This is a genomic window from Pseudomonas sp. NPDC099000, assembly GCF_044759925.1.
Classification (GTDB): Bacteria; Pseudomonadota; Gammaproteobacteria; order Pseudomonadales; family Pseudomonadaceae; genus Aquipseudomonas.
In genome coordinates, this window is record NZ_JBIWAF010000006.1 from 115489 (window position 1) to 173159 (window position 57671).

Annotated in this window: 52 protein-coding genes, 1 tRNA gene and 1 pseudogene (1 of these 54 running past the window's edge); 16 read left to right on the top strand and 38 right to left on the bottom strand. The window is 58.9% G+C overall.

Annotation, left to right across the window (positions count from 1 at the left end):
- Positions 1–19 precede the first annotated feature (19 nt).
- The 7 genes from sigX to ppsA form a co-directional block, all read right to left on the bottom strand.
- Positions 20–604 (bottom strand): RNA polymerase sigma factor SigX, encoded by a 585-nt coding sequence (gene sigX, locus ACIQV9_RS10195; protein ID WP_403100721.1) that lies wholly within the window; start codon positions 602–604, stop codon positions 20–22.
- 87 nt (positions 605–691) lie between these two features.
- Complete coding sequence (locus ACIQV9_RS10200; RefSeq protein ID WP_008027407.1) at positions 692–1516, bottom strand: mechanosensitive ion channel family protein; 825 nt, start codon at positions 1514–1516, stop codon at positions 692–694.
- A 2-nt stretch (positions 1517–1518) separates the two neighbouring features.
- Positions 1519–1767 (bottom strand): hypothetical protein, encoded by a 249-nt coding sequence (locus ACIQV9_RS10205; protein ID WP_007944521.1) that lies wholly within the window; start codon positions 1765–1767, stop codon positions 1519–1521.
- 63 nt (positions 1768–1830) lie between these two features.
- Positions 1831–2826 carry a zinc transporter ZntB gene (locus ACIQV9_RS10210; protein WP_403100725.1) on the bottom strand — a complete coding sequence of 332 codons (996 nt, stop codon included), beginning with the start codon at positions 2824–2826 and terminating at the stop codon, positions 1831–1833.
- A 26-nt stretch (positions 2827–2852) separates the two neighbouring features.
- Positions 2853–3344: a ribonuclease E activity regulator RraA gene (gene rraA, locus ACIQV9_RS10215; RefSeq protein WP_403100728.1), complete on the bottom strand. Its 492-nt coding sequence runs from the start codon at positions 3342–3344 to the stop codon at positions 2853–2855.
- 121 nt (positions 3345–3465) lie between these two features.
- Complete coding sequence (locus ACIQV9_RS10220) at positions 3466–4455, bottom strand: alpha/beta fold hydrolase (RefSeq protein ID WP_403100731.1); 990 nt, start codon at positions 4453–4455, stop codon at positions 3466–3468.
- Positions 4456–4553: 98 nt separating this feature from the next.
- Positions 4554–6929, bottom strand: coding sequence for a phosphoenolpyruvate synthase (gene ppsA, locus ACIQV9_RS10225; protein ID WP_403100734.1), 2376 nt, complete (start codon positions 6927–6929; stop codon positions 4554–4556).
- 174 nt (positions 6930–7103) lie between these two features.
- Here ppsA and ACIQV9_RS10230 point away from each other — a divergent pair, with 174 nt between their 5' ends.
- Positions 7104–7922: a pyruvate, water dikinase regulatory protein gene (locus ACIQV9_RS10230; RefSeq protein WP_403100737.1), complete on the top strand. Its 819-nt coding sequence runs from the start codon at positions 7104–7106 to the stop codon at positions 7920–7922.
- A 137-nt stretch (positions 7923–8059) separates the two neighbouring features.
- Here ACIQV9_RS10230 and ACIQV9_RS10235 read toward each other — a convergent pair whose 3' ends face one another.
- A complete protein-coding gene (locus ACIQV9_RS10235; RefSeq protein WP_403100740.1) occupies positions 8060–9469 on the bottom strand; it encodes a PLP-dependent aminotransferase family protein in 1410 nt (469 codons plus the stop codon).
- A gap of 136 nt (positions 9470–9605) precedes the next feature.
- Between ACIQV9_RS10235 and ACIQV9_RS10240 the strand changes: the two genes are divergently transcribed.
- Entirely contained in the window at positions 9606–10490 is an 885-nt protein-coding gene (locus tag ACIQV9_RS10240; RefSeq protein WP_403101031.1) for a DMT family transporter, read from the top strand.
- On the opposite strand, the gene prpD is transcribed toward ACIQV9_RS10240, so the two are convergent.
- From prpD to ACIQV9_RS10270, 6 genes are all read right to left on the bottom strand, one after another.
- Positions 10483–11967 carry a 2-methylcitrate dehydratase gene (gene prpD / locus ACIQV9_RS10245; protein WP_403100743.1) on the bottom strand — a complete coding sequence of 495 codons (1485 nt, stop codon included), beginning with the start codon at positions 11965–11967 and terminating at the stop codon, positions 10483–10485. The two genes, ACIQV9_RS10240 and prpD, sit on opposite strands and share 8 nt — an antisense overlap.
- Before the next feature lie 173 nt (positions 11968–12140).
- On the bottom strand, positions 12141–13343 hold the full coding sequence (prpF, locus tag ACIQV9_RS10250; RefSeq protein WP_403100746.1) for a 2-methylaconitate cis-trans isomerase PrpF: 1203 nt from the start codon (positions 13341–13343) through the stop codon (positions 12141–12143).
- 55 nt (positions 13344–13398) lie between these two features.
- The gene (gene acnD, locus ACIQV9_RS10255; protein ID WP_403100748.1) at positions 13399–15990 is read right to left on the bottom strand and encodes a Fe/S-dependent 2-methylisocitrate dehydratase AcnD; all 2592 of its coding nucleotides are present in this window, start codon (positions 15988–15990) and stop codon (positions 13399–13401) included.
- A 203-nt stretch (positions 15991–16193) separates the two neighbouring features.
- A complete protein-coding gene (gene prpC, locus ACIQV9_RS10260) occupies positions 16194–17321 on the bottom strand; it encodes a 2-methylcitrate synthase (protein ID WP_403100752.1) in 1128 nt (375 codons plus the stop codon).
- Between the two features lie 139 nt (positions 17322–17460).
- Positions 17461–18351, bottom strand: a complete 891-nt coding sequence (gene prpB, locus ACIQV9_RS10265; protein ID WP_403100757.1) for a methylisocitrate lyase — start codon at positions 18349–18351, stop codon at positions 17461–17463.
- The gene (locus ACIQV9_RS10270; RefSeq protein ID WP_403100760.1) at positions 18348–19070 is read right to left on the bottom strand and encodes a GntR family transcriptional regulator; all 723 of its coding nucleotides are present in this window, start codon (positions 19068–19070) and stop codon (positions 18348–18350) included. The genes prpB and ACIQV9_RS10270 overlap by 4 nt, the downstream gene beginning before the upstream one ends.
- Before the next feature lie 299 nt (positions 19071–19369).
- On the opposite strand from ACIQV9_RS10270, the gene ACIQV9_RS10275 reads away from it, so the two are divergent.
- The 4 genes from ACIQV9_RS10275 (at position 19370) to pabB (ending at position 23988) form a co-directional block, all read left to right on the top strand.
- On the top strand, positions 19370–19906 hold the full coding sequence (locus tag ACIQV9_RS10275) for an ATP-dependent zinc protease (RefSeq protein WP_403100762.1): 537 nt from the start codon (positions 19370–19372) through the stop codon (positions 19904–19906).
- A 5-nt stretch (positions 19907–19911) separates the two neighbouring features.
- On the top strand, positions 19912–21447 hold the full coding sequence (locus tag ACIQV9_RS10280) for an inactive transglutaminase family protein (RefSeq protein ID WP_403100765.1): 1536 nt from the start codon (positions 19912–19914) through the stop codon (positions 21445–21447).
- Positions 21447–22433 carry an alpha-L-glutamate ligase-like protein gene (locus ACIQV9_RS10285; protein WP_403100768.1) on the top strand — a complete coding sequence of 329 codons (987 nt, stop codon included), beginning with the start codon at positions 21447–21449 and terminating at the stop codon, positions 22431–22433. The genes ACIQV9_RS10280 and ACIQV9_RS10285 overlap by 1 nt, the downstream gene beginning before the upstream one ends.
- A 217-nt stretch (positions 22434–22650) precedes the next feature.
- A complete protein-coding gene (gene pabB, locus ACIQV9_RS10290) occupies positions 22651–23988 on the top strand; it encodes an aminodeoxychorismate synthase component I (RefSeq protein WP_403100770.1) in 1338 nt (445 codons plus the stop codon).
- Positions 23989–24101: 113 nt separating this feature from the next.
- On the opposite strand, the gene thrH is transcribed toward pabB, so the two are convergent.
- Positions 24102–24719 carry a bifunctional phosphoserine phosphatase/homoserine phosphotransferase ThrH gene (thrH, locus tag ACIQV9_RS10295; protein WP_403100773.1) on the bottom strand — a complete coding sequence of 206 codons (618 nt, stop codon included), beginning with the start codon at positions 24717–24719 and terminating at the stop codon, positions 24102–24104.
- A gap of 173 nt (positions 24720–24892) precedes the next feature.
- On the opposite strand from thrH, the gene ACIQV9_RS10300 reads away from it, so the two are divergent.
- Positions 24893–25627, top strand: coding sequence for a phosphoadenylyl-sulfate reductase (locus ACIQV9_RS10300; RefSeq protein ID WP_403100776.1), 735 nt, complete (start codon positions 24893–24895; stop codon positions 25625–25627).
- 145 nt (positions 25628–25772) lie between these two features.
- Here the strand turns inward: ACIQV9_RS10300 and ACIQV9_RS10305 are convergent, their stop codons facing one another.
- Complete coding sequence (locus ACIQV9_RS10305; protein WP_403100779.1) at positions 25773–26696, bottom strand: LysR family transcriptional regulator; 924 nt, start codon at positions 26694–26696, stop codon at positions 25773–25775.
- Positions 26697–26821: 125 nt separating this feature from the next.
- Between ACIQV9_RS10305 and ACIQV9_RS10310 the strand changes: the two genes are divergently transcribed.
- On the top strand, positions 26822–27568 hold the full coding sequence (locus tag ACIQV9_RS10310; RefSeq protein ID WP_403100781.1) for a 3-oxoacyl-ACP reductase family protein: 747 nt from the start codon (positions 26822–26824) through the stop codon (positions 27566–27568).
- Positions 27569–27637: 69 nt separating this feature from the next.
- Here the strand turns inward: ACIQV9_RS10310 and ACIQV9_RS10315 are convergent, their stop codons facing one another.
- Positions 27638–28333 (bottom strand): HAD-IA family hydrolase, encoded by a 696-nt coding sequence (locus ACIQV9_RS10315; RefSeq protein WP_403100784.1) that lies wholly within the window; start codon positions 28331–28333, stop codon positions 27638–27640.
- Positions 28334–28584: 251 nt separating this feature from the next.
- Between ACIQV9_RS10315 and ACIQV9_RS10320 the strand changes: the two genes are divergently transcribed.
- Positions 28585–33438 (top strand): RHS repeat-associated core domain-containing protein, encoded by a 4854-nt coding sequence (locus ACIQV9_RS10320; protein ID WP_403100786.1) that lies wholly within the window; start codon positions 28585–28587, stop codon positions 33436–33438.
- 954 nt (positions 33439–34392) lie between these two features.
- Here the strand turns inward: ACIQV9_RS10320 and ACIQV9_RS10325 are convergent.
- From ACIQV9_RS10325 to ACIQV9_RS10350, 6 genes and pseudogenes are all read right to left on the bottom strand, one after another.
- Positions 34393–34611: pseudogene (locus ACIQV9_RS10325) on the bottom strand (hypothetical protein); the annotation flags it as partial.
- 106 nt (positions 34612–34717) lie between these two features.
- On the bottom strand, positions 34718–34900 hold the full coding sequence (locus tag ACIQV9_RS10330) for a hypothetical protein (protein ID WP_403100789.1): 183 nt from the start codon (positions 34898–34900) through the stop codon (positions 34718–34720).
- Between the two features lie 123 nt (positions 34901–35023).
- A complete protein-coding gene (locus ACIQV9_RS10335) occupies positions 35024–35452 on the bottom strand; it encodes a glycine zipper domain-containing protein (protein WP_403100792.1) in 429 nt (142 codons plus the stop codon).
- A 192-nt stretch (positions 35453–35644) separates the two neighbouring features.
- On the bottom strand, positions 35645–36016 hold the full coding sequence (locus ACIQV9_RS10340) for a hypothetical protein (RefSeq protein ID WP_010456583.1): 372 nt from the start codon (positions 36014–36016) through the stop codon (positions 35645–35647).
- Between the two features lie 335 nt (positions 36017–36351).
- Positions 36352–36537 (bottom strand): hypothetical protein, encoded by a 186-nt coding sequence (locus ACIQV9_RS10345; protein WP_131062468.1) that lies wholly within the window; start codon positions 36535–36537, stop codon positions 36352–36354.
- A gap of 187 nt (positions 36538–36724) precedes the next feature.
- Entirely contained in the window at positions 36725–37045 is a 321-nt protein-coding gene (locus ACIQV9_RS10350; RefSeq protein ID WP_094471420.1) for a YbjQ family protein, read from the bottom strand.
- 317 nt (positions 37046–37362) lie between these two features.
- Here ACIQV9_RS10350 and ACIQV9_RS10355 point away from each other — a divergent pair, with 317 nt between their 5' ends.
- The gene (locus ACIQV9_RS10355) at positions 37363–37704 is read left to right on the top strand and encodes a type II toxin-antitoxin system RelE/ParE family toxin (RefSeq protein WP_403100796.1); all 342 of its coding nucleotides are present in this window, start codon (positions 37363–37365) and stop codon (positions 37702–37704) included.
- A gap of 9 nt (positions 37705–37713) precedes the next feature.
- Positions 37714–38016: a Fis family transcriptional regulator gene (locus ACIQV9_RS10360; RefSeq protein WP_403100799.1), complete on the top strand. Its 303-nt coding sequence runs from the start codon at positions 37714–37716 to the stop codon at positions 38014–38016.
- 156 nt (positions 38017–38172) lie between these two features.
- Here the strand turns inward: ACIQV9_RS10360 and ACIQV9_RS10365 are convergent.
- Positions 38173–38262 (bottom strand) — tRNA-Ser (locus ACIQV9_RS10365).
- 307 nt (positions 38263–38569) lie between these two features.
- Here ACIQV9_RS10365 and ACIQV9_RS10370 point away from each other — a divergent pair.
- The 3 genes from ACIQV9_RS10370 (at position 38570) to ACIQV9_RS10380 (ending at position 41301) form a co-directional block, all read left to right on the top strand.
- Positions 38570–39259: a crotonase/enoyl-CoA hydratase family protein gene (locus ACIQV9_RS10370; RefSeq protein ID WP_403100802.1), complete on the top strand. Its 690-nt coding sequence runs from the start codon at positions 38570–38572 to the stop codon at positions 39257–39259.
- Positions 39260–39473: 214 nt separating this feature from the next.
- A complete protein-coding gene (locus tag ACIQV9_RS10375) occupies positions 39474–40196 on the top strand; it encodes a 1-acylglycerol-3-phosphate O-acyltransferase (RefSeq protein WP_403100805.1) in 723 nt (240 codons plus the stop codon).
- Positions 40197–40329: 133 nt separating this feature from the next.
- Positions 40330–41301, top strand: a complete 972-nt coding sequence (locus ACIQV9_RS10380) for a magnesium and cobalt transport protein CorA (RefSeq protein WP_403100807.1) — start codon at positions 40330–40332, stop codon at positions 41299–41301.
- A gap of 101 nt (positions 41302–41402) precedes the next feature.
- Here ACIQV9_RS10380 and ACIQV9_RS10385 read toward each other — a convergent pair whose 3' ends face one another.
- From ACIQV9_RS10385 to ACIQV9_RS10395, 3 genes are all read right to left on the bottom strand, one after another.
- The gene (locus ACIQV9_RS10385) at positions 41403–42125 is read right to left on the bottom strand and encodes an amidotransferase (protein ID WP_403100810.1); all 723 of its coding nucleotides are present in this window, start codon (positions 42123–42125) and stop codon (positions 41403–41405) included.
- Positions 42126–42220: 95 nt separating this feature from the next.
- Positions 42221–44365, bottom strand: a complete 2145-nt coding sequence (locus tag ACIQV9_RS10390; RefSeq protein WP_403100813.1) for a 3-hydroxyacyl-CoA dehydrogenase NAD-binding domain-containing protein — start codon at positions 44363–44365, stop codon at positions 42221–42223.
- A 25-nt stretch (positions 44366–44390) separates the two neighbouring features.
- Complete coding sequence (locus tag ACIQV9_RS10395) at positions 44391–45596, bottom strand: acetyl-CoA C-acetyltransferase (RefSeq protein WP_403100815.1); 1206 nt, start codon at positions 45594–45596, stop codon at positions 44391–44393.
- Between the two features lie 598 nt (positions 45597–46194).
- Between ACIQV9_RS10395 and ACIQV9_RS10400 the strand changes: the two genes are divergently transcribed.
- On the top strand, positions 46195–47016 hold the full coding sequence (locus tag ACIQV9_RS10400; protein ID WP_403101033.1) for a c-type cytochrome: 822 nt from the start codon (positions 46195–46197) through the stop codon (positions 47014–47016).
- A gap of 120 nt (positions 47017–47136) precedes the next feature.
- Here ACIQV9_RS10400 and ACIQV9_RS10405 read toward each other — a convergent pair whose 3' ends face one another.
- From ACIQV9_RS10405 to ACIQV9_RS10450, 10 genes are all read right to left on the bottom strand, one after another.
- On the bottom strand, positions 47137–47952 hold the full coding sequence (locus ACIQV9_RS10405) for a transglutaminase domain-containing protein (RefSeq protein ID WP_403100817.1): 816 nt from the start codon (positions 47950–47952) through the stop codon (positions 47137–47139).
- Complete coding sequence (locus ACIQV9_RS10410; RefSeq protein WP_131062458.1) at positions 47949–48899, bottom strand: alpha-E domain-containing protein; 951 nt, start codon at positions 48897–48899, stop codon at positions 47949–47951. The genes ACIQV9_RS10405 and ACIQV9_RS10410 overlap by 4 nt, the downstream gene beginning before the upstream one ends.
- 12 nt (positions 48900–48911) lie before the next feature.
- On the bottom strand, positions 48912–50321 hold the full coding sequence (locus tag ACIQV9_RS10415; RefSeq protein ID WP_150711767.1) for a circularly permuted type 2 ATP-grasp protein: 1410 nt from the start codon (positions 50319–50321) through the stop codon (positions 48912–48914).
- A gap of 399 nt (positions 50322–50720) precedes the next feature.
- A complete protein-coding gene (locus ACIQV9_RS10420) occupies positions 50721–51062 on the bottom strand; it encodes a ribonuclease E inhibitor RraB (protein ID WP_219095560.1) in 342 nt (113 codons plus the stop codon).
- A gap of 213 nt (positions 51063–51275) precedes the next feature.
- Positions 51276–51509 (bottom strand): hypothetical protein, encoded by a 234-nt coding sequence (locus ACIQV9_RS10425; protein ID WP_403100826.1) that lies wholly within the window; start codon positions 51507–51509, stop codon positions 51276–51278.
- A gap of 210 nt (positions 51510–51719) precedes the next feature.
- Positions 51720–52595, bottom strand: a complete 876-nt coding sequence (speE, locus tag ACIQV9_RS10430) for a polyamine aminopropyltransferase (protein ID WP_403100828.1) — start codon at positions 52593–52595, stop codon at positions 51720–51722.
- Positions 52596–52850: 255 nt separating this feature from the next.
- Entirely contained in the window at positions 52851–53042 is a 192-nt protein-coding gene (locus ACIQV9_RS10435; protein ID WP_010456621.1) for a PLDc N-terminal domain-containing protein, read from the bottom strand.
- A gap of 64 nt (positions 53043–53106) precedes the next feature.
- The gene (locus ACIQV9_RS10440; RefSeq protein WP_403100831.1) at positions 53107–53637 is read right to left on the bottom strand and encodes a hypothetical protein; all 531 of its coding nucleotides are present in this window, start codon (positions 53635–53637) and stop codon (positions 53107–53109) included.
- A 167-nt stretch (positions 53638–53804) separates the two neighbouring features.
- Positions 53805–54323, bottom strand: a complete 519-nt coding sequence (locus tag ACIQV9_RS10445; RefSeq protein WP_403100834.1) for an ankyrin repeat domain-containing protein — start codon at positions 54321–54323, stop codon at positions 53805–53807.
- Positions 54324–54434: 111 nt separating this feature from the next.
- Positions 54435–56261 (bottom strand): long-chain-acyl-CoA synthetase, encoded by a 1827-nt coding sequence (locus ACIQV9_RS10450; protein ID WP_403100837.1) that lies wholly within the window; start codon positions 56259–56261, stop codon positions 54435–54437.
- Positions 56262–56605: 344 nt separating this feature from the next.
- Here ACIQV9_RS10450 and ACIQV9_RS10455 point away from each other — a divergent pair, with 344 nt between their 5' ends.
- Positions 56606–56884 carry a DUF3509 domain-containing protein gene (locus tag ACIQV9_RS10455; protein WP_403100840.1) on the top strand — a complete coding sequence of 93 codons (279 nt, stop codon included), beginning with the start codon at positions 56606–56608 and terminating at the stop codon, positions 56882–56884.
- 203 nt (positions 56885–57087) lie between these two features.
- Here the strand turns inward: ACIQV9_RS10455 and mtnC are convergent, their stop codons facing one another.
- On the bottom strand, positions 57088–57671 hold the 3' portion of the coding sequence (mtnC, locus tag ACIQV9_RS10460; RefSeq protein WP_403100843.1) for an acireductone synthase. 100 nt of this gene lie beyond the right edge of the window; the window shows 584 of its 684 coding nt (coding positions 101–684); the start codon falls outside the window, past its right edge; it ends in the stop codon at positions 57088–57090.

The following is a 57671-nucleotide window of genomic DNA, read 5'->3' on the forward strand; positions in this document are numbered from 1 at the left end:
AATTATACCCCAAAAAAGATTAAGAAATGACACAAAATTTCACACGAAATTTATAAAGAGCAATTTTGTAACGCATTTTTGTCGCACTCAAACCCATGTGCATTATGTCTGCGATCTCCTGAAATTCCAGCTCTGCGACAAATCGTAGCACCAGAATTTCACGGTCAATCGGGTTCACATACACCAGCCAGCGATCGAGTCCGCCCTTGTCCTCGGGCTTCGGCATCTTCTCTTCAGACGCTTCCTCGAGGGGGTCCAGACTCAAAGCATCCATCAAGCGACGCTTTCGCCGTTCCTTCCGATACTGTGTGATGCATTCGTTGTACGTGATGCTGTATAGCCACGTCTTGAACTTCGATTTCCCCTCGAAGTTCTTCAGGCCATACAGCACCTTTAACATCACTTCCTGACAGACATCGTCTGCGTCGCGATCGTTCCCCAGATATCGTGCACAGACGTTAAATAATGTTCGTTGGTAACGCCGCATCAGTTCTTCATAGGCGCGTGTTACGTGAAACAGCTCGGTATGCGAGCGCGCGACCAACTCCTCATCAGAGAGCTCGCGGGGGTCGTAGCGCGTGGAGAGCGATTGAGCTTTATTCAAAACAAGTCGGGCCGACAGTCAGGTCAATGTCCGCCGCGACCCTTACAGGGCCATTTGCGGCGGCATACATTAGCAGGGTTTGCCGGGTTAGCGGCTACTCACATGCTGCTCCAGGAGGATCCGATTGGAGAGAGAGACTAGCTCACCCTCATCGGTCAGCAATGTGGTTTTAACCGTGCCGATCTCTTCGATCTGACCTTCGACCTCGCCAACACGCACTTGTTGCCCAACCTGATACAACTCACGCACATAGATTCCCGCAAGAATCTGACCGGCAATTTCCCGGCTTCCCAACCCCATGGCCAGCGCAACCGCCAGACCAACGGTAATCAATACGATCACAATCACGTGGTTGAGCAGGTCAGTCTTGACCTCCAACTGGCTGATCGCGACCGAAATACTGATGATGATCACCAGCCCCTGAGCAATTCGCCCCAGGCCCGCAGCGTAATCCAGCCCTACGCCCTCTGCGGCACCGCGCACCAGCCCATTGGCCAGTTGCGCCAGCAAAACACCCACCAGCAGTACCAGCGCGGCGCCAAATACTTTCGGCAAATACAGCGCAAGCATGTCAAGCGTAGCCGAAACTCGCTCAAGTCCAAGGGATTCTGCGGCAGAAACCAGAAAAATCAGCAGAACGAACCAATAGACAATCTTGCCAATCAGGGTCGAGATCGGCACTTGCAGGCCGGCCCGGGACAGTAATTTGGTCAGACCGGTGCCGCCCATCAGGCGATCAAGGCCCAGCTTGGCGAGCAACTTGGACAGCAAAGTATCCAAAAGTTTCGCAACGACGAAACCCAACAGCAAAACGACCAGTGCACCGAACAGGTTCGGGATGAAATTTGCCACCTTGGTCCATAACGCAGTCATTGCAGTGACGAGGCTCTGTGTCCAGAGATCAAGTTCCATATTCAATCAGCCTTATCAGCGGTGCGAACGGTAGGTTTACGGTGACGGGATACCGGCGAGACGTGGGCCGAGCCGTTATTGAGGGCGATCATCAGCGCGGGCAACCAGCGGCCCAGCAGGCTGAACAGATCGCCGGCGCCGACCTGGCGGTTGGCGGTTTTCAGGACACGCCCAAGACACGCATCGTCGTCACGGGTGGACGGCGAAGCGTTCAGCATGTCGCGCAAAGACTGTTCAAACGGATCGTGCATACGCACCTCTCGTGATGTCTGTGAAAGACGCGGTCAAATTTGCCCGGGTCACATGGCTCATCGTCAGACCCAGCGCAAACGTCGAAATAACCACCACTGCCCGAGCGCTACTGAAACCATCATCAGGCACGCGATCAGGAAACCATAAGGGCTGGCGGAGAACGGAATCCCGCCGACGTTGATGCCCAGAAGACCCGCCAGAAAACTCATCGGCAAAAAGATCCCGGTGATGATCCCGAAGCGGTACATCGTGCGGTTCATGCGCACGCTCAAACGTCGATCTTCGGCCTCGAGGACCAGCCCCACCCGCTCCCGGGTCAATTCCAGCTCTTCGAGATAACGGGTCAGGCTGTTGTTCAATTCGTTCCAGTAATCGCCATCGTCTTCGACGAACCAGGGCAGTTTTATCCGCGTCAGCTGTCCGAAAATTTCCCGCTGCGGAGCAAGGAAACGTTTCAGTGCAGCAGCCCGACGACGGATCTGCAAAATGGCGCCATGCTCGGGTGTATACCGTTCGTCGGCATCCAGCTTTTCTTCTTCCTCATCGACCACTTCCGAGAGGCAACTGACCAGATCCTGCACCTTATGAGTGAGGTACTGAGCCATATAAAGGATGAGTTCGGAGGCGGTTTTCGGCCCTTTGCCTTCGGCCAGCGTCACCAGTAACTCATCGGTGGCGCGCAATGGACGCAAACGCAGGGAAATGATGCGCTGGGCGGAGGCGAAGATCCGCACCGAGACCATGTCTTCCGGCTCGGCGCCCGGGTTCAGGTTGACCCCACGCAGAAACAACAGCAGTTCGGAGTCCGGTAGCGGCAGAAGGCGCGGCCGGGTGTTTTCTTCGAGCAGGAGGTCACAGCTGAACTCACTCAAACCGCTGGATTTGCGCAGCCAGGTCCGGGTTTGCGGGTGACTGCGATCCCAGTGCAGCCACAGGCTTTCATGTGCCTGAAGCTGCAAGTCATCGAGTTCAGTCCGGGCTATCGAACGCGCACCGCCTTTACCATCCAGCACCAGGGCATGCACCAGCCCCCACTGCGCGTTTTCTTCCTCGAACATCCTCACCCCTTTGTTGGTCTTGCGCTTTATTCAGGCATCTTCAACGGGCTTGGCGAGATGATCACGCCGTTGTTGTCCGCGTAAATGTAATGGCCTGGATGGAACGTCACTCCGGCGAAAGTCACCGAAACGTTAAGGTCGCCGAGCCCACGTCTGTCGGATTTCCTCGGGTGGCTGGCGAGGGCCTGAACGCCCAGATCGGTCTGCGCGATGATATCGACGTCGCGGATGCAACCGTAGATCACCAGCCCTTCCCAACCGTTTTTCGCGGCTTTCTCGGCCAGCATGTCACCCAGCAACGCATGACGCAGCGAACCACCACCATCGACTACCAGCACCTTGCCATTACCCTTGAGCTCGACCTGCTCCTTGACCCGCGAGTTGTCTTCGAAGCACTTGATGGTCACGATTTCGCCGCCGAAGGAATCACGGCCGCCGAAATTGCTGAACATCGGTTCCAGCACCTGCACCAGCTCCGGGTAGGCGTCGCACAGGTCAGGCGTGAGGTAATGGTTCATCGAGAAACTCCTGTAAAGAGGAAGACAATCGAGTGTGTCGCAAAGTGACCGGAACAGCTCAATGCGTCATATCTTAGCCTCAAGCCGAACAGAGCGAAATGCCCTTGTTAGAGCATCAGGCTCAGACTGCCGTGGACAAATCCGGCTTTTCTCCCAGCAAAGGCGTTTGCTGATCGGCCAGCCAGCGCGCCACCAACGGCCAGACTTCGGCTTGAGCGGCTTTGCTGACGAGCATTTCCACGTGGCCAAAATTATCGCCAAAGCCCTGCTCGCGGCCAAGGTTGATGAATTGCTTGTGTTCGCAACCCACTTGATCGAACAACTTGCGGCACGCCCACGCCGGATCCTGGTGATCCCCAGCGGCGCTTACGGCCAGCACCGGCAATTGAACCTCGGCCAATCCCGCCCACCAGTCCTTGTCCGCATCGCCAAAGCGCCCGAACAGGCCATACCAGCGCATGCTTTCCAGGGCCAGGCCAATCGGCTCGTCCTCCGGGCCACGCTTGAGCCGCGAACCGGAGAGCTGGGCGAAACGCGTGAGAATGAAGCGACCGCTCCACTCCACCGGTGGAATTTTCAACGGCCAGTAGGTGCGACTGACTTGCGTACCGAAGAACGCCGCAGACGCGACGACAGGCTCGCCGATGTATTCCCCACCCAGCGCCGCCGCCAGCGTGATGCCGCCCAGCGAGTGACCGATCCAGTGCGGGACCTGGCCGCTCTGCTCACGCACGAACGCGCCAATCGCCGGCAGATCGTAACGGGCGTAGTCGCTCACGCGGTTCTTGCGGTAGTTCTGATTGCGCTGGGACAGGCCGTGACCGCGCATTTCGGGAATCCAGACATCGAAGCCCAGACGCGTCAGGTAGGCGCCCAGCCCAAGGCCTTTGGGCGAGAACCAGAACCGGCGATTGGAAAAGCTGCCGTGCAACAAAATCACCGGCACGCCACGCACGGACGGTTCATCCGCCATGCCAAGACGCGTCACAGCCAGTTCGACGGTGCCGTCAGGGCTGTTGCCAGGTTTCAGACGATAGACATCTTCGCTCAGATCGCCGCGACGCTCGGCGCTGATCAGGGCGACAGGAAATAGGTTGCTGCTGCTTTGCATAATGCTCTTGCACAAAAAAGGGCGGCTTCCAGAGGAGCCCGCCCTACTTGAATCTTAAAGCCCCGGCCACTAAAGCGGCCGGGGCTTCACTCACACCATCAAGCCGACGCCTGACCTTCAGCCAGGAAGAACCAGGTTTCCAGTACGGAATCGGGGTTCAACGAAACGCTTTCGATGCCCTGCTCCATCAGCCATTTGGCCAGATCAGGGTGGTCCGAAGGACCCTGACCGCAAATGCCGATGTACTTGCCAGCCTTGTTGCAGGCCTGAATCGCGTTGGCCAGCAACTTCTTGACCGCCGGATTACGCTCGTCGAACAGGTGAGCGATGATCCCGGAGTCACGGTCCAGGCCCAGCGTCAGCTGAGTCAGGTCGTTGGAGCCGATGGAGAAGCCGTCGAAGAACTCGAGGAATTCTTCAGCCAGGATCGCGTTGGACGGCAGTTCGCACATCATGATGATGCGCAGACCGTTTTCGCCGCGCTTCAGACCGTTCTCCGCCAACAGGTCGATGACCTGGCTCGCTTCGCCCAAGGTACGGACGAACGGCACCATGATTTCGACGTTGGTCAGGCCCATGTCGTTGCGCACACGCTTGAGGGCGCGGCACTCGAGCTCGAAGCAGTCACGGAATGCTTCGCTGATGTAACGCGAAGCACCACGGAAGCCCAGCATCGGGTTTTCTTCTTCCGGCTCGTAGAGCTTGCCGCCGATCAGGTTCGCGTATTCGTTGGACTTGAAGTCCGACAGACGCACGATGACCTTTTTTGGGGTAAACGCAGCGGCCAGGGTGCTGATGCCTTCAACCAGTTTGTCGACGTAGAAGCCGACCGGATCGTCGTAACCGGCGATGCGCTTGTCGACGCTGTCCTTGATGTCCTGCGGCAGGCCGTCGTAGTTCAACAGCGCTTTCGGGTGGACACCGATCATGCGGTTGATGATGAACTCCAGACGGGCCAGGCCCACACCGGCGTTCGGCAGTTGCGCGAAGTCGAATGCACGGTCCGGGTTGCCGACGTTCATCATGATCTTGAACGGCAGATCAGGCATGGCATCGACGGAGTTTTTCTTGATGTCGAAGCCCAGTTCGCCTTCGAAGATGTAGCCAGTGTCGCCTTCAGCGCAGGAAACGGTCACGCCCTGGCCGTCTTTCAACAGCTGGGTGGCGTTGCCGCAACCGACCACGGCCGGGATGCCCAGCTCGCGAGCGATGATCGCCGCGTGGCAGGTACGGCCGCCGCGGTTGGTGACGATGGCGCTGGCGCGCTTCATGACCGGTTCCCAGTCCGGGTCAGTCATGTCGGAGACCAGTACGTCGCCTGGCTGGACCTTGTCCATCTCGGACACGTCCTTGATGATACGGACCTTGCCGGCGCCGATGCGCTGGCCGATGGCGCGACCTTCAACCAGCACGGTGCCGGTTTCTTTCAACAGGTAGCGTTCCATGACGTTGGCCGAGGTACGGCTCTTCACGGTTTCAGGACGGGCCTGAACGATGTAGAGCTTGCCGTCGTCGCCGTCTTTGGCCCATTCGATGTCCATCGGGCACTTGTAGTGCTTCTCGATGATCATCGCTTGCTTGGCCAGTTCGCTGACTTCGGCGTCGGTCAGGCAGAAACGGGCGCGATCAGCCTTGTCCACGTCGATGGTCTTGACCGACTTGCCGGCCGTGGCGACTTCGCCGTAGATCATCTTGATGGCCTTGCTGCCCAGGTTGCGACGCAGGATGGCCGGACGACCGGCGGCCAGCGTGCCTTTGTGGACGTAGAACTCATCCGGGTTCACCGCGCCTTGTACGACGGTTTCACCCAGGCCGTAGGCGCCGGTGATGAACACCACGTCACGGAAGCCCGATTCGGTATCGAGGGTGAACATCACGCCGGCGGTGCCGGTTTCGGAGCGGACCATGCGCTGCACGCCAGCCGACAGGGCGACCAGCTTGTGGTCGAAGCCCTGGTGGACGCGGTAGGAAATCGCGCGGTCGTTGAACAGGGAGGCGAACACCTCTTTGGCGGCGCGAATGACGTTTTCGACACCACGGATGTTCAGGAAGGTTTCCTGCTGACCGGCGAAGGAAGCGTCCGGCAAGTCTTCGGCGGTAGCGGAAGAGCGCACGGCCACGGCCATGTCAGGGTTGCCGGCCGACAGCGTGGCGAACGCGGTGCGGATCTCGGCGTTGAGCTTCTCGGGGAATTCGGCTTCCATGATCCATTGACGGATCTGGGCGCCGGTCTTGGCCAGGGCGTTGACATCGTCGACGTCGAGAGCGTCGAGGGCGGCATGGATCTGATCGTTCAGGCCGCTCAGTTCCAGAAAATCACGATAAGCCTGAGCTGTCGTGGCGAAGCCACCGGGCACCGATACACCGGCACCTGCGAGGTTACTGATCATCTCGCCCAGGGATGCGTTCTTGCCCCCTACGTGCTCTACATCATGGACGCCGAGCTTATCGAGGGAAACTACGTACTCTACCAAGGTGATCTCTCCACTAACTGTGTTGGAAAAGCTCAGAAGCCGGCTGCTCGGGGGAGCGTTTGCCGGCTGTATGGCCTGGACCTGGAAAATAAGTGAGAATGCGGGCCACTGGCGGCCGGCAAATCGCGCCTATCATATCCAAGAATGATCATTAGCTTAAGGCCCAAGGTGCAAATGAAACGATCTGCTTTCTTTATTTCCGACGGCACCGGCATCACAGCCGAAACCCTCGGCCAAAGCCTCCTGGCGCAGTTCGAAAACATTACCTTCAGCAAATTCACGCGGCCGTACATCGACAACGTGGATAAAGCGCGGGCCATGGTACAACAAATCAACAAAGCCGCCGAAAACGACGGCTTCCGGCCGATTATCTTTGACACCATCGTCAATCAGGACATCCGTGAGATCCTCGCAACGTCCAATGGTTTCATGATCGACATTTTCTCGACCTTTCTTGCGCCTCTTGAACAGGAATTGACCGAGCATTCTTCCTACACCGTCGGCAAATCCCACTCCATCGGCAGCAACTCCAACTACATGGAGCGAATCGAGGCGGTGAACTTCGCCCTCGACAACGACGATGGCGCCCGCACGCACTATTACGACAAGGCCGACCTGATCCTGGTCGGCGTGTCGCGTTGCGGCAAGACCCCTACCTGCCTGTACATGGCCATGCAATTCGGCATCCGCGCGGCCAACTACCCGCTGACCGAAGACGACATGGAGCGCCTGCAACTGCCTGCCACCCTGCGCGCCCACCAGCACAAGCTGTTCGGCCTGACCATCGACCCGGATCGCCTCACCGCGATCCGCAACGAGCGCAAGCCCAACAGCCGCTATTCGAGCTACGCCCAGTGCGAATTCGAGGTGCGTGAGGTGGAGAACCTGTTCCGCCGCGAGAACATTCCGCACATCAATTCCACGCATTTTTCGGTGGAAGAGATTTCGGCGAAGATTCTGGTAGAGAAAGGCGTGGAGCGGCGGTTTAAGTAGTTCTTTAGCGCCTGATCGACCGCCATCGCGGGCAAGTCGAATCGTCGCACCGCCGCTCCCACAGGGATCTTCGGTGGACACAATATTTGTGTACGACGGAAATCCCTGTGGGAGCGTGGCTTGCCCGCGATGAACGATCACTCGGTCTCAGACAATGCCCCCGCCAGCGATTCAAACCCTTGAAGCAATAACCCATCATCCCCTGCTGAATTACAAACACTTGCCCTGATGCACTGCGGCACCGCGGCATGCCCGACCGCAAACGCTTCAGCGGTAGCCACCAGAAAATTATTTGCCTTGAGCTCCTCAGCAATCTGCGAGGCCCGCCACGGCTCGGGCACTTCGATCCAGAAGTGTGGGCTGTGGGGATGAGTCTTGTATCCGACCTCTTCTAACATTGGGCTGACCAAACGCTTGCGGCGGCTGATTTCGACAATCTGCTGCCCCAGCAACTGTTCGGCGATACCGTTTTCGATCCACGCCGTTGCCAGCTCCATCGACAGCGGACTCGCCATCCAGCACGTCCCGCGCACCGCTGCGCTCAGCCGTCCGATCAACGGTTGCGGCGCATGCAGATAACCCGCCCGTAAACCCGCCGAAACCGCTTTGCTCAGGCTGCCAATCAACACCGAACGCTCCGGGGCAAAGTTACTCAAGGGCAACGGACGCTGCTGCGCCAGCACGGCGTGGGCTTCGTCCTCGATGATCAGCAGATTGTGCTGGCGACAGACCTCGGCAATCGCCTCGCGCCGTGGGACGGACATCACCGCCGCTGTAGGATTCTGGATTGTCGGCGTGCAGTACACCGCGGATACCCGATGATGCTGGCAAACGTCCGACAGCGCATCAGGCAACAATCCTTCGTCATCCATCCCGACACCGATCAGCTTTATGCCGAGCATGCGGGCGACGCTGTTCAGCCCGGGGTAAGTCAACTGCTCGGTCACCAGTGTATCGCCGGGCTTGAGCAACGCCATCAACACGCAGAGCAAGCCGTGCTGGCCGCCATTGACGCAAATGACCTGCTCGGCGCTCGGCACGAATGCCTGATGCCGCAGCCAGTGGGCGCCTGCCGCACGATGGCGCGGTAATCCGGCATCGGCCGTGTAACCGCTGAGCAACTGCAAGGTGTGCGGGTCGCTGGCCAGGGTCCGCAGGCTTTGACTCAGAAAGGCGGCTTCCTGCCCCGGAATCGGCTGATTCCGACTCATATCGAAGTAACACTGTGGCTCGTCGCTGACATTGCGAAAGCCGGAATCCCGCGGCCGTTCCATCCCGCGCTGACGCACATAGGTGCCATCTCCTACACGGGCGACCACCAACCCTACCCGCTCCAGTTCGCCATACGCACGGCTGATGGTGCCGATGGTCACGCCCAGGCTGTCCGCCAACAAACGATGGGGTGGCAGCTTGCTGCCGGGCTCGATCAAGCCTTCGCCGATGCTTTTTTCGAGGGCCTCGGCCAAGCGCTTGTACTTGACGCCGCGCCTATGAGCCAAGCCTTCGCGCAGGATTGACACCGTGGCAATACTTACTTTGACAGTCATTTCCATCCCGAATAGCGTGCTGAAAACAGGTTCAATCAGGAATAGACCTATTTGGTAACCGGGTCAATTTCGACAACGAAGGAGCACGATCATGTCCATCGCCCTCAGCGCCTCTTCAAGTATTCGAAAACCCTGGCTGGCCGGATTGGTCACCAGCGCACTGTTCCTGATCGTGTGCCTGAGCTGGGGCACCACGTGGCTCGGGATCAAGATTGCCGTTGAAAGCGTGCCGCCGCTGACCGCCGCCGGCCTGCGGTTCCTCATCGCCTTCCCGCTCTTTCTCGGCTTCGCCCTGATACGTCGTGAGCCACTGCTGTTCCCCAAGGAAAGCCGCTGGTTTTTTGTCTTTGTCACGCTGTCGTATTTCAGCCTGCCGTACTACTTGCTCAACTACGGCGAGATACACGTTTCGTCCGGCCTGACGGCGCTGCTGTTCAGCTGCATGCCGGTGTTCATCCTGCTGTTTTCCGCACTGTTTCTGCGGGAGAAAATCTACCCTTCGCAAGTGCTCGGCATCGCCATTGGCTTCGGCAGTCTGTTCATGATCATCCGCAGCCAGGGGTTGCATCTGGCCCATGCCGAATTGTTCGGAGTGTTGGCGATTCTCTGCGCTGCGGTGATGCATGCGCTGTGTTACGTGGTGACGAAAAAACACGGTACGGCGATCAGCGTCATCACCTACAACACGCTGCCCATTGGCATCGCCGGGCTGATGCTGTTTGTCGCCGGATTGAGTGTCGAAGCACCGGTGTTCGATGCCATCACCGCGCGTTCGTGGAGCGCCCTGCTCTATCTGGGGTTGGTGGCGTCGGTGGGCGGGTTTATCGTTTACTTCCTGTTGCTCAAGCGGCTGAGCCCGATCATTTTGTCGTTTGTGTTCATCATTTTTCCGGTGTTCGCAGTGATCATCGGTGCCTGGTACGAGGGGCAAACCTTGTCCCGGGAACTGATGATGTACTCGGCGATTTTGCTGACGGGGTTTGGGATCACAAAATTGCCTGTGGAGAAGTGGCTCAGATGACAAACAAGTCCATGAAACGGTTGACCGGTATTGCTTCAAGGGCAACCTGATCCTTGCACAACGCAAAGATCTCGGCGCATCGCTGGGCGGTGAAGCGGGTCGCCAGGTTGGCCTTGAACTTGTCTTCCAGCAGCGGAATGCCGTCGGTGCGGCGACGGCGATGGCCGATCGGATACTCGACCACCACGTTCTCGGTGCTGGAACCGTCCTTGAAAAACACCTGGATCGCGTTGGCGATCGAACGCTTGTCGGCTTCCAGGTATTCACGGGTGAAGCGCAGGTCTTCGACGATGACCATTTTGTCCCGCAGCACGTCGATGATCGGGTGCGCGGCATGGAAGTCATCTTCGTATTGCTCCGCGACCAGATTGCCAAAGGCCAACGGCACGGCGGTCATGTACTGAATGCAGTGATCGCGGTCGGCGGCATTGGCCAGCGGGCCGACCTTGGAAATGATGCGGATCGCCGATTCGTGGGTGGTGATGACGATTTTGTCGATCTCATGCAGACGATTTCTAACCTGTGGATGCAGGGTCACTGCCGCTTCGCAGGCGGTTTGCGCGTGAAATTCGGCGGGGAAACTGATTTTGAACAGCACGTTTTCCATCACATAGGTGCCGTATTGGCGGGAGAAGCTGAACGTGCGTTTGTCTTCAGGCTTTAGCGCCAGGTCGTTGTTGGTGTGGCTGAACAACACGTCGTAGAAGCCCCACTGCTTGGCGGTCAGCACGCCGGGGATGCCCATCTCGCCGCGCATCGCCATGTCCGCCAGGCGCACTCCCCGGCTGGACGCATCGCCTGCCGCCCAGGATTTGCGCGACCCGGCATTCGGCGCATGCCGATACGTGCGCAGCGCCTGGCCGTCGGCAAAGGCGTGGGACAACGCCGACAGCAGTTGCTCGCGATTAGCGCCCATGAGTTTGGCGGTGACGGCAGTCGAGGCCACTTTCACCAGGATGACGTGATCGAGCCCTACACGATTGAAGGAGTTTTCCAGCGCGATCACCCCCTGGATCTCGTGGGCCATGATCATGGCTTCGAGCACCGCGCGAATCGTAAGCGGCGCATCACCATTGGCCAGACGCTTTTGCGACAGGTGATCGGCCACCGCGAGAATGCCGCCGAGGTTATCGGACGGATGCCCCCATTCGGCGGCGAGCCAGGTGTCGTTGTAGTCGAGCCAACGCACGATGCAGCCGATGTCCCAGGCGGCTTTGACAGGATCGAGCCGGAAATGGGTGCCTGGCACGCGGGCGCCGAACGGGACGACGGTGCCTTCGACGATGGGGCCCAGGTGTTTGGTGCATTCGGGGAAGCGCAGGGCGAGGAGGCCGCAGCCGAGGGTGTCGATCAGGCAGTTGCGGGCGGTGTCCAGCGCTTCCTTGGAGTCGATTTTGAAGTTGAGGACGTAATCGGCAATATCCTGCAGGACAGTGTCGTAGTCGGGGCGGTCGTTCAGGTCGACGTTGGCGCTCATGTTCGATTCACTCGGTTAGTGCTTCGTTGATGGGACCTCGGTTCAGGGCAATCTCAGTGGGTTACAGATTCTTATTGTTGAAATAGGTCCTGTAGGAGCCAGGCTTGCCGGCGAAGGCGATCTTGAGGTCGCCTTCGCCGGCAAGCCTGGCTCCTACAGGGGATAGGTGTCAGTTAGAAAGAATCACCCGGCACGCGAACGTAACCTTCCATCAACACCCGCGCACTGCGGCTCATGATGGCTTTGTTCACGGTCCATTCACCGTTCACCTGGCTGGCCTCGGCGCCCACGCGCAATGTGCCGGACGGATGCCCGAAGCGCACGGCATTACGTTCGATGCCACCCGCCGCAAGGTTGACCAACGTCCCGGAAATCGCTGCGGCAGTACCGATTGCAACGGCCGCCGTGCCCATCATCGCGTGGTGCAATTTGCCCATCGACAGCGCACGCACCAGCAGGTCGACATCACCCGCCGCAATCGCCTTGCCGCTGGACGCCACGTAGTCCGCAGGCTTGGCCACAAAGGCCACCTTCGGCGTGTGCTGACGCTTGGCCGCTTCGTCCAGGTCCTTGATCAAGCCCATGCGCAACGCGCCATAAGCGCGAATGGTCTCGAACATCAGCAACGCTTTCGGATCGCCATTGATCGCGCCCTGCAACTCGGTACCGGTATAACCGATGTCTTCAGCGTTGACGAAAATCGTCGGGATGCCGGCATTGATCATGGTCGCCTTGAAGGTCCCGACGCCGGGCACTTCCAGATCATCCACCAGGTTGCCGGTGGGGAACATCGAACCACCGCCGCCCTCTTCTTCCGCTGCCGGATCCATGAATTCGACCTGCACTTCAGCGGCCGGAAAGGTCACGCCGTCGAGTTCGAAATCGCCGGTTTCCTGCACTTCACCGTTGGTGATCGGTACGTGGGCGATGATGGTCTTGCCGATGTTGGCCTGCCACACGCGAACCACGGCAACGCCGTTGTGCGGGATGCGGCTGGCGTCCACCAGACCGTTGCTGATGGCGAACGAACCGACCGCCGCGGACAGGTTGCCGCAGTTGCCGCTCCAGTCGACGAAAGGCTTGTCGATGGACACTTGGCCGAACAGGTAATCGACATCGTGATCAGCCTTGATGCTTTTCGACAGGATCACGGTTTTGCTGGTGCTGGAGGTCGCGCCACCCATGCCGTCGATTTGCTTGTCGTACGGGTCGGGGCTGCCGATCACGCGCAGCAACAAGGCATCGCGCGCCGGGCCTGGAACCTGTGCCGCTTCGGGCAGGTCTTTCAGGCTGAAGAACACGCCTTTACTGGTGCCGCCGCGCATGTAGGTGGCGGCGATTTTAATTTGAGGGGCGATTTGAGGTGCGTGTGCCATGGTGCTCCTTCAAAGCAGACACGGGACTGAACATCCCGTGCCCGCACGTCGTGATTTAGACGGCGACTGCCGATTCAAGGAAGTCTTGCGCGAAGCGCTGCAACACGCCACCCGCCTCATAGATCGACACTTCTTCGGCGGTGTCGAGGCGGCAGGTCACCGGCACTTCAACGCGCTCACCGTTCTTGCGATTGATCACCAGCGTCAGCTCGGCGCGCGGGGTGCGCTCACCGATGACGTCGTAGGTTTCGCTGCCGTCGATGTTCAGCGTGAGACGGTCGGTGCCCGGTTTGAACTCCAGCGGCAATACGCCCATGCCCACTAGGTTGGTGCGGTGAATGCGCTCGAAACCTTCAGCGGCAATCGCTTCAACACCGGCCAGACGCACGCCCTTCGCCGCCCAGTCGCGGGACGAACCCTGACCGTAGTCGGCGCCGGCAATGATGATCAGCGGCTGCTTGCGCTCCATGTAGGTTTCGATGGCTTCCCACATACGCATCACTTTGCCTTCCGGCTCGACGCGAGCGAGAGAACCCTGCTTGACCTTGCCGTTTTCCTGAACCATTTCGTTGAACAGTTTCGGGTTGGCGAAGGTGGCGCGCTGCGCGGTCAGGTGGTCGCCACGGTGCGTGGCGTAAGAGTTGAAGTCCTCTTCCGGCAAGCCCATTTTCGCCAGGTATTCGCCGGCGGCGCTGTCGAGCATGATCGCATTCGATGGCGACAGGTGATCGGTGGTGATGTTGTCGGGCAGCACCGCCAGCGGACGCATGCCCTTGAGCGGACGGGCACCGGCCAGCGCGCCTTCCCAGTACGGCGGACGGCGGATGTAAGTGCTCATCTCTCGCCAGTCGTACAGCGGCGTGACTTTCGGGCCGGTGTCTTCGTGGATGGCGAACATCGGGATGTAGACCTGACGGAATTGCTCCGGTTTAACCGACGCTTTGACCACTGCGTCGATTTCTTCGTCGCTTGGCCAGATGTCTTTCAGGCGGATTTCCTTACCGTCGACCACACCCAACACATCTTTTTCGATGTCGAAACGGATGGTGCCGGCGATGGCGTAAGCAACCACCAACGGCGGCGAAGCCAGGAAGGCGTTTTTGGCGTACGGGTGGATCCGGCCGTCGAAGTTGCGGTTACCGGAGAGCACGGCGGTGGCGTACAGGTCGCGGTCGATGATCTCTTGCTGAATCACCGGATCCAGCGCGCCGGACATGCCGTTGCAGGTGGTGCAAGCGAACGCCACGACGCCGAAGCCCAGTTGCTCAAGTTCAGTCGTCAGGCCCGCTTCGTCGAGGTACAGCGCCACGGTTTTCGAACCCGGTGCCAGGGACGATTTGACCCACGGCTTGCGGGTCAATCCGAGCTTGTTGGCGTTGCGCGCCAGCAGGCCGGCGGCGATCACGTTGCGCGGGTTGCTGGTGTTGGTGCAGCTGGTGATGGCGGCGATGATTACGGCGCCGTCCGGCATCTGGCCCGGCACGTCGTCCCACTGACCGGAGATGCCTTTGGCGGCCAGATCCGACACTGCCACCCGGGCGTGCGGATTGCTCGGGCCGGCCATGTTGCGCACCACCGAGGACAAGTTGAAGGTCAACCCGCGCTCGTATTGTGCGCCTTTCAGGCTGTCAGCCCACAGGCCGGTGGTCTTGGCGTAGTTCTCGACCAACTGCACTTGCTCGTCTTCACGGCCGGTGAGCTTGAGGTAGTCGATGGTCTGCTGATCGATGTAGAACATCGCCGCCGTGGCGCCGTATTCCGGGGCCATGTTGGAGATGGTCGCGCGGTCGCCGAGGGTCAGCGCGGCAGCGCCTTCACCGAAGAACTCCAGCCATGCACCGACGACTTTTTGCTGACGCAGGAACTCGGTCAGCGCCAGCACCATGTCGGTGGCAGTGATGCCCGGTTGCAGCTTGCCGGTCAGTTCAACGCCGACGCTTTCCGGCAGACGCATCCACGACGCGCGGCCGAGCATCACGCTCTCGGCTTCCAGGCCACCGACACCGATGGCGATCACGCCCAGCGCATCGACGTGCGGGGTGTGACTGTCGGTACCGACGCAGGTATCAGGGAACGCCACACCGTCGCGGACCTGGATCACCGGAGACATTTTCTCCAGGTTGATCTGGTGCATGATCCCGTTGCCTGGTGGAATCACATCAACGTTCTTGAAGGCCTTTTTGGTCCAGTTGATGAAGTGGAAACGGTCTTCGTTGCGACGGTCTTCGATGGCGCGGTTCTTCTCGAACGCCTCCGGATCAAAACCACCGCGCTCGACGGCCAGGGAGTGGTCGACGATCAATTGCGTCGGCACCACCGGGTTCACTTGCGCCGGGTCCCCACCTTGCAGGGCGATGGCGTCACGCAGGCCGGCGAGGTCGACCAGCGCGGTCTGGCCAAGAATGTCGTGGCACACCACGCGGGCCGGGAACCACGGGAAGTCGAGGTCGCGTTTGCGCTCGATGAATTGCTTCAGGGATTCGGTGAGCGTGGCCGGGTCGCAGCGACGCACCAGGTTTTCCGCCAGCACGCGGGAAGTGTACGGCAGAGTGTCGTAGGCGCCGGGCTGGATGGCCTCGACAGCCGCACGGACGTCGAAGTAATCCAGATGGCTGCCGGGCAGCGGTTTGCGGAATTCAGTGTTCATCGTCAGGACTCGGTCACGGTGGTTACAAAAGGTGGGGCCTGGCACAGCTCCTGAAGTGAACACAATCCACTGTAGGAGCGAGCCTGCTCGCGATGACTGAGTCATATCCGACATTGATGTCGATTGACCCACCGCTATCGCGAGCAGGCTCGCTCCTACAGGGATCTGTGTTGGGTTCAGATCCCGGTGCAGGCCTTCACCATTCAGCGTTGTTCGATTGGCACGAACTTGCGCTGTTCGACGCCGACGTACTCGGCGCTCGGGCGGATGATGCGGTTGTTGGCACGTTGTTCGAACACGTGCGCCGCCCAGCCGGTCAGGCGCGAGCAGACGAAAATCGGTGTGAACAACTTGGTCGGAATGCCCATGAAGTGGTACGTCGACGCATGATAGAAGTCGGCGTTCGGGAACAGTTTCTTCTGCTCCCACATGGTCTTGTCGATGGCTTCGGAAACCGGGAACAACACGGTGTCGCCCACTTCGTCAGCGAGTTTTTTCGACCAGCCCTTGATCACTTCATTACGCGGATCGTTGTCCTTATAGATCGCGTGACCGAAGCCCATGATCTTGTCCTTGCGCTCGAGCATGCCGAGGGTGCCTTTGATCGCCTCTTCCGGCGACGAAAAACGCTCGATCATTTCCATCGCCGCTTCGTTGGCGCCGCCGTGCAGCGGACCGCGCAGAGAACCGATGGCCGCGGTGACGCAGGAATACATGTCCGACAGCGTCGAGGCGCAAACCCGTGCGGTGAAGGTCGAGGCGTTGAACTCGTGTTCCGCGTAGAGGATCAGCGAAACGTTCATCACTTTGACGTGCAACTCGCTCGGCTTCTTGTCGTGCAGCAGGTGCAGGAAGTGGCCGCCGATGGATTGTTCGTCGCTCACGCAGCTGATGCGTTTGCCGTCGTGGCTGAAGCGATACCAGTAGCACATGATCGCCGGGAACGCGGCGAGCAAACGGTCGGTGATGTCGTGTTGCTCGGAGAAGTCTTTCTCCGGCTCGATGTTGCCCAGGAACGAGCAGCCGGTGCGCATCACGTCCATCGGGTGGGCGTCGGCGGGGATGCGTTCCAGCACTTCCTTGAGCGCTTGCGGCAGGTCGCGCAGCTTGCCCAGTTTGCTGATGTAAGCGGCGAGTTGTGCCTTGGTCGGCAGTTCACCGTAAAGCAGCAGGTAAGCCACTTCTTCGAATTGTGCGTCAGCCGCCAGTTCGCGAACGTCGTAGCCGCGATAGGTCAGGCCTGCGCCCGACTGGCCCACGGTGGACAGAGCGGTTTGCCCGGCAACCTGGCCACGGAGCCCGGCGCCACTGAGTACTTTTGCTTCGGCCATTGCTGTCTCCAGTTTTTCTTGAATTTGTCAGGGAAACTTGTAGGAGCGAAGCTTGCTCGCGAAAGCGGTGTGTCAGACGACATTAATGTTGAATGTCAGTGCGTCTTCGCGAGCAAGCTTCGCTCCTACAGGGCTTTCATTACTTCTTGGACGCAAACAACGCATCGAGCTTCTGCTCGAAGGTGTGGTAGTCGATGCGATCGTAAAGCTCCATGCGGGTTTGCATGGTGTCGATGACGTTCTGTTGCGTGCCGTCGCGGCGGATCGCGGTGTAGACGTTTTCCGCGGCTTTGTTCATGGCGCGGAAGGCCGACAGCGGGTACAGCACCAGCGACACGTCGGCAGCGGCGAGTTGCTCGGTGGTGTACAGCGGCGTCGCGCCGAATTCGGTGATGTTGGCCAGGATCGGCGCTTTCACGCGGTTGGCGAACAGTTTGTACATGTCCAGTTCGGTGATGGCTTCCGGGAAGATCATGTCGGCGCCGGCCTCGATGCACGCCGCGGCACGATCCAGAGCAGATTCCAGACCTTCCACCGCCAACGCATCGGTGCGGGCCATGATCACGAAGCTGTCATCGGTGCGTGCATCAACAGCCGCCTTGATCCGATCGACCATTTCTTGCAGCGACACGATCTCTTTATTCGGACGGTGACCGCAGCGCTTGGCGCCGACCTGGTCTTCGATGTGAATCGCCGCCGCGCCGAACTTGATCATCGACTTGACGGTGCGCGCGACGTTGAACGCCGAGGAACCGAAACCGGTGTCCACGTCCACCAACAGCGGCAGGTCGCACACGTCGGTGATGCGCCGCACGTCAGTCAGCACGTCATCCAGACCAGTGATGCCCAGGTCCGGCACGCCGAGCGAACCGGCAGCCACCCCGCCACCCGACAGGTAAATAGCCTTGAAACCGGCGCGCTTGGCCAGCAACGCGTGGTTGGCGTTGATCGCACCGACCACTTGCAGCGGATGTTCGCTGGCGACCGCATCGCGGAAACGCTGGCCTGGAGTGCTCTTGTTGGAACTCATGACTCACCTCGTTCAGTGGCTGTCTGGTTAGCGCCGTCCTGGTAATGACGGGCGATATTGCGTTTGGAGGCGCCGATGTGACGGCGCATCAACAACTCGGCGAGCTCACCGTCACGGTCGGCGATGGCGTCGAGAATTCGGTGGTGTTCGGCAAAGGCCTGATGCGGGCGATTGGGCGTGGTGGAAAACTGGATGCGGTACATACGCACCAGCTGATAGAGCTCGCCGCAGAGCATTTGCGTCAGGGTGCGGTTGCCGCTGCCCTGGATGATCCGGTAGTGGAAGTCGAAGTCGCCTTCCTGCTGGTAGTAGCCAACGCCAGCCTGAAACGCCTCATCGCGCTCGTGGGTTTCGAGGACCCGGCGCAGTTCGTCGATTTCTTCGACGGTCATGCGCTCGGCCGCCAGGCGGCAGGCCATGCCTTCGAGGGATTCGCGAATCTCGTAGAGTTCCAGCAGCTCGGCATGGCTCAGCGAAACCACTCGCGCCCCGACGTGCGGCACGCGGACCAGCAGACGCTGGCCTTCCAGGCGATGAATCGCCTCGCGCAACGGCCCGCGGCTGATGCCATAGGTGCGCGCCAGCTCCGGCTCGGAGATCTTGCTGCCCGGGGCGATCTCGCCTTTGACGATGGCCGCCTGAATACGGCGGAAGACGTTTTCGGAAAGCGTCTCCGAATCGTCTTGCGCAACCACTGGGGGATCGAGTTGATCCAGCATATTGTCGACACCTTGAAAGCCAATGCCGCAAAAACTAGCGAAAACAGGAGCAACAGTCAAAGGATAAATAGGTATTGTCGACAATCGTCTAATAACCGCCTGCACCACAACGAAGCAGCCCCTCTGTTTATAGCCCCCTGCCAGCGCTGGCGCCATAAACCCACCGTGCTAGAATGCCGCCCGCATTTGTTTGTGACATCTGCACTGCCTGTCATAAAAAGTTGATAGGCATACGAGGGAGCTTGCGCAGCGATGCCAGGGCCTTGAATCGAAGTACGGACCGCTGCGCACCAGGATTTATGAGACTCAAGCCCTTTCCCACCTTCCTTTATCTTCTTTGCCTGCCCGGTTTCGCCGTGGCGGGGGAAAAGACCGTGTACGGCCTCAACGAGTACGCGTCCCTGCAAGGCATCAACCTGGAAGTTGCCGCCAAACTCGACACCGGGGCGAAAACAGCGTCCTTGAGTGCCCGCGACATCAAACGTTTCAAACGCAATGGCGAATCCTGGGTGCGCTTCTATCTGGCCATCGACGCCGCGCATTCGCACCCCATCGAACGGCCGCTGGCCCGCGTCAGCAAGATCAAGCGTCGTGCCGGCGACTACGACCCGGATGAAGGCAAGAAGTACACCGCCCGTCCGGTTATCGAGCTGGATATCTGCATGGGTTCGGCTTTACGCAGCATCGAAGTGAACCTAACTGACCGTAGCGCTTTCCAATATCCGCTCTTGATCGGCTCCGAAGCGCTGAAACGCTTCGACGCGCTGGTCGACCCCAGTCTTAAATACGCTGCTGGCAAACCCGCCTGCGCCACCGACGCACATACCGCAGAGTAATTCCAATGCGCTCTCTTACCCTCCATCTGAAAATGCTGATCGCCATCCTGGTGGTGCTGGGCATTTCAGTTACGGCCTATCAGATTTTCGTGCTCGGCATTCCCGTGACCGAGGACGCCACCGACGACCTGTGGAACATCGACGCCAAGGTCGAGTTCGTCGCCAGTGCCAAAGACCCGGTCAAGATCCAGATGTTCGTGCCGCCGCTGAGCCGCGATTACGTCAGCCTCAACGAGAGTTTCATTTCCAATAACTACGGCGTGGCCGTGAACCGCGTCGATGGCAACCGCAAGGTCACCTGGTCGGCGCGCCGGGCCAAGGGCAATCAGACCCTTTATTACCGTCTGGTGCTGACCAAGCGTTACACCGGCGAAAAATCCAAGGTCAAGGGACCGACCTTCCGCGACAGCATCGCCGTCGAAGGCGCGGAAAAAATCGCCGCCGAAGCCTTGCTCGCGCCGATCCGCCAACACTCGGCCGACGTCGAAACCTTCATCGGCGAAGCCATCAAGCGTGTCAACAATCTCAACGATGACAACGTGAAGCTGTTGCTGGGCGGCGATCAGACCCCCGGGCACAAAGCGAAAATTGTCGAGCTGGTACTGTCCATCGCCCACGTGCCGGTGGAAAAGGTCCACACCATCCGCCTGGTGGCTGACCAGCCGCAACTGCCGGAACTCTGGCTGCGCAGCTTCAACGGCACCGACTGGCTGTACTTCAACCCGGAAACCGGTGAACAGGGCCTGCCCACCGACCGCCTGCTGTGGTGGACCGGCGACGAAAACCTGATCACCGTCGATGGCGGCAAGAAAGCCAACGTGACGTTCAGCCTGAACAACAGCGAAATGAACGCGATTCGCCTGGCCAAGCTGACCGACGAAAACACCGACGCCAACTTCCTCGAATACTCGCTGTACGGTTTGCCGCTGCAAACCCAGCAGACCTTCATGATCATGGTGATGATCCCGATCGGCGTGCTGGTGATCCTGATCCTGCGCAACCTGATCGGCCTGCAGACCCTCGGCACCTTTACCCCGGTGCTGATCGCCCTCGCCTTCCGCGAAACCCAGCTCGGCTTCGGCATCGTGCTGTTTACGGTCATCACGGCGCTGGGGCTTTCGCTGCGCTCCTACCTTGAAAACTTGAAGTTGCAGATGCTGCCGAGGCTGTCGGTGGTGCTGACCTTTGTGGTGGTGCTGATCGCGGCGATCAGCCTGTTCAGCCATAAACTCGGCCTGGAACGCGGGCTGTCGGTGGCGCTGTTCCCGATGGTGATTCTGACCATGACCATCGAACGCCTGTCGATTACCTGGGAAGAGCGCGGCTCTGGCCATGCGATGAAAGTGGCAATCGGTACGCTGTTCGCCGCCGCCCTCGCACACCTGATCATGAGCGTGCCGGAATTGGTGTACTTCGTGTTCACCTTCCCGGCGATCCTGCTGATCCTGGTGGGCTTCATGCTGGCGATGGGTCGTTATCGCGGTTACCGCCTGACCGAACTGGTGCGCTTCAAGGCTTTCCTGAAGAAGGCTGACGCCTGATGTTCGGCTTCTGGAAGACCTGGAAGGCCCTGGAAGCCCGGGGCATCATGGGGATCAATCGGCGTAACGCGGACTACGTGCTCAAGTACAACAAGCGCAGCCTGTACCCGATTGTCGATGACAAGATCATCACCAAGGAACGCGCAATCGCCGCCGGCATTCATGTGCCGGAACTGTATGGCGTGATCTCCACCGAGAAAGAAATCGATAACCTCGACAAGATCATCGATGGGCGCACCGACTTCGTGATCAAACCGGCCCAGGGCGCGGGCGGCGACGGCATCATTGTGGTTGCCGACCGTTTCGAGGGCCGCTATCGCACGGTGTCCGGCAAGATCATCAGTCATGAGGAAATCGAGCACCATGTCTCCAGCATCCTCACCGGCCTGTATTCCCTGGGCGGTCACCGTGACCGCGCACTGATCGAATACCGCGTGATCCCGGACCAGATCTTCAAAAGCATCAGCTACGAAGGCGTCCCGGACATTCGCATCATCGTGCTGATGGGCTACCCGGTGATGGCGATGTTGCGCCTGCCGACGCGCCAGTCCGGCGGCAAGGCCAACCTGCACCAGGGCGCCATCGGCGTCGGCGTCGACCTCGCGACCGGGCAAACCCTGCGCGGTACCTGGCTGAACAACATCATCACCAAACACCCGGACACCACCAACGCGGTGGATGGCGTGCAACTGCCCTACTGGGACGGTTTCATGAAACTCGCTGCCGGCTGTTATGAGCTGTGCGGGCTGGGTTACATCGGTGTCGACATGGTGCTCGACCAGGAAAAGGGCCCGCTGATTCTTGAGCTCAATGCCCGGCCCGGGTTGAATATCCAGATTGCCAATGATTGCGGCCTGACGCTGCGCACGCATGCGGTTGAAGCGCGGCTGGAAGAGCTGAAGGCGCGCGGGGTTACCGAGACGGTGCGTGAGCGGGTGGAGTTTGTTCAAGAGATGTTTGGGCATATTCCTGCGGTTGAGGGCTGACCCCCCTGCATTGATCGTTCCCACGCTCCGCGTGGTAACGCCGCCACGGACGCTCTGCGTCCGCCTGTGACGCAGAGCGTCACGGGATGCATTCCCACGCGGAGCGTGGGGACGATCAATGGCCGCCAATCTACCAATCCCCGACATCCCCTCTAGGAGCAAATCCTGCAGAGGACTACAATCGCCACCCCGCCTCGATGGCTGATCTGCCCCGCCCATGTTGACCTGTTCCGTACACCCGCTGCCCTATCGCGCCAACCCCGCCGAGTACTTCGCGGCGATTCGTCATGCCCCCGGTGCCGTGTTGCTCGACAGCGGCCGGCCCAGCGCTGATCGCGGGCGTTTTGACCTGCTCAGCGCCTGGCCGCTGGAGCAGTTGGCGGTGTTGCCGGACGAGAGCGGCCTGCATTTCCTGCAACGCCTTCGCGACAATCTGACACGACTGGGTGAAGTGGCTGTCCCCGATGAACTGCCGTTCGCCGGTGGCCTGATCGGTTACCTGAGTTACGACTTCGGACGGCATCTTGAACACCTGCCGAACCAGGCGCAGGACGACCTGCAATTGCCGGATGCGCGTTTCGGGCTGTATGACTGGGCATTGATCAGCGATCACCATTTGGCAACCAGTCAACTGGTGTTCCACCCGACGCTGATCGACAGCGAGCGCCAGCGCCTGATCGCCTTGTTCAGTCAGCCTGCGGCTGAGCCGATCGAGCCGTTCAAGCTGAAAGCCTCCATGAAAGCCGACCTGAGCGCTGACGACTATCGCCAAGCGCTTGAGCGCATTCAGCACTACATCCAGGCCGGCGACTGTTACCAGGTCAACTTCGCCCAGCGCTTTCGTGCGCAATGTGTGGGTGATCCGTGGGCTGCGTACATCGCGCTGCGAGCCGCATGCCCAACACCGTTTTCCGGTTTCCAGAGCCTGCCCGACGGCGGCGCGGTGTTGAGCCTGTCTCCTGAGCGCTTCGTCAAAGTCAGCGAACGCCACGTTGAAACCCGACCGATCAAAGGCACCCGCCCGCGAGGCCTGACCGCGACCGAAGATGCAGCGAACGCCGCCGAACTGCTAGCCAGCCCCAAGGATCGCGCGGAAAACCTGATGATCGTCGACCTGCTGCGCAACGACCTCGGCCGTACCTGCCGAATCGGCTCGGTGCGGGTGCCGGAGTTGTTTAGCCTGGAAAGCTATCCGAACGTACATCACCTGGTGAGCAGCGTGACCGGCGAACTGGCGGATGACCGGGACGCACTGGACCTGATCGCCGGCAGTTTCCCAGGTGGATCGATTACCGGTGCACCGAAGATTCGTGCCATGCAGATCATCGACGAACTGGAGCCGACGCGTCGGGGGTTGTACTGCGGGTCTTTGCTGTACCTGGACGTGCGCGGCGAGATGGACAGCTCCATCGCCATTCGGAGTTTGCTGGTCAAGGATGGGCAGGTGTGCTGCTGGGGCGGTGGCGGGATTGTCGCGGATTCGGAGTGGCAGGCCGAATATCAGGAGTCGATTACCAAGGTGAAGGTTTTACTCGATACGCTGCAGAACCTTTAAGAGCTTCGCGGGCAAGCCTCGCTCCTACGGGTTTTGGGGTGTTCGCCGAGAATGTAAACGCCGCAACAACCTGTAGGAGCGAGGCTTGCCCGCGAAGGCGTCCTCAAGAACGACTACAAACTCAAAGCCCGATTCGAAGCCTTGATGAACTCCTGTTTCAAATCCTCAAAGCTGTGCACTGCCGGGAATTGCGGAAACTCGCGAATCACGTTCTCCGGCGCATGGAACAGAATCCCCGCATCCGCCTCACCCAGCATCGTGGTGTCGTTGTAGGAATCCCCCGCCGCAATCACCCGGTAGTAAAGGCTCTTGAACGCCAGAACCGACTGACGCTTCGGATCTTTCTGACGCAACTGATAGCTCGTTACCCGCCCCGAATCGTCGGTAATCAGGCGATGGCACAGCAACGTCGGGAACCCCAGCTGACGCATCAGCGGCTGCGAAAACTCGTAAAACGTGTCCGACAGAATCACTACCTGAAACCGCTCACGCAGCCAGTTGACGAACTCGACGGCGCCGTCCAGCGGCTTCAGCGTGGCGATCACTTCCTGAATGTCGGTGAGTTTCAAGCCGTGCTCGTCGAGAATCCGCAGGCGCTGCTTCATCAGCACGTCGTAGTCGGGAATGTCCCGGGTGGTCGCCCTCAGGGATTCAATCCCGGTTTTTTCAGCGAATGCGATCCAGATTTCCGGGACCAGCACACCTTCAAGATCCAGACAGGCAATTTCCACAAGACACTCCCATTTGTATTGATTATTGAGTCGAGCGAGTAAAAGGACTGCCGAACTCTAGCGACTCAGGCTGCCCCGCGCAACGCACAGGGCGCGCCCGCCGCCGCAGGATTTTGTTACCATCAGGCCTATATAGAGCGCCCAGCGCCACCGACCTGTAGGAAGCCGCCCTGATGAGCCCATCGTTCGATGTCGTGGAACTCGCCACGACCTATGCCAACAAATCCGCCCAGGACATCCTGAAACTCGCGTTTGCCGAGTTTGGCGATGACCTGTGGATATCTTTCAGCGGCGCCGAGGACGTGGTGCTGGTGGACATGGCCTGGAAGCTGAACAAGAACGTCAAGGTGTTCAGCCTCGACACCGGCCGCTTGCACCCGGAGACCTACCGCTTCATCGATCAGGTGCGCGAGCACTACAAGATCGACATCGAACTGGTGTCCCCGGACTACACGAAACTGGAACCGTTCGTGAAGGAAAAAGGACTGTTCAGTTTCTACAAGGACGGTCATGGCGAATGCTGCGGCATCCGCAAGATCGAGCCGCTGCGGCGCAAGCTGTCGGGCGTGACTGCCTGGGCCACCGGCCAGCGTCGGGACCAGAGCCCGGGCACCCGCAGCGCCGTCGCGGTGATGGAAATCGACACCGCGTTCTCCACCCCGGAACGCACCCTCTACAAATTCAACCCGCTGGCGCAAATGACCAGCGAAGAGATCTGGGGTTACATCCGCATGCTCGAACTGCCGTACAACAGCCTGCATGAGCGCGGCTTCATCAGCATTGGCTGCGAACCCTGCACCCGCCCGGTGCTGCCGAACCAGCATGAACGAGAAGGCCGTTGGTGGTGGGAAGAAGCGACGCAGAAAGAATGCGGGTTGCATGCGGGGAATATCATCACTAAATCCTGATTTCAAACCCCTATGAGGTTCCCTGTGGGAGCGGGCTTCCAAGGTGCGGACTTATGCGACGCCGCGGCCGAAGAACATTATTGGCTGGCCGGGGCGGTTCGGGTGGTAGACCGCGTTATCGTTCATCGTCGGTCCCAAGCCTGGCTCAAAGAGCACTGAACCGCTGTCCCAACCCCTGCTCCGCAAACTGCTCAATAATGAAATCCACAAACGCCCGGGTCTTGCCCGGCAGCAGTTTGTGTTCCGCGTAATAAATAGAAATGTTGCCGTCGTTGACGTACCAGTCCGGCAACACCCGTTGCAACGTCCCGGCTTCCAGATACCCCACAGCAAACGCCATGCTCACCAACGCAATGCCCAACCCCTGTGCCGCCGTCGCACACGCCGCTTCCGAATCGCTCATGGTCATTCGCGCCTTAAGCGTCAGCGAGCTGTGTTGCTGAGTACGACTGGTCAATTGCCAGGAACGCACCCGACCGGTTTGTGGCGAGCGGATCAGGATGCCGTCGTGGTCCTTGAGTTGATCGGGCTCGACGATCACAGGCCGCGCCGCCAGATACCCAGCTGACGCCACCAGCACCCGATGCGCCGGCGTCAGCTTGCGCGCCACCACGCCCTGCGGCAGCTCGAATCCGCCACCGATCGCCGCATCGAAACCCTGAGCGATGAGATCGACCTGACGGTTATCGAAATGCCAATCCGGATTGATCGCCGGAAAACGCCGCAGAAATTCGCCCAGCAAGGGCACCACATATAAACGGCCGAAGGCCGTGCCCATGCTGACCTTCAGTGTTCCCGCCGGTCTGCCCTCGGCGCTGGCGAGATTGGCCACCGCATTCTGAATCGTGTGCAGGCTGGAACTGACTTCACCGAGAAACAGGTGACCGGCCTCGGTCAACGTCAGGCTTCGCGTGCTGCGCTGGAACAGTCGCACACCCAGCCGGGCCTCAAGCTTTGCAACGCTTTTGCCGACCGCCGCCGGGGTCAGACTCAGGCGCCGCGCGGCTTCGGCGAAGCTGCCCACCTCCGCGCTGCGTACGAAGCATTCGATACTACTGAAGGTTTCCATAGGCGCCACTATAAACTTCTGGTTTACACAGACTATCGCAATTGCCGTCTACACAGCGTGTAATCCGCAATCGATACTAGCCTCCATCAACCGAGACATCTCGCCTCGGGACTTCGGAGATCGTTATGACTACTCAGAACCTCAGCGGCAAAGTGGCGTTGATTCAAGGCGGGTCCCGCGGCATCGGCGCCGCCATTGTCAAACGCCTGGCCGCTGAAGGCGCGACCGTTGCCTTCACCTACGTCAGCTCCACAGCCAAGGCCGAAGCCTTGCAAGACAGCATCACTGGCAATGGCGGCAAAGCCCTCGCCATCAAGGCCGACAGCGCCGACGCCGAGGCCATTCGCAGCGCCGTGAACGCCACCGTTGAAGCCTTTGGCCGCCTGGACATCCTCGTCAACAACGCCGGCGTGCTGGCCGTTGCACCACTGGAGGATTTCAAACTCGAAGATTTCGACCAGACGCTGGCCATCAACGTGCGCAGCGTGTTCATCGCCACCCAGGCCGCCGCCATACACATGACTGAAGGCGGTCGCATCATCAACATCGGCAGTACCAACGCCGACCGCATGCCCTTCGCCGGTGGCGGCCCTTACGCCATGAGCAAGTCGGCGCTGGTCGGCCTGACCAAAGGCCTGGCCCGCGACCTCGGTCCGCGCGGTATCACCATCAACAACGTGCAACCGGGCCCGGTCGACACCGACATGAACCCGGCCGACGGTGACTTCGCCGACAGCCTGATCCCGCTGATGGCTGTGGGGCGTTACGGCAAAGCCGAAGAAATCGCCAGTTTCGTTGCCTACCTGGTAGGGCCGGAAGCCGGTTACATCACAGGGGCGAGCCTGACCATCGACGGTGGTTTTGGCGCCTGATGTTCTGAATCACGCATAAAAAACGCCGGCAACCCTGATCAGGTTGCCGGCGTTTTCTTGTAAGCAGCTTTAAGCCCATTCGAGGGCTGGCAAACCACAAGCACTCGGCTTGAACGCCTTCAACGAACGAAGAATGCCGTCGGCGTGTGCGTATTTTTCGTCAGCCATCGCCGCGTCGGGAATTGCAATCGCGGTCATCCCCGCCGCTTTCGCCGCCGTGACACCGAACGGCGAATCTTCGAACACCAGGCAATCCTCGGGCGCAACGCCCAGGCGCCGCGCCGCCGTGAGGAAGATATCCGGCGCCGGTTTGGCCGCGCCCACTTCCGGGTCATCGGCCGTGACAACAAAGTCGAACAACGCGAACCAGTCGCGGTGCAAGGTGGTTTTCTGGCCGAATGACTGGCGCGAAGAACTGGTGCCGACCGCGATCGGAATGTTGTTGGCTTTCAAGTGCCGAACCAGTTCCTCGGCGCCGGGCATCGCCAGCGCTTTAGGAAAACGCTCGCGCATCAGCGGTTCGCGAATCACCAGAAACTCTTCGGCGGTGATGGGCAGCTCCAGCGCCTCGACCACGTACCGCGCCAGATCACCCGCGCCACGGCCGATGATGTTCTGTTTGATGCTCCAGTCGAAGACCCGACCGTAGCGCGCGGCAATCATGGACGTGACCTCGGTATAAATGCCCTCGGTGTCCAGCAACAAGCCGTCCATATCGAAAATCACGGCCTTGATCGGGCCGTATTCATTCAGCGGTGCATTCATCGCATCTGATCCGTTTTGTAATGACATCCCAGAGGCGGCTCAGGTGCGGCCGGGTCCGTGATCGATTAAAGGATTCAGCAGCATAGCGAGCGCGGCTGCCATCGGGCAACGGGCAATCCCTCACAGATACAAAAGTGCTCGTCGTCATTTAGCGATTTTCCCTACATAAAACGCCTCCTTTCCCGACTTCTTTACCCGTTGATCCCAAGCAAAGTCTCGCGCTCAAACTTGATCTGCGCGAGGGACTGCGAATGTTCGTACCTGACAAGGTACTGGCCTTGAATAACGCCATCGGCCTGCTGGTGGTTGCCGCCATGGACCCCGAGCAGCCGAATGTCGAAGCGCTGCTCGGTGACTTTCGGCTTTGCCTCAATGAATACGACGCCTGGGCTGAGAGTTTCTGGACCGGCAAGGCGCTGGATATCGAGCAGGTGTTCAAGGTCGGCAACGAAGTCCGCCTGGTGGCGCCGAAGAATTCCACCACCCCTGTCAGTTCGACCGTCGCCGCATGCCCGGCAGCGGGCCCCCTGACCCTTGTGCACATGTTCGACTCGGCGCGGTTCGTGCCGATCGGCAATACGCCGGTGATGCTTGAGCCGATGATCGCCGACGGCACGTTTGGCGAGCCGGTCCATCACGAGATCGGCCCCAGCGGCATCCTCGAAATCCCCGAGTGCGAACGCAGCCTGCGTTACCGCATCACCTTCTTTCCGAACGTTTCTGCGGATCATGTCAAAGCGCTCTACGCCTCTTATCAAGGCGTTATCAGCGATCTGGAAGGCTGGCTGCGTAGCGAGTGGGCGACCGAGTTCGAACCCTCGTGGACCGAGTTCGCCGAGGCCGGCTTCATCAAACGCTACGGCCTGCTGCAACAGGCCGACTGGCGCGGTCTAGAGAATTCCCTGAACGGGCTGTGGGATGACGTGAAGCAGATCTACGAGCTGATCGCGAACCTGCAGGCCAACAGTGAAAAGCTCCTTGAGTACCTGACCGAAACCGAACTTGAAACGCTGCTGGACGCTTCAGCGCAATCCATCGCCAATCTATTGTTGGTGTTGAGTGATGAGCCCTTGCTGTTCATTCATCTGGCGGCGATCACCAGTTGGTTGCGGATGTTGCCACCACAGTTTATCGCCGAAGTCGTGGCGGAGATTCGCACGGGAATATTGATCGGCTTCCTGCTGGCGCGCTTCACGGGTCCTACGGGACTGAAGCTCGGCATTAGCGCCAAGGTGCTGGACAAGGTCAAATCCGAGCGCGCGCGCAAATGGCTGGCCGCCGCGAGCCTGAGGTTGGCCGGGCTTGGCACCAAATCCGACCTGACGACCCACGCGGGCGTACTCAAACCCCTCGCGGTCAATGTCCGAAATGCTCCGCTGAAACCCGCACCCGCCGTGCCGTTGCAGATCAGCACGGGTACTGCGCCGGTTTTGCTGGTGCAGAATCCGGTCGCCATCGCTCGCGACAAATCCGCAGCCATGACCCGATTGGGCCGCCAGGAACACCGTGACGACGTTGCCGATCAAGCGAAGAACCCCAACGGCGACAGCGCCGATTGCGGGCCGCTGACCTGCACCAACGGTTGCCCGGTGTCGATGGTCACCGGCGAAGAATTGCTGACACTCGACGAGGGTTCGCTGAACGGCTTGCTGCCTTTCGCATTTACCCGGATGTACCGAACCAGCGCCGTGGAAATGGATTGCGGGCTGGGTTGGGGCTGGAGTCATTCGCTGGCGCATCGTCTGGAGCTGGACGCAGAACATGTCGTCTGGACCGACCATGAAAACCGTCGCACGACGTTTCCCCTGCCCAGTCTTTCGCGTCCGGCGATTCATAACAGCCTGTCCCGGGCCGCGATTTACCTGGGGAACAAACCTGAAGAACTGGTCCTCGCACTGGCCGGTGAGACGGCGCGGTTCTATCACTTTGTGAATGGTCGGCTGACGACCATCAGTGATGCCTACGACAACCGGCTTCACATCACCCGCGACCGTCAGGATCGCATTCAACGCATCGACAACGGCGCGGGACGTTCACTGCTATTGCGTTACGAGCGCCGGCACATCGTGACGATCGAATATCAGTCATTTCATCCCGCCGACGGGTTGGTGGATGCCTGGCGTACAGAGCAAACGCTGATTGCCTACCGGTACGACGCCCGTCACCGCTTGATCGAAGCGACCAATGCCGCCGGCGAAAGCGAGCGATACGACTACGACGACCAACACGTGATTCTCCAGCGGCAACTGGCCGGTGGGGCCAGTTACTTCTGGGAGTGGGAAAGGTCTGGCAAGGCTGCCAGATGTGTCAGGCACTGGGCGACTTTTTCGCAGATGGATACGCGTTATGCCTGGGATGACGACGGCGCAGTGTTGGTTAAAAACGCCGATGGCAGCGAAGAAGTTTATGTCCATGACGATAAGGCGCGATTGGTGCGTCGGGTTGAGCCGGATGGCGGCGAGCATCTCAAGGCCTACGACGACCAGGGTCGATTGACGACCGAGCGCGGTCCATCAGGGGCAATCACCCAGTATCGCTACGACGAGGTCGGGCGGCTGATCGCGCTGATTCCACCGGAAGACGAGCCAACGTCCTACGAATATCGCTACGGTTTCCTGCATGCGCGATATCGCGGTAAAGCGGTGTGGAAATACCGGCGCAATGCTCAGGGGGATGTCACCGAGGCCATCGATCCCGACGGCCACATCACTCACTACCACTACGATGCTCAAGGACGGCTGCTGTCTATCCGTTACCCGGACACCAGCCGTCATGTGTTCGTGCGGGATGCAATCGGGCAACTGGTCGAAGAGACATTGCCGGACGGCAGTCAGCGGCGTTTTTCCTACGATGTATTGGGTCGACAGATTGCCCGTCAGGACGAATACGGCGCCGTCACTCAATACCAATGGGACGTCGTTGGCCGACTGATCCAGACAATTTTTCCTACAGGCGCCAGCCGCGCGTTCAGTTACAACGCCTACGGCAAAATTACCGCCGAACGCGATGAACTGGGGCGCGTCACCCGTTTTGAATACGACGATGACCTGCATCTGGTCAGCCGCCGAATCAATCCCGATGGCACGCAGCTGCGTTATCGCTACGACAACGCCCGGCTGCTCCTGACGGAAATCGAAAACGAATCCGGCGAACACTATCGACTGGACTACACGCCCGGCGGATTGATCCGACAGGAAATAGGCTTCGATGGCCGGCGCACAGCGTATGCCTACGACCGCAACGGCCATCTACTGGAAAAAACCGAATTCGGCGATGACGGCTCGCAGCTGTTTACGAGTTACCAGCGGGATATGGCCGGGCGCCTGCGGGTCAAAAACCTGCCCAATGGTGTCAACGTCGAGTATCGCTATGACAGCCTCGGTCGATTGGCTAGCGTCGATGACGGCCACGACCATCCGCTGGAGTTCGAGTACGACAAGCAGAATCGGCTGATCACCGAGCATCAGGGCTGGGGCACGCTGCGCTATGCCTACGACGCCTGCGGCAAACTCAATCATCTGCGTCTGCCGGACAACAGCAAACTCGACTATCACCACGCCAAGGGCGGTGTGCTGACAGCCATCGATCTCAATGGCACACGCCTTACAAGCCACACGTACCAATCCGGCCGAGAGATTCAACGCCGGCAAGGCCTGTTGCTCAACCAATATGACTACGACGAACAAGGCCGCCTGAAAGGCCACGCCGTCAGCCAACACCAGCAGCCACTGTATCGCCGCGACTACGCCTACAGCGCCAACGGCAATCTCGAGCACATCGCCGACACCCGTCATGGCCAACGCAGCTATCAATACGATCCGCTCGACCGACTGATCCGCGTCCGCCACTCCCGCGACCAGCAGCCCGAAAGCTTCGCCCACGACCCCGCCGGCAACCTGTTGATGCAGGACCGGCCCGGCCCGGCCACCGTCAAAGGCAATCGCCTGCTAATGCAAGGCGATCGCCATTTCGACTACGACGCCTTCGGCAACCTGATCCGCGAGCGCCGCGGTGCCGCACAAAAACTCGTCACCGAATACCACTACGACTGCCAGCATCGATTAATCGGCGCCACTCTCCCGAACGGCAACACCGCCAGCTACCGCTACGACGCATTCGGCCGCCGCATCAGCAAAACCGTCGACGGCAAAACCACCGAATTTTTCTGGCAAGGCGACCTCCTCGTCGCCGAACACAGCCAGGATCACCACCGCAGCTACCTCTACGAACCCGGCACCTTCCGCCCGCTGGCCATGCTCGACGGCAAAGGCCCGCGCCAGGCCTGCCCGTTCTACTACCAACTCGACCACCTTGGGACACCGCAAGAACTCACCGACTACAGCGGCGATATCATCTGGGCTGCCCAGTACACCGCCTATGGCCGCCTGACTCGCCTCAATCGCGATACCCATCAGGTTCTGGATCAGCCATTGAGGTTCCAGGGGCAGTATTACGATGCGGAGACGGGACTGCATTACAACCGGCACCGGTACTACAACCCGGATGTGGGACGGTATCTGACGCCGGATCCGAGTAAGTTGGCGGGTGGGTTAAACGGATATCAGTACACGCGGAACCCGACGGGGTGGGTTGATCCGTTGGGGTTGAGTGATTGTCCTGGAGCGGATGGATGTAAGAAGCCTTCGTTTGGGGATGAGGATCCGGCGGGGAAGGCGAAGGTTGATCAAGGGGAAGCCCGACTCCCGTCATATTCGGAGGAAAAGTATTTATATCGTGGAGACGGTCGCCACCCAGATGAGATATTTGAGCAAGGGTTTAGAGCTAAGGGCGACAGCAATGACTTGCTTCTCCATTCCCTTGACAGTAACAAGCCTCCGAGTAATTTTGTAAGCACCACCCCGGTGAGAGACGTTGGAATCGATTTTGCGACGAAATTCAATATGAGGAGTGGTTTTTTGTACACGATCCGGATGATCCCTGGAAGAGACCTAATATCGGAACTAGGCAAAAAATATAAGTTTAGTAGTGAGCGAGAGATCGCAATTCAAGGTGGAGTCAAAAGAGAAGATATTCTTGGTGTCACACCCATAGGTGCTAATGGTCGCCCAGCTGGCCACACCACATTAAATCCGAACAGGAAATAGAGATTGGACAGCGTGGAGATTGCGATAATCAAGAACGGCGAGCGTCAGTCAGTGAAACTACTCTGTGATTCAGAAAACCTGACCATTACCTTGGTTATGGAAGACGGATATCGAAAAGTATACGCGGGCGACGACTTCTTTAAATGCCTAGGACATATTAGGGAAGACCATTGCGATGTGATTTTTTTGTGCAAAGGTGCAAAAATAAACGTACATCCCTCTACTATGTCTTCCCAGATGTCGTTGGGCGTAAAAGCCTATGAACTGACACTCGGAAAAACAGCATCAAGAAGAGATTTAGTGAGTATTTTCGATTATGAGGATAACAATCTGACGTGTGACCCAAAGGTCCAGGAGGATTTTTTCATGCGATGGGTTGAGTCCGATATATCCAACTAGTACCTAACAAAATAACATATCCTGAAAAAGCCCAGCTTGAACTGGGCTCATCTTCCACAGAGAACTCACACTAACCACCCTAACCACCAGTCCCACCCCCAGCACTCCCCGTCCCTCCTCCCGCACTCCCCGAACTCCCACCGCTCCCACCACCATCCATCCCCGAACCACCAGAACTACCGGATCCTCCAGACCCACCGCCAGAACCGCTCCCAGTCGAACTTCCACCGCTCATCGACCCGCTTCCCGCCCCCGGGCTGGTGCTACTCCCGTTCGCATCCCCCGCATTTCCACCGCCTATAGAGCCAGGCGGCAGCGTCTTCCCGTCTCCAGAACCCGCATTCATTTCAGTAGACGGCGGCATCCCGCCCTTATCAACCGGCGCGCCGGAAGATTGAGCAAACGCCGCCATTGAACTGATCGACAACACGCTGCTCACCGTCAGGACCATCAATTTTGATCTGGTCATGGTGCATCTCCTTAAAAAGGTGCGTACCTGATTTCTGGCAGCGCTGGCTTTTTAAAGGTGCCGCTCAATCGATGAATGGTTTTTCCGCTCGCCTCACCAGAACCATCGTTACTCGCAGTGTCCCGATCCTCGGGGATAGCCTCAACATCGCCGCGCTTCACATCATTAATTGGCACTTGCTCAACCGCAGTGTCATCGTCAGGCGGACGTTGATCGCGACTCAAGGAATCGGTGGGCGAAGGCAGCGGGTATTCAGGGGTGTCGTCGACATCGTCGACATCGTCGACTTTCGGATCAGCGTTCATAAAGCACCTCTCGAAGGGCCTGAAAAGCAGGCCCTGAAATTTCGAGGGCTGGGCAATGCTTGCGTTCGATCAGAGAGACGATCGGTCGATTGCGCCACCACACGGGTCAATCTTCGTCTTCTTCATCTTCTTCATTCTCGAGGTTTCCCACATCCCCGGCGTCATCGGAATCATTGAGCGGGACCGTCGCATCATCCATCAAAGATCCCGGATCTTCGTTGCCTGGGTCATTGATGAACGGAAGCCCGCTCGGGCCTTTTTCTTCTTTGCCTTCGGTTTCAGGAGTCATGGCAGTCCTCACAACGTAGGGGTGTATGACGTTCGAGGCGGCGTGCGACCAAACGTTCCGGAGTGCTGCAGGCAGACACGAAAAACCCGGCCTGGGCCGGGCTTCCTTTAACTCTATATCGAATCAGTGATGTTTATTCTTGTGCTTGTTTTTGTGTTTATTTTTATGGCCGCCCCCGGAATGTGAGCCACCATTGTCGCTGCCGAGGTTGTTGCCGACCGCCCCACCTGCTGCGCCACCCAGGCCTGCGCCAATGGTCGAACCGGTAGAACCACCGAGGCTATTGCCGATCACCGAGCCGCCCGCCGAGCCTAATCCACCGCCAATCGCGGCCTCTGTGCGACTGCCCTTGTTCGCGCCAACTGCACTGCCCGCAGCGCCGCCAACACCGGCACCAATCGCTGCGCCTGTGCTCCCGCCCATTTGCTGACCCACTACGTTACCGAGTGCACCGCCAATACCACCGCCAACTGCCGCAGTGCCGTCACCGGCAGCCATTGCACCTTGAGCGACCAAAAGTCCCAGAAACAACGTGGACAATGTCAAACGCATGATATGAACCTCAAATTCCGTATCGGGGGTAAAAGTACGCGCTACGGATGGGCGTGAGTCTAGCACCTGCACGCACTGAATCCGGCCAGCGATGAAGGTTGGACAGCTGCAAACTCGAAGTCTGTGAAAACGAAACATCCAGATACGAAAAGCCCGGCATTTCGCCGGGCTTTTCGATTTCATCGATCAGGATCAGTGACGCTTGTGACCCTTGGCCAGATTGCTGCCCACGCCGCCGCCCAATGCGCCGCCCAAGCCTGCGCCGATGGTCGAACCGGTCTTACCGCCCAGGCTGTTGCCGATCACCGAACCACCGGCCGCGCCGACACCGCCACCAATGGCCGCTTTGGTGCGGCTGCCTTTACGTGCTGCCACGGCACTGCCGGCTGCGCCAGCAACACCCGCGCCGATTGCCGCGCCGGTGCTGCCGCCCATGCTCTGGCCGACCACGTTACCCAACGCACCACCCAGACCACCACCGATCGCAGCAGTGCCATCACCGGCAGCCATCGCACCTTGAGTCACCAGAAGTCCCAGAACCAGAGCAGGCAGTGTTAAACGCATGACGAAAAACCTCAAAAATAGGGGAAACCGAAAAGCCGGGGATTGAATGCTTTCGAGGAAGAAACGTCCACACAAAAATCGCCCCTCCTCGCCATTGGCGACGGTTGGACAGCTTTTATGGAAAAGGTTTTATGACAGGCAAAAAAAAGCCCGCTGGGGAACGGGCTAGGGTACTGCTTTCTAACGGATGAGCTGAGACTACGTAGGCGGGTGTGAAAACTTTGTGAAAAAACATCAACAGAAAAATTAACGTTGGTCTGTGGGCCATTTCCGAATATCGACCCCCTCTAAAACTAAAAAACCCCACTCATTGGCGGGGTTCGTCCGGTTGATCATTACTTCGTGGGCGGCACCACTTTGGGCCTGAATTTCGATTTGAATACTTTGGTCGCTGCGGATTTCACTTTGCTGGTCTCGAGTGGATCTTCGCCGAAGCCCGCCACATACTCCGTCTGGCCACACTGCACGCAATTGTTGATTGGAAATTCTGCCCCGTCGTCTTCGATATACGGATCAGCCATAGCTCTTCCCCTCTCAAAGCGGGATCGATACCGGCAAGCCCTATTGCCTGAAAAATATCGACCACCAAGGCTTTTGAGACTAGCCGGTCATTACCGGACTTGTAATTCAGATTTCCGTATGCCCGACGAATGGACCCCGTCGCCTCCTACAAAACCACCTGGAAATTAAACAGATTCATCCCCTCACTCACCTCAGCTTGACCGCCGTCCCGGTCACAAACACCACCACCATCCCGCCCTTGCCGGCCGGCATGCTGATCTCAAAATCGAGCCCCACCACCGCATCCGCTTGAAGCGCCCGCGCCCGCTCCTTGATCTCCTCGGTCGCCTGAATCCGCGCTTCCTTCAATGCCCGCTCCAGCGTCTGGGAACGCCCACCGAAAAAATCCCGCATGCCGGCGAACAAGTCGCGGATAACGTTGACGCCCTGCACCGACTCGGCGCTGACGATGTCCAGGTAAGCGGTGATTTGTCGACCTTCGATGGCGTGGGTGGTGGTGGTGATCATGGGGATTCCTTCTTAATCGATATTTGCTCAAGACTACATGGACAGAAGCTCAACCAACGCATCCAACGCCAGCAATGTCACAGACCCCACCGCTGTCATTCGTCCTACATCATTTTCAGAAATGACTCTGCAGATTCACTTGGGGCAATTGCAGTCCCAAGATAGAAACTCAGACGCCAGAAATCCTTGGTTTCTGTTGCCTTAAAAAGATTCGCTTCGTCTTTTGAATAATCATCTGCTGACCGCAACATTTGTTCCGCTGATCAGGCTGCTTAGCGGAAATTTGCGTCATGCACCTATTTAGGTACACTCCACCTATGACTGATGCAGCGCCAGTGCTGAATGTCCGCTTTTTTCGTACAGATGCTGGAAATGAGCCTGTGCGGGAATGGCTAGCCAATCTCCCCCGGGACCATAGGCGAATGGTGGGGACAGAGATCAAAACCGTTCAGCTTGGGTGGCCCATCGGAATGCCGGTCGTTCGGAAGCTTGAAATCGGCCTTTGGGAAGTCCGGGTCGACCTTGGCGACACCATCGCACGCATTATTTTTACGGTTTCTGAATCCGACATGGTGTTGCTGCATGGATTCATCAAGAAAAGCCAGAAAACACCTGCACCAGACCTGGCGACGGCCAAACAACGCAGAGTAAAACTATGAGGCACAAAGATGAACAAGCATATAGGGTCTGACTTTGATGACTTTCTCGCCGAACAAGGTCTTGCCGAGGAAGTTTCCGCCGCAGCTCTCAAACGCATCATTTCCTGGCAAATTGCTGAAGCTATGAAGTTGCAGCGCGTCAGCAAGAAAACGCTTGCTGAACGAATGCATACAAGCCGCACCGCAGTTGATCGGGCGCTGGACCAAAACGACTCTGGAATGACGTTAGCCACGCTGGCAAGTGCTGCCCGAGCATTGGGCCGGCGTGTAGAGGTACGTCTGATCCCTGAGGGCGAAGAGACTCACGCATGAGTCCGATCGTTGGATTGGCGACCCACAGCCTGCCCCCATGCCAGCCTTCGCTCGCGCTTAGCGAAAGGTGGCAACACCGTTTTCAAGTCTGGCATCATCAAAAACTACAAAACCCCTGATTTCTCTCGAAATCAGGGGTTCTGGTTATATCGAATTTGGCGGTGAAGGAGAGATTCGAACTCTCGATACAATTTCTTGTATACACACTTTCCAGGCGTGCTCCTTAAGCCACTCGGACACTTCACCGTATCTCGTCAAACATGTTCTGTCTGTCGAGGCGCGCTAATGTAGTCGAAAGCTTTTCTGATGGCAAACTTTTTTTGCAGAATTTTCATGCGCTTAGCGATTTAGTCGTTCCTGTCGGTTCCGGGCGATGGCAAACCTGCCAATCTCCGGCTTCGCACCCTCTTCTATAAGGAGAGGAATGCACGGTGGGAGTGGCGGGCTACGCTTGCCCGGCGGGGAAAGGGTGACTGGCGGGTCAGTCACGGCGCTTTACCTGGCCTGCCGCGGTGGGTAACGTCTGCCCAACTTTCATACAAGGAATAGCGTCATGAGTGAGTTGATTTCCTACCACCTCGAAGACGGTATCGCGACCCTGACCTTGAGCAACGGCAAGGTCAATGCCATCTCCCCCGACGTGATTGCTGCGTTTAATACTGCGCTGGATCAGGCGGTGACTGATCGTGCGGTGGTGATCATTACCGGTACGCCCGGGATTCTGTCCGGCGGTTATGACTTGAAGGTGATGACGTCCGGCCCGAAAGAAGCGGTCGCGCTGGTGACGGCTGGCTCGACGCTGGCTCGTCGTCTGTTGTCGCATCCGTTCCCGGTTATTGTGGCGTGCCCTGGGCATGCGGTGGCCAAGGGCGCTTTCCTGCTGTTGTCGGCGGACTACCGCATTGGTGTCGACGGCCCGTTCAGCATTGGCCTGAACGAAGTGCAGATCGGCATGACCATGCACCACGCCGGTATCGAGATCGCGCGTGATCGTCTGCGCAAGTCGGCGTTCCACCGCTCCGTCATCAACGGTGAGATGTTTAATCCACAGAGCGCCGTGGATGCCGGTTTCCTCGACGTGGTGGTGTCGGCCGATGAACTGCAAGGTGCAGCGCTGGCGGCGGCGCGTCAGTTGAAGAAGATCAACATGACCGCGCACAAGAACACCAAGCTGAAAGTGCGCAAGGCGCTTCTCGATACGCTGGATAACGCGATCATCCTGGACCAGGAACACATGGGTTAAGCCCAGTCAGGCTGCACAGAAAAGCCCGACCGTCGTGTCGGGCTTTTTCTTACGTGTTTAGTTGAAAAGGCTGCAACCGCTCTAGGCTGCGTCTGACCCACAAGTCGGAAACATGCGCACAAACATCGCCTATCTCCTCCCTCTATAGCGGCAATTGCCGAAAACAGTGCACATCCGTACACTGCGCCACCTTTTGTCCCGGTGGGGCCTGTAAATGCTGTTTGTGTTTCGTATGTTATTGATGGGCCTGCACTTTATTCTGGCCGGTGTGCTTGGGGTGATTCTGGGCCTGTGTCGTCCGTTCAACCCGGACAACAGCCGGTTGTGCGCGCGCCTGTATGCGTGGCCGGCGATGTGTATTTTGCGTTTACGGGTGAAGGCCGATGTCGGACCGTTGATGGATAAGTCCGACAGCTGCGTGATCATCGCCAACCACCAGTCCAACTACGATCTGTTTGTGTTCGGCAACGTGGTGCCTCGCCGCACCGTGTGCATCGGCAAAAAAAGCCTGAAGTGGGTGCCGCTGTTCGGGCAGTTGTTCTGGCTGGCGGGCAATGTGTTGATCGATCGCGGCAATGCGCACAAGGCGCGCCAGTCGATGTTGACCACCACGCACACCTTGCAGCATGAAGACACGTCAATCTGGGTTTTCCCCGAAGGCACGCGCAACCTCGGTGAAGAGTTGCTGCCATTCAAGAAAGGCGCGTTCCAGATGGCGATCGCCGCGGGCGTGCCGATAGTGCCGGTGTGTGTCAGCAGTTACGTCAAACACATGCGATTGAACCGCTGGCGCAGCGGGAAAATTCTGATCCGTTCGCTGCCGGCGATTCCTACGGCGGGATTGAGCCTGGATGACATGCCCCTGCTGATCGCCCAGTGCCGCGAGCAGATGCGCGAGTGCATCGAGTCGATGGACCGGCAACTGCAAGCCGCGTAAAAAGAAACCCGCCCTGTGCGGGTTTTCTTTTGGGTACGAACTCTGCAGAGTTTGCTGACTCTCAAGCAGCAGACAAGGCTAAGCTGAACACTGCCTGCCACTGCCAACTGCAAATAAGAAGTGAAACTGAATCATGGGTCGAGTTGTTGCTGCTGCGGTTTATAGCGCCGGTAAGAAAGTCACCAATATCACCCTCGACGAAGGCGCTGCCTGGGCTGCAAAGCCTGGCCACTTTGTCTGGATCGGCCTTGAAGAGCCGAATGCCCTGGAGCTGACCAACCTGCAACGCCAGTTCAACCTGCACGAACTGGCCATCGAAGACGCCCTGGAAAAACACAGCCGACCGAAGCTCGAAACCTTTGGCGACGCCTTGTTTATCGTCACGTATTCGCCGATCCGGCACGAAGGCAAACTGGAGTTCATCGAGACTCATATCTTTGCCGGCAACGGTTACATCATTACCGCCCGCAACGGTCACTCGGCGTCCTACGCCCTTGTCCGCCAGCGTTGTGAGGCGCGTCCGCTGTTGCTGGAGCACGGGGAGGATTTCGTACTCTATGCCATCCTCGATTTTGTGATTGAAAACTACCAGCCGATGGGCGAAGCGATCCATGCCGAGATCGATGAGCTGGAGCGCAACGTGCTGTGCAGCGCGCTGAATGAACACGACATCCAGAAGCTCCATGGCCTGCGCCGGGACGTCTTGCGCCTGCGTCGTTATGCGGCGCCGATGGTCGAGATTGGCGAGGAGCTGCAGAAGCTGAACTTTCCGTTTATCGACAAGAACATGCGCCCGTACTTTCGCGATGTGCAGATTCACGTCACTCGGCAGATGGAAGACCTGACGACCCTGGCGGATATTGCCAGCCAGACCATTGAGGTCGGGGTGTTGCTGGAGGCGTCACGGCAGAGCGTGGTGCAGCGCAAGTTTGCGGCGTGGGCGGCGATTCTGGCGTTCCCGACGGCGGTGGCAGGGATTTACGGGATGAATTTCCAGAACATGCCGGAACTGACCTGGCACTACGGGTATTTTGGCGTGTTGGGGTTTATTGCGGTGGGGTGTGTGAGTTTGTGGGCAAGTTTCAAGAGATCGGGGTGGCTGTAGTCGAGAACGGGTTGCCGGGCAACATAGAATCTCCCACATGGATCTTCGCAACACGGAAAACCTGATGTGGGAGCGAGCCCGCTTGCGAAGCTTTTAAAGGTTTAAACAGCTTCCGGCTTGTGCGCCACAAACCGCATCATCCACTCGGCAACCGTAGTGCCGTGATGCTCTTGTTCAAGGCTCGCCACGCCTTTGGTGTAGATCTGCTCACCCAGTGCTTCCTGACGAATCTCCAGCAGCGCACGAGAATAATCGTGAATGAATTCCGGGTGTCCCTGGAAGCACAGCACCTGATCGTTGATGTGGTACGCGGCGAACGGGCAGAAATCACTCGAGGCAATGACCGTGGCGTTTTCCGGTAGCGACGTCACCTGGTCCTGGTGGCTGATCAACAGCGTCAGCTCTTCCCGCACCGGGCTCATCCACGGCGCCTTGGCGGCGAGTTTGTATTTGTGAGTGCCGACGCCCCAGCCCTGGGTTGCACGCTCACTCTTGCCGCCCAACAACAGCGCCAACAACTGATGGCCGAAGCACACGCCCAGCAATTTGTCGCCACGCTCATAGCGCTTCAGCAAGTAGGCCCGGAGGGTCTCAATCCACGGATCGGTGCCGAAGGAATCGGCCTTGCTGCCGGTGACGAGGTAGGCATCGAAAGTCAGTTCATCACTCGGGTACTCGCCCTGCATCACGTTGTACACGGTGAACTCGGCAGCGATGGGTTGCTGCGAAAACAGATGCTGGAACATCTGCCCGTAACCCTGATATTGATCGATCAGCTCTGGACGCAGAATGTCGGTTTCGAGAATGCAGATGCGTAACGACATAAAAAATACCTGACACGTGATGGGAATAATGCACACCCCAGAGCCTGCCTCGAAACACCGCAACAAGGCAAGCCCCGGAAGGCGTCATACGTCCCTTAGAAGGCCTCCCCTTTGGCGGCTTTCTCCAGCAATAACGCAGGCGGCGCAAAACGCTCGCCATACTGCTGGGCCAGGTACTGGGCGCGGGCGACGAAGTCTTTTACGCCGTACTGGTTGATGAACTGCAGCGCCCCGCCAGTCCAGGCCGCGAAGCCGATGCCGAAGATCGAGCCGACGTTGGCGTCCGCCGTCGAGGTCAGCACGCCCTCCTCCACACAACGCACGGTTTCGATGGCTTGCACGAACAGCAGGCGATCACGCACATCCTTTGGCGAAATCTGCCCGTCGGCTTTCTCGAAACGGGTCTTGAGCTCGGGCCACAAATGTTTCTGGCCACCGGCCGGATACTCGTAGAACCCGCCTCCTGCGGCTTTACCGGGCCGTTTGTATTCGTTGACCAGCAAGTCAATCACGGCGAACGCCGGGTGCTCGATCAGCGGTTTCCCTTCTGCTTGCAGGTCTTTGGCGGTTTGCTGGCGGATATGGCTCATCAGGCTGAGTGAAACTTCGTCGGAGATCGCCAGAGGCCCGATCGGCATGCCGGCCTTGCGCGCTTCCGTCTCGATCATCGGCGCACTCACGCCTTCGCCGAGCATGGCAATGCCTTCGTTGGTGAAGGTGCCGAACACTCGCGAAGTGAAGAAGCCACGACTGTCGTTGACCACAATCGGGGTTTTCTTGATTTGCAGGACGAAATCGAAGCCGCGCGCCAGGGTCTCGTCGCTGGTGTTGGCGCCTTTGATGATTTCCACCAACGGCATTTTCTCCACCGGGCTGAAGAAATGCAGGCCGATGAACTTCGTTTGATCCGGCACGGCGGTGGCCAGGCCGCTGATCGGCAAGGTCGAGGTGTTGGAAGCGATCACCGCGGCTGGGCCGACGACTTTCTGCGCCGCCGAGGAGACTTTGGCTTTCAGTTCGCGATCTTCGAAGACTGCTTCAATGATCAGATCGCAGCCGGCCAGGTCCGCATCGCTTTCGGAGGTGAGGATCCGCGCCAGAATCGCCTCTCGTTGTTCCGGGAGCATCTGGCCGCGAGCGACTTTCTTGTCCAGCAGTGCCGCCGAGTGGGCCTTGCCCTTCTGCGCTGCCGCGAGGTTGATGTCCTTGAGCACCACCTCGATGCCGGCCGAGGCGCTGACAAAGGCGATGCCCGCGCCCATCATCCCGGCCCCGAGCACGCCGACTTTCTGCGTGACGCAAGGTGCAAACCCCTTGGGCCGCGAGCCGCCAGCGTTGATCTCATTCAGCTGAAACCAGAAGGTGCCGATCAGGTTTTTCGAGATCTGGCCGGTCGTCAATTCCGTGAAGTAGCGGGTTTCGATCAAGTGCGCGGTGTCAAAATCCACCTGGGCACCTTCAACCGCCGCGCTAAGAATTTTCTCCGGCGCGGGCATGCAGCCCTGGGTTTTGCTGCGCAGGATCGACGGCGCAATGGCGAGCATTTGCGCGACTTTCGGGTTCGACGGCGTGCCTCCGGGGATCTGATAACCCTTCACGTCCCAGCGCTGTACGGCGGTCGGATTGGCAATAATCCAGGCGCGCGCCTTGCTCAGCAATTCATCGCGATCCGCTGCCAGCTCGTCGATCAAACCTGCTTGCAACGCTTGTTGCGGCCGGACTTTCTTACCTTCGAGCAGGTACGGCAAGGCTTTTTCAATGCCCAGCATGCGCACCATGCGCACCACCCCGCCGCCGCCCGGCAGCAGGCCAAGGGTGACTTCCGGCAGGCCGAGTTGCACGGACGGATTGTCCAGCGCCACGCGGTGATGACAGGCGAGGCAGATTTCCCAGCCGCCGCCCAGTGCCGCGCCATTGATCGCGGCCACCACCGGTTTGCCGAGGGTTTCCAGGGTGCGCAACTGGCCTTTGAGGGTCAGGACCATGTCGTAAAAAGCCTTGGCTTCGGGTTTGCCGACTTTGATCAGCTCATTGAGGTCGCCGCCGGCAAAGAAGGTTTTCTTGCCCGAGGTGATGATCACGCCAGCAATGCTGTCTTTTTCGGCCACCAGTCGGGCGACGCAGGCGGCCATGGCCTCGCGATAGACCGCGTTCATGGTGTTGGCGCTCTGGCCCGGCATGTCGATGGTCAGGACGACGATCTGGTCCTGACCTTTTTCGTAACGAATGGCTTCGGTCATGTCACTTGTTCCTTAAGGTCGGGGCTCAGAGGCGTTCGATGATGGTGGCAATGCCCATGCCGCCGCCGACACACAGGGTCGCGAGGCCATAGCGCAGGCGCCGGGTTTCCAGCTCATCGAGCAGCGTGCCGAGAATCGCGCAACCGGTGGCGCCCAGCGGATGGCCCATGGCGATGGAGCCGCCGTTGACGTTGACTTTGTCCGGGTCGATGGCCATGTCCTTGATGAATTTGAGCACCACCGAGGCGAAGGCTTCGTTGACTTCGAACAGATCGATGTCTTCAACCCGCAGCCCGGCCTTGGCCAGTGCTTTGCGGGTGGCCGGCGCCGGGCCGGTGAGCATGATGGTCGGATCGGTGCTGGTGACGGCGGTGGCGACGATCCGTGCCCGTGGCTGCAGACCCAGCGCACGGCCTTTGGCCTCGGAACCAATCAGCATCAGGGCGGCGCCATCGACGATCCCGGAACTGTTGCCCGGAGTGTGGACGTGGTTGATCCGCTCCACCTGGCTGTAAACGCGCAACGCGGTGGCGTCAAAACCCATCAGCCCCATCATCTCGAAACTCGGCTTGAGCTTGCCCAGGCCTTCCAGGGTGGATTCGGCGCGGATGAACTCATCGTGATCGAGCAGGACGATGCCGTTCTGATCCTGCACCGGCACCAGCGATTTGTTAAACGAACCGTTCGCCCGCGCCCGCGCTGCCTTTTGCTGGGAATGCAGCGCGTAGGCATCGACGTCCTGGCGGCTGAAACCTTCAATCGTGGCGATCAGGTCGGCGCCGACGCCTTGCGGGGTGAAATGGCTGTGCAGATTGGTTTCCGGGTCCAGCGCCCAGGCGCCGCCATCGCTGCCCATCGGCACGCGGGACATGGACTCGACCCCGCCGACCACCACCAGGTCTTCGAAGCCGGAACGGATTTTCATCGCACCGAGGTTCACCGCTTCCAGCCCCGAAGCGCAGAAGCGATTGATCTGCACGCCAGACACGCTGACGTCCCAATCGGCGACTTGTGCCGCGGTCTTGGCGATATCCGAACCCTGATCGCCGATCGGAGTGACACAGCCCAGCACCACGTCATCAACCTGACTGGTGTCCAGTGAAGTGCGCTGCTGCAACGCCGTGAGCAGCCCGGCCACCAGACTCACCGGTTTGACACTGTGCAAGGCGCCATCGGCCTTACCTTTGCCACGGGGCGTGCGTAACGCGTCGAAAATCAAAGCTTGGGTCATGACGTCCTCGAACCTGGGCGGTGAGTAAATACTGAGCTTCCACCTTAGGCCGAGCCGCCATGGATTCAATGACCGCAGTGCTCACTGGCGTTGACGGACACGCTCAGACGGACGGTCGCTCTGTCGCGGATTAACCGATTCACGGCACCAAGCTGTCTAGCAAACGGGCGCCCAAGAAACTGGCAATAGGCCTCATGCCTTTTTAGAAGCTTTCAGTAAGCGAACCATACGAAATGGATCTAAACCAAGCGTGACGCGGGCTCTAAGGTGAACATGTACGAAGTTGTCGTCGGGTTTTGCCGAGGCGCTCGTCTTACAGGAAGTTCAGCGCTCTGCCGTCATGGAGATATGCAGGCAGGCATCAGGAAATAACAAAAAAGGCGGTCAAGCCATGTTCAAGCATTCGAAAGTACGTCAAGCCGGGCTCATTCTTTTCGCCACTACGCTGTTGTTGATTTTGCCGAACCTGACCAAGGTAATCGGCTAGTCGGTCTTCAAGTAATACGGCGCCAGATTTTTATTTCGCCCTCTTAAAAATGTGACTGGCTCGCTACCCGGGCCGGCGTGGGTGTGCCAACCTTTGCGGCACTTCCACGACATGGACGGCGATCATTTGAAAACGCTCATTCTGCTTGGGGCCTTGCTGCTCAGCACGCCCTTGTATGCCGCACAGCTGAACCTCGAGCTGGGCGCGAGCAGTCGCACCTGGCAGACAGAGGAATTGCTCAAGCACCCTCAGGTCCAGACCATCACCATCAGCGACGACGTTTCCTACAAGCGGGAGATGAGTTATCGCGCCGTTCCGTTGGCAGCGTTGTTGACCGGCATCAAGCCTGAAGATCATCTGCAAGCCGTGGCGCTGGACGGGTTTGCCGCAGAGCTGTCCGCGGCGCCGTTGCTGAACGCCAAAGGCGCGCGCGCGTGGCTGGCGATTGAAGACCCGGCCAAACCCTGGCCCGCGCTGTCTGAAGGTAAACCGGGTGCCGGGCCGTTTTATCTGGTTTGGGTCGATCCACAGGCCGGCAACATCAGCCCCGAGCAATGGCCCTTTCAAGTCGCGAGTATCAAGCGCATGGCGCCCGTGGCCGAGCGCTTCCCTGCCCTGCTACCTGATCCTGCGCTGAAGCCTGATGATCCGGTAAACAAAGGCTTTGCGCTGTTTCAGAAAAATTGCCTGGCCTGCCATCGATTGAACGGTGCCGGGGATGCGCAGTTCGGGCCGGACTTGAACATTCCGTTTAACCCGACCGAGTATTTTGGGGCGGATTTTCTGAAGCGCTACATTCGAGATCCGCAGAGTTTGCGCCAGTGGCCGCAGGCGAAGATGCCGGGGTTTGCGGCGACTGTGTTGCCGGATGGGGATCTGGAAATGCTGGTGGGGTATTTGAAGCATATGGCCGGGCGCAAGGTTAAGCCCTGATCCATTCCCTGTAGGAGCGAGGCTTGCCCGCGAAGGCGTAGTGTCAGTCGACATCAATGTGAATGACACTACGCCTTCGCGGGCAAGCCTCGCTCCTACAAAGGGGTTGTGGTGTTGCGGTTATTGTTGCTGGACGGAGATAACCGGCGAGGGCATCGGCGTCGGCGAAACAAACACCTTGGCATGCATCTGCTCACACCCACCACCCCGGCGCATCCCGCGCACCGGGCAGGCATCCAGGTAATCCAGGCCCACCGCCAGTTTCAAATGCCGCTCAGGCCGGGCCAGTTCATTGGTCACATCGAAGCTGTACCAGGCGTCATCGAGCCAGGCTTCGGCCCAGGCGTGGCTGGCCAGGTGCTCGCTGTTCTCGCTGTACAAATACCCCGACACATAACGCGACGGAATGCCCAGGCTGCGGGCACAGGCGAGAAACGCGTGGGTGTGGTCCTGACAGACGCCCGAACGCCCGGCGAAGGCCTGGGCGGCGCTGGTGTCGACTTCGGTGGACCCCGGCGTGTAGGTCATGTGCTGGTTCAGGCCATGCATCAAGTCGATCAGCGCCGTACGATCCCGGCGTTGCTTGCACTCCTTCTCGGCGAACGCACGCAGCGCCTCGTCGGCTTCGGTCAGCCGGGTGAAGCGCAGGAACGGCAACGCCGACTGGCTTTCATGCTCGGCTTCGCGCAGTTCATCGATGTCCACCTGGCCCCGGGCGCCGATGATGATCGCCTCGTGGGGTTCGTCCATGGTCAGCACATGCAGGATGTTGCCGAACGGATCGAGTTGCGCACGCACCGGGCGCGGCAGGTCGAGTTGCCAGCTGAGCACGTGCTGGCGCTCGCTGTCGTGGGGTGTCAGTCGCAGGTACTGGATGCTCGCCCGCACCTGATCTTCGTAGTGATAGGTGGTTTCGTGGCTAATGGAAAGTCTCATGCAGCCTCCAGGTAGGAACTGTGAATAGCGTTACCCAACTGACGCACCAGCGGGATGAATTCGGTTAGCCAGGCGTGCAGGCCTTCGTCGAGAATTTCGTTGATGCCGGTATAGCGCAGGCGCGCGTCCATCTCTGCCGCCAGACGTTGCGCGGGACGGCCATTGGCCCCCGGCAGTTGGGCAAGGATCTGGTCGATTTCTTCGGTGCAGGCGCGCAGGGAACGTGGCACATCGGCGCGCAGCAACAGCAACTCGGCCACATGCCGGGCACCGGGTGCGTCGCGGTAGATCTCGGTGTAGGCCTCGAAAGAGGACAGCGCGCGCAGCAACGCACTCCACTGGTAATACGCGTGAGCCGTGCCGTCGCTGACCGCTTCGGCTTGATCGCCGGCCATTTCATAGCGGGCGTCGAGCAGGCGCAACGTGTTGTCGGCCCGTTCGATAAACGTCCCCAGGCGAATGAAGCGAAACGCATCGTTGCGCATGATCGTGCCGTAGGACGCGCCACGGAACAGGTGGGAACGTTCCTTGATCCACTCGCAAAAACGGCTCATGCCGTAGCGACTCAAACCCTGCTCGGCGATTCCGCGAATTTCCAGCCAGGTGGCGTTGATGTTTTCCCACATGTCGGCGGTGATTCGGCCACGTACCGCATGAGCACTGGCCCGCGCCGAGCCCAGGCAGCTGTAGATGCTCGCCGGGTTGGCCGCGTCCAGTGCGAAGAAATGCAGCAGCCGTTCGGCGTGCAAATCACCGTGGCGCTCCAGGTAATCGTCCAGGGTGCCGGTAATCAGCAGCGGCATGGCCAGTTCGTGCAGACCGTCACCGCGACCATCCTGCGGCATCAGCGACAGCGAATAACTGATGTCGAGCATCCGTGCGAGGTTTTCGGCCCGCTCCAGGTAACGCGACATCCAATACAAATCCGAGGCAGTTCTACTTAACATGGCAGGCTTCCTTCAATCCTCGACCACCCAGGTGTCCTTGGTTCCGCCGCCCTGGGAGGAATTCACCACCAGAGAGCCTTCACGCAGGGCGACACGGGTCAAACCGCCGGGCACAACCCGGGTTTCGCGGCCAGACAATACAAACGGACGCAGGTCGATATGGCGTGGCGCGATGCCGTTTTCGACAAAGGTCGGACAGGTCGACAGGGACAACGTCGGTTGCGCGATATACGCGTGAGGCTTGGCTTTGATCCGCGCGCGGAACGACTCGATTTCCGCTGCGGTCGCCGCCGGCCCCACCAGCATTCCGTAACCGCCGGAGCCTTGGGTTTCCTTGACCACCAGCTCTGGAAGATTGGCCAGCACGTGGGAAAGTTCAGAAGGGTTGCGACACTGGAACGTCGGCACGTTCTTCAGGATCGGCTCTTCATCCAGGTAGAAACGGATCATGTCCGTGACAAACGGATACACCGACTTGTCGTCCGCGACCCCGGTGCCGATGGCATTCGCCAGCACCACGTTGCCGGATCGGTAGGACGACAGCAGCCCTGGAACCCCGAGCATCGAGTCCGGGTTGAACGCCAGCGGATCGAGGAACGCATCGTCGAGGCGACGGTAAATCACGTCGACCGCCTTCGGCCCGTCCGTTGTGCGCATGAACACCTTGTCGTCACGCACGAACAGGTCCGCACCTTCCACCAACTCGACGCCCATCTCCCGCGCCAGGAAGGCATGCTCGAAAAACGCGCTGTTGAAGCGACCCGGCGTCAGGACCACCACGCTCGGGTTATCGATCGGGCTGGAGCTTTTCAGGGTGTCGAGCAACAGGTTCGGATAATGGTCTATCGGAGCGATGCGCTGGGCCGAGAACAACTCGGGAAACAGCCGCATCATCATCTTGCGGTCTTCGAGCATGTAGCTCACGCCGCTGGGTGTACGAAGGTTGTCTTCAAGCACGTAGTACGTGCCGTCACCATCGCGCACAAGGTCGACGCCGGAGATGTGCGAATAGATATCGCGGTGCAGATCGAGCCCTTGCATTGCCAGCTGGTATTGCTCGTTGGCCAGCACTTGCTCGGCCGGGATGATGCCGGCCTTGATGATGCGCTGCTCGTGGTAGAGGTCGGCGAGGAACATGTTCAACGCCTTGACCCGCTGGATACAGCCGCGCTCGACGATCCGCCATTCACTGGCGGGGATGCTGCGCGGGATGGTGTCGAAGGGAATCAGGCGCTCTGTCCCCTGCTCATCACCGTAGAGCGTGAAGGTAATCCCGGCGCGATGAAATAACAGATCGGCCTCGCGTCGCCGTTGTGCCAAAAGCTCGTCAGGCGTCTCGGCCAGCCAACGGGCAAACTCCCGATAATGCGGGCGGACCTGGCCGCCGGCATCGTACATCTCATCAAAATAGGTGCGGATCATGCCGTACTCCTTGTCACCCGGACATCTAGGCTTCGCAAGGCCCGTGCCATCGGCAGAAACGCTTTGTTATCAATCAGTTAGATAATCACGCCGTTTGCACCGCACCAATCCTGTGCAGCAAACGTCCCAAGCTGATCGCCCCCGCTTCATTGCAAGGCGACGTTGTCGCCTATCACCAGCATAGTCAGAGTTGATTTCACTGCCCGGCTGGCGGTGCGGATAATCCGCGCATCCGCTGCAAAACCTGAACGAACTTCCCTTTAGCCGCCTGCTCAGGCGGTTTTTTTTGCGCCGGGATTCTTGTTTCAGGGTTTTGCCGAGGGGATATTCCGAGCGCCATAAACGAAAACGGCCAACCCGAAGGTCAGCCGTTGCTGAGCGTTGTCACTGTTCATAACGTTATGCGAGTCGCCCTCGTACTTCCTGCTTGACGCCCCACCCTTCGAGGATGCCGCCCAGAGGCTCAACCACGGCCTCGAAACCCTGCTCGAAATCGCCGATGTCATCGTAGGTGGCGTACATGACTTTGCTCAGTTCGAGCGCCCATGCGCCGTCATCGCGCACACTGATCTGCGCGTTCAAGGATTCACCCTTGTATTGCCCTGCCGCCCTGCGTGCCCGCTCCTCGTCCGGGAAAATGGCGTAGAACTCGATGGGATGGAATCGTGAAAAATCGAAACCGCCTTCTTTCATGCGGCGCAACACGCTGCTGCTGATGTCTTCTTGATAGGCTGTGCTCATGAAACGTCCCCCTCAAATTGATGGATAGACTTTCCGTATTCCCGGCACGCGCAACCGATTGGTGCGAGCGATGCGGCAACAACGTTGCCGGTGGGAAGCAAGCATGTAGCTGACAAGACCAGACCTTAGCGATCCGTTCGCTGATCTCGATTGCAGAGTAGCCCCAAGACAGAGGCGCTGCCAAGGCCTGGATAAGAATGAGACAGGGGTTGTTCAGATTGGCGTGATGCTGAGGATTTCAATGCTGTTCTGGGTCTTGAGACTTTTGACACTTGCGTCGGCAGTTCGCCCTTCCAGATCATTCAGATCAAGTTCGGCGGCGACAGGAAGGAGCCGGGCCTTGATGAGTTTCGCGGCGTGCTCGTTGTCCGGGCACTCGTCGCACTCAAAGACTTCATCGACTGTTTCACCGTGATCATCCACGAAAGTGATTTTCCACTTTTGCATCAGTGCCTCCTCGAACAAACCCGCAAATGGGCTTACAACCATCTGGACTTTTGGCCTGAGTGATCGTTCAAACGGATTACCGCACGCCAGCATGAAACACATGGAACCTGTGGGAGTGAGCTTGCTCGAGATAACGGTGTGTCAGCCAACATCAATGTTGAATGACACTCCCTCATCGCGAGCAAGGGGGGTTATGCGCACATCTTCAGTTTAGTCGTTGCTTGGCTTGTTCACCGCTTGCAGAACGTATTGCGGCAAGGCGAAGGCGCCGATGTGGATTTCCGGGTTGTAGTAGCGGGTGATGATGCCGCTGCCGGCGAAACGCTGTTGCAGGGTTTCACGGGACAACTTGCGATAGGCGGTGTTAGTCGCGCCCCAGGCAAAAGTCATCGAGCCGCCGATGTAGGTCGGCACCGCGGCCTGGTAGAAGTGCCAGTCCGGGAACAGGCTGCGCAGGCGACCCGCGGTGGTTTTGACTTCTTCGATCTGCATGAACGGCGTGCCGTTCTGGGTCACCAGGATGCCGCCTTCGTTCAGGCAGCGACGGCAGGCCTGGTAGAAGTTTTCAGAGAACAGCACTTCTCCCGGACCGATCGGGTCGGTGGAATCGGAAATGATTACGTCGAATTTTTCGGTGGTGGTGGCGACGAAACGCATGCCGTCGTCGATCACCAGGTTCAGGCGTGGATCATCGAACGCACCCTTGGAGTGGTTCGGCAGGAATTCCTTGCACATGTCGACCACGGTGCCGTCGATCTCGACCATGGTGATGTGCTCGATGCTGCGGTGCTTGGCCACTTCACGCAGCATGCCGCCGTCACCACCACCGATGATCAGCACGCGCTTGGCGGTGCCGTGCGCCAGGATCGGCACGTGGGTGAGCATCTCGTGGTAGATGAATTCGTCGGCCTCGGTGGTCTGGATCACGCCGTCCAGCGCCATGACCCGGCCCATGCGCGGGTTTTCGAAAATTACCAGGTGCTGGTGTTCGGTGCGCACTTCGTGCAGCAGTTTTTCCATGCGAAAACGCTGGCCGTAGCCTTCGTAGAGGGTTTCCAGGTAGTCGCTGGTGGTGATGTTGCTCATGGGAAGTGCTCCGATGAATGCGGGTGGCAACGGACGGTTACCCGCCCATGATGGCCAATCGATCGGCTCGATTAACCGGGAAAGGCGCGCATTCTACGTTGCGGAAGATGACAGGTCGAACGTCACTTGATGAGCCGACACAATCCCTTGTAGGAGCGAGGCTTGCCCGCGAAGAACGATTACACGGGTTAACAGAAAGACCGAGTTATCGTTCTTCGCGGGCAAGCCTCGCTCCTACAGGGATCGGTGTTGGGATCAGATCCGGACATTGCCCCGTGGCCCGGCGATGGCCCAGATGATCAGGCCCAGGACCGGCAGCAGCAGGATCAGCAGCACCCAGATGATTTTCATCCCTGTGTCGGCGCCACTTTTGAGCACGTTGATGATTGCCCAGATGTCCAGGACAAGAATAATCAGGCCAATCAGGCCGTTGAACGTGGAACCCATGGTGTCGCTCCCGAAGAGTGGTGTGCACTCTTAGGATAGCCGGGCCTTGCGAGGGTTCCGTTTTTTAAACGTGGACCGCGATTTTCAAGGCTTCGAGCGATGGCGCGGCGGTAATACCCACTTCGGCGCACAACTCGAGCACGCGCGGTACGTCGTTGCCGAAGACCAGCACCACTTGCAGTTCGTCGTCGAGCAACTGGCTGAAATTCATCAGCGTGTAACCTCCGTTTTCCTTGTTCATGCTGCCCATCTGCACCTGAATACGGTTGAGCGCGGTCAGGGCTTCGGTCTTGGCCAGTTGCTTGGGTTTGATGTTGAAATCAACACCAGGGCCGAACGAGGCGACGATCTGGGCGAACAGATCCACGTAGGTGTCGGCCTGGAACAGCACGGTTTCCGGCAGGCTGCCAACAACGACCCACTCACCCAGTGGAATCGGGAAGGAGTCGTCGTAGTTGATATCCGGATTGGCCGTCAGAAAAGCCTCGGGATCGGCGTAGGCCTGAACCGCTTCGTCAGCGACTTTCAGGATTTCCTCATCGCTCATGCACCCGGAGCTGATTTTAGTGATGAGTTCGACGAGTGCGGCTTTCATGGGGGCGGATCCTGTAGCGAGTGAATTTTGAGGGCGCGAAGGATAGCGCAATATGCCCAAGGTTTGCTTTTTGTAGGAGCGAGGCTTGCCCGCGAAGGCGTAGTGTCAGTCGACATGAACGTAAATGACACTACGTCTTCGCGGGCAAGCCTCGCTCCTACAGGGCGTTACGCCAGCAACTTCTCTAACTGCGCGGTGGTATCGACAGCGCCCAGGGTCTTCGCGGCATCCAGCGCGGTCACGCCATTGGCATCCTTGGCTTTCGGATCGGCGCCTTTGCTGATCAGGTAATCGACGATTTCGACGCGGTTGAACATCGCCGCCATCATCAGCGCGGTGCGGCCGTCGAAGGACGAGCCTTCCACTTGTGCACCACCCTCGACCAACGCCTTGACCACCGCCAGGTCGCCCTTGAACGCGGCGCCGGCAATCGGGCTCTGGCCGTTGTCGTTGCGGATTTCCGGATCGGCCTTGTGTTCCAGCAGCACTTTTACCGTCTCCACGTGGCCGTGGTAGGCGGCGAGCATCAGCAAGGTATCGCCCTTGTGGTTGCGCAGGTTCGGCGGCAAGCCTTTGGTCAGCAGCGCAGCCATCATGGCCGCATCGCCCTCGCGTGCCTTGTTGAATACCTGTTCGGCAAATTCAGCGGCTTCTTCGGGGGTCATCTGGCGGCTTTGGTCTGACATCGGGGACTCCACTGTCTGTCATTCGGAAAGCCGACAGTTTCCCGAGCAGCCCCGAGGCTGTCACTTCTTTTTTCTCAAGAACCGCCATAGCCACATTCAATAGCGCTGCTTTCAATAACGAAAAGCGCCGCCGTGAATATCCGCCAGCAACTGCGGAGTGACTTGCACGTAAGTCTGGGTGCCGGGCAGCCAGGCGTAGATCGGGTCATCGCCGGTTTTGCTGGGGTCGAAGGCTTCGTCCTTGAGCCGGGTCTTCTGGTATTTGAAGGTTCCGGTGGTCTCCATTTTCACTTTCACCCGCAGGAAAAGCGGCACCGCATACGCGGGCATTTGCTGGCGGGCAAACGCCAGCAACTCGCTGAAGTCCAGGGTTGCCAAGGATTCGGCTGGCGTGATCGCGGCCATACCGGCACGTCCGTTGGTGTTCTGGATTTCGACGCCATACGCCACGGCTTCAGAAATGTTCGGGTGTTGCAGCAGGATGTTCTCGACCTCGGTGGTCGAGACGTTTTCACCCTTCCAGCGATAGGTGTCACCCAACCGATCAACAAACTGCGCATGGCCAAAACCGATGTTGCGCAGCAGATCGCCGGTATTGAAGTAGCGGTCGCCTTTGGTGAAGACGTCGTGGAGCACGACTTTTTCGGTCTTCTGCGGATCGGTGTAGCCGTCCAGTGGCGCCTTGTCGTCGATTCTCGCCAACAACAGGCCCTGCTCGCCTTTGGCGACTTTGCGCATGAAGCCTTTGGTATCACGAATCGGCAGACCGCTGTCGTGATCGTAGGCCACCAATTCCCAGGCCATCAGGGAAAAACCGATGGTGTTGTCGAAGTTGAGGATGTTGGTGAACCCGATATTGCCGTCGCTGGCGGCGTACAGCTCGCAGATGTGATCAACGCCAAAGCGCGTCTTGAACTCGCGCCAGGCGCCGGGCCGCAGGCCATTGCCGATCATCTTGGTCACGCGGTGTTTGCTGTCGTCGGCAGTGGGCGGTTGATCCACCAGGTAGCGGCATAATTCGCCGACGTAACCGAGGGTGGTCGCCTGGTATTTGCGCACGTCGTTCCAGAACTGGCTGGCGCTGAACTTGCGGCGGATGGCAAATCCCGCGGCGCCGCTGATCGCCGACCCCCAACAGACGCAGAGCCCGGTGGCGTGATACAGGGGCAAGGTGCAATAGACGACATCCTCGGGCTGCATATTCAGGGCGATCTGGCCGAAACTCGCCGAGCTGCGCATCCAGCGACCGTGTTTGAAAACACCTGCCTTGGGCAATCCAGTGGTGCCTGAGGTGTAGATATAGAAACAAGGATCGTCGAAAAAAACCTGCTGGCTGCTGGCCGGATTCTCACTGGACGCCTGGGCGCTGGCGCTCATCAGGTTAATGAAACCGTCGGGCGCATGGCCGGGATGCCGGAAGGTGTCTTGATCGGCGACGAACCAGGTGCGCGTCGGCTCGATCGACACCCGCTCGCGGACTGCACTGAAAGCCGGGACCAGTTCTTCGCCAACAATGATCGCCGCCGGCGCCACCAGGTTCAGGCTGTGGGCCAGGGTGTCACGGGTTTGCGAGGTATTGAGCAAGGCGCTGATTGCGCCGACCTTGGCCGATGCCAGAATCGTCACCAGCAACTCCGGGCGGTTCTCGAGAAAAACCGCCACCACATCACCCTTGCGGATGCCTTGGGTGATCAGGTGATGGGCGATGCGATTGGCCCACTGGTTGACCTGTGAATAACTCAGCGTCACGTCGCCCTGCAGCAACGCCGGGCCATCGGGATTGCGCAAGGTCGCTTGCTCGAACGTCCAGCCGAGGCCACACGGTTGGGTCGGGTCCTTGACGTTGGCAACTTTCATGCCTTTCACCACGCGAGGGATGGCTTTAGCAATGGAAGGCAGCTTGCGGAGCATCATGCCCCAGGTAATCGTGTCGCTCATGCTTGCTCCCGTTCGATCTTTTTATTGTCGGGCGGCGGTCTATGAGTCCGAAAATACGTCAGCGGTTCTGGAGCTGTACACGCGGTTTTTGAAATGTTTTGTATCCGCGCCCTGTGCGTTCGAGATCGAGAACCTCAGCGCGGGTGATTGGTTCCATCGAATCGAGGCCAACCACGCAAAATGCAGGATGCACGATGGCCATTCATGCAGATTGCACGAAAGCAAAAAACAACCAAATTCATAAGCTGTTGATTTATATCGATTTTAAAAAAATCAGGTGCTGGCACAATCACTGCAACTACCTCTCCATGCTTGCCAATCAAGTGCTAACGGAGCTGATAGACATGAGCCTGATCCAAGAAAAATTTACCTCCCTGTTCTCCAACTTCGAAGTGAACACCCAACCACGTCCGGATGGCGGCATTCTGCTGACCCTGCGCAGCGCCGAAGGCAAAGTGTTCAAGCGTTCGATTTCGTACCAGCAATTGCATGCCGGCGATCAGCTGTCGTGGGTGATCAGTGCGATTCGCCGTGACTTGGCTGAACAGGCCAGCGAACTGCCGCAGATCTCCATGCTGCAAAGCCAGCAACGGTTTGCTCTGCCGACCTATCACTCGGTGTGAACCTGCGGTTTTGTAAATAAATGCGCCGCACACAAACAGGCCGTGAGAGCTTTCGCTCCACGGCCTGTTTAGTTTCTGGACCTACACCGAGCCTTTGCAGGAGCGAAGCTTGCTCGCGAAGGCGGCGTGTCAGACGGTATTAATGTTGACTGACACACCGCCTTCGCGAGCAAGCTTCGCTCCTACAGGAAGGGTGTTGTGATTTAGAAAGTGGAAGGATCGATCCGCGCAAAGCTGTCGACGGTCACATGCCCCGCCAGCTCTCCGCCTTCTCGGGCCAGCCCGCAAGTAGCCATGCCGGCCATGCGCGCAGCATCCAGTTCCTCGACGATATCGGACAGAAACACAATCTGCGCAGCCTCCACCCCAATCGCCTGGGTGATGCGTTCGTAAGACTGCGCTTCACGCTTGGGCCCTGACGTGGTGTCGAAGTAGCCGCTGAACAGAGGCGACAAGTCCCCCGCCTCCGAGCAGCCGAAGATCAGCTTTTGTGCCTGGATCGAGCCCGAGGAATACACAAACAGTTTGAAACCGTCCTCATGCCAGCGCTTGAGCGCTTCAACAGCGTCCGGGTAAACGTGGCCTTTCAACTGCCCGGCCTGATAACCCTGCTCCCAGACCATGCCTTGCAATGCTTTCAGCGGCGTGGCCTTGCGGTCTTCGGCAATCCAGCCCAGCAGAATCTCGATTACCCGCTCAACGTCGGCGCCCGGCTCGTTGCTGTCGCGGCGCACGGCGGCCAGTTGCTCGGCCACCTCCGCGCGCTCGGCATGCTGGCGAACAAAGT

Bases quoted from the DNA above. Each gene is read 5' to 3' on its own strand.
- ACIQV9_RS10200 (WP_008027407.1), bottom strand. From the start codon at position 1,516: ATGGAACTTGATCTCTGGACACAGAGCCTCGTCACTGCAATGACTGCG.
- ACIQV9_RS10205 (WP_007944521.1), bottom strand. From the start codon at position 1,767: ATGCACGATCCGTTTGAACAGTCTTTGCGCGACATGCTGAACGCTTCG.
- ACIQV9_RS10210 (WP_403100725.1), bottom strand. From the start codon at position 2,826: ATGTTCGAGGAAGAAAACGCGCAGTGGGGGCTGGTGCATGCCCTGGTG.
- rraA (WP_403100728.1), bottom strand. From the start codon at position 3,344: ATGAACCATTACCTCACGCCTGACCTGTGCGACGCCTACCCGGAGCTG.
- ACIQV9_RS10220 (WP_403100731.1), bottom strand. From the start codon at position 4,455: ATGCAAAGCAGCAGCAACCTATTTCCTGTCGCCCTGATCAGCGCCGAG.
- ACIQV9_RS10230 (WP_403100737.1), top strand. From the start codon at position 7,104: ATGAAACGATCTGCTTTCTTTATTTCCGACGGCACCGGCATCACAGCC.
- ACIQV9_RS10235 (WP_403100740.1), bottom strand. From the start codon at position 9,469: ATGACTGTCAAAGTAAGTATTGCCACGGTGTCAATCCTGCGCGAAGGC.
- prpD (WP_403100743.1), bottom strand. From the start codon at position 11,967: ATGAGCGCCAACGTCGACCTGAACGACCGCCCCGACTACGACACTGTC.
- prpF (WP_403100746.1), bottom strand. From the start codon at position 13,343: ATGGCACACGCACCTCAAATCGCCCCTCAAATTAAAATCGCCGCCACC.
- acnD (WP_403100748.1), bottom strand. From the start codon at position 15,990: ATGAACACTGAATTCCGCAAACCGCTGCCCGGCAGCCATCTGGATTAC.
- prpC (WP_403100752.1), bottom strand. From the start codon at position 17,321: ATGGCCGAAGCAAAAGTACTCAGTGGCGCCGGGCTCCGTGGCCAGGTT.
- prpB (WP_403100757.1), bottom strand. From the start codon at position 18,351: ATGAGTTCCAACAAGAGCACTCCAGGCCAGCGTTTCCGCGATGCGGTC.
- ACIQV9_RS10270 (WP_403100760.1), bottom strand. From the start codon at position 19,070: ATGCTGGATCAACTCGATCCCCCAGTGGTTGCGCAAGACGATTCGGAG.
- ACIQV9_RS10275 (WP_403100762.1), top strand. From the start codon at position 19,370: ATGAGACTCAAGCCCTTTCCCACCTTCCTTTATCTTCTTTGCCTGCCC.
- ACIQV9_RS10280 (WP_403100765.1), top strand. From the start codon at position 19,912: ATGCGCTCTCTTACCCTCCATCTGAAAATGCTGATCGCCATCCTGGTG.
- ACIQV9_RS10285 (WP_403100768.1), top strand. From the start codon at position 21,447: ATGTTCGGCTTCTGGAAGACCTGGAAGGCCCTGGAAGCCCGGGGCATC.
- pabB (WP_403100770.1), top strand. From the start codon at position 22,651: ATGTTGACCTGTTCCGTACACCCGCTGCCCTATCGCGCCAACCCCGCC.
- ACIQV9_RS10300 (WP_403100776.1), top strand. From the start codon at position 24,893: ATGAGCCCATCGTTCGATGTCGTGGAACTCGCCACGACCTATGCCAAC.
- ACIQV9_RS10305 (WP_403100779.1), bottom strand. From the start codon at position 26,696: ATGGAAACCTTCAGTAGTATCGAATGCTTCGTACGCAGCGCGGAGGTG.
- ACIQV9_RS10310 (WP_403100781.1), top strand. From the start codon at position 26,822: ATGACTACTCAGAACCTCAGCGGCAAAGTGGCGTTGATTCAAGGCGGG.
- ACIQV9_RS10315 (WP_403100784.1), bottom strand. From the start codon at position 28,333: ATGAATGCACCGCTGAATGAATACGGCCCGATCAAGGCCGTGATTTTC.
- ACIQV9_RS10320 (WP_403100786.1), top strand. From the start codon at position 28,585: ATGTTCGTACCTGACAAGGTACTGGCCTTGAATAACGCCATCGGCCTG.
- ACIQV9_RS10330 (WP_403100789.1), bottom strand. From the start codon at position 34,900: ATGACTCCTGAAACCGAAGGCAAAGAAGAAAAAGGCCCGAGCGGGCTT.
- ACIQV9_RS10335 (WP_403100792.1), bottom strand. From the start codon at position 35,452: ATGCGTTTGACATTGTCCACGTTGTTTCTGGGACTTTTGGTCGCTCAA.
- ACIQV9_RS10340 (WP_010456583.1), bottom strand. From the start codon at position 36,016: ATGCGTTTAACACTGCCTGCTCTGGTTCTGGGACTTCTGGTGACTCAA.
- ACIQV9_RS10345 (WP_131062468.1), bottom strand. From the start codon at position 36,537: ATGGCTGATCCGTATATCGAAGACGACGGGGCAGAATTTCCAATCAAC.
- ACIQV9_RS10350 (WP_094471420.1), bottom strand. From the start codon at position 37,045: ATGATCACCACCACCACCCACGCCATCGAAGGTCGACAAATCACCGCT.
- ACIQV9_RS10355 (WP_403100796.1), top strand. From the start codon at position 37,363: ATGACTGATGCAGCGCCAGTGCTGAATGTCCGCTTTTTTCGTACAGAT.
- ACIQV9_RS10360 (WP_403100799.1), top strand. From the start codon at position 37,714: ATGAACAAGCATATAGGGTCTGACTTTGATGACTTTCTCGCCGAACAA.
- ACIQV9_RS10370 (WP_403100802.1), top strand. From the start codon at position 38,570: ATGAGTGAGTTGATTTCCTACCACCTCGAAGACGGTATCGCGACCCTG.
- ACIQV9_RS10375 (WP_403100805.1), top strand. From the start codon at position 39,474: ATGCTGTTTGTGTTTCGTATGTTATTGATGGGCCTGCACTTTATTCTG.
- ACIQV9_RS10380 (WP_403100807.1), top strand. From the start codon at position 40,330: ATGGGTCGAGTTGTTGCTGCTGCGGTTTATAGCGCCGGTAAGAAAGTC.
- ACIQV9_RS10385 (WP_403100810.1), bottom strand. From the start codon at position 42,125: ATGTCGTTACGCATCTGCATTCTCGAAACCGACATTCTGCGTCCAGAG.
- ACIQV9_RS10390 (WP_403100813.1), bottom strand. From the start codon at position 44,365: ATGACCGAAGCCATTCGTTACGAAAAAGGTCAGGACCAGATCGTCGTC.
- ACIQV9_RS10395 (WP_403100815.1), bottom strand. From the start codon at position 45,596: ATGACCCAAGCTTTGATTTTCGACGCGTTACGCACGCCCCGTGGCAAA.
- ACIQV9_RS10400 (WP_403101033.1), top strand. From the start codon at position 46,195: ATGGACGGCGATCATTTGAAAACGCTCATTCTGCTTGGGGCCTTGCTG.
- ACIQV9_RS10405 (WP_403100817.1), bottom strand. From the start codon at position 47,952: ATGAGACTTTCCATTAGCCACGAAACCACCTATCACTACGAAGATCAG.
- ACIQV9_RS10410 (WP_131062458.1), bottom strand. From the start codon at position 48,899: ATGTTAAGTAGAACTGCCTCGGATTTGTATTGGATGTCGCGTTACCTG.
- ACIQV9_RS10415 (WP_150711767.1), bottom strand. From the start codon at position 50,321: ATGATCCGCACCTATTTTGATGAGATGTACGATGCCGGCGGCCAGGTC.
- ACIQV9_RS10420 (WP_219095560.1), bottom strand. From the start codon at position 51,062: ATGAGCACAGCCTATCAAGAAGACATCAGCAGCAGCGTGTTGCGCCGC.
- ACIQV9_RS10425 (WP_403100826.1), bottom strand. From the start codon at position 51,509: ATGCAAAAGTGGAAAATCACTTTCGTGGATGATCACGGTGAAACAGTC.
- speE (WP_403100828.1), bottom strand. From the start codon at position 52,595: ATGAGCAACATCACCACCAGCGACTACCTGGAAACCCTCTACGAAGGC.
- ACIQV9_RS10435 (WP_010456621.1), bottom strand. From the start codon at position 53,042: ATGGGTTCCACGTTCAACGGCCTGATTGGCCTGATTATTCTTGTCCTG.
- ACIQV9_RS10440 (WP_403100831.1), bottom strand. From the start codon at position 53,637: ATGAAAGCCGCACTCGTCGAACTCATCACTAAAATCAGCTCCGGGTGC.
- ACIQV9_RS10445 (WP_403100834.1), bottom strand. From the start codon at position 54,323: ATGTCAGACCAAAGCCGCCAGATGACCCCCGAAGAAGCCGCTGAATTT.
- ACIQV9_RS10450 (WP_403100837.1), bottom strand. From the start codon at position 56,261: ATGAGCGACACGATTACCTGGGGCATGATGCTCCGCAAGCTGCCTTCC.
- ACIQV9_RS10455 (WP_403100840.1), top strand. From the start codon at position 56,606: ATGAGCCTGATCCAAGAAAAATTTACCTCCCTGTTCTCCAACTTCGAA.